Source organism: Bacillus sp. TE8-1 (assembly GCF_008368855.1).
GTDB classification, from domain to species: Bacteria; Bacillota; Bacilli; order Bacillales; family Bacillaceae_G; genus Bacillus_A; species Bacillus_A cereus.
Window position 1 is genome coordinate 57672 of sequence record NZ_QPET01000015.1, and the last position, 57392, is coordinate 115063.

Genomic DNA, 57392 nt, shown 5'->3' on the forward strand with positions numbered 1-57392 from the left:
ATTTAGATGCGAGATCAATTTTACAAAATGCAGATACGTATAATGGAGTGCTAAAAAGCAGTTTTTCTAACAAAATGAATGAAGTAAAACCTCATTATAGCTGGGCTCGCAAAACCATTTTAAAATCTAATATTTACGGGGTGCTACATGAAAACAAACAATTCACCGATCTCCTTATTACAAACGCAAAGCAACACGTATAACGTTTTAAATAATATACAAGTCCATGTAGAAGTACGTGATAATCCATATAATTTAGCGCTAGACAATCTTTTTCAAATGGCTGCGAGAATAAATAAGAAACGTAGTTTTTTATTTGTGAGTACAATCCTTGGAAAGCATCTTCCTATTAAACCTGCAGTCTCTCTATCAAGTGGAGTTGCTCTCGCTGCAAGATATTTGGAAATACTACATAATATTTCTCATCCATTTCAAAAAGAAATTTTAAATCTCATTTCATTAGAAATTGATGAAATCCCAGAGGAAGTATTTCGTTATCAATATCCTCTGCAAGAAGAAGTTTTGTTCATCGGATTCGCTGAAACAGCGACAGCACTTGGTCATTCTATGTTTCAATGCTTTCAAAATGCAAAGTATGTACATACAACTAGAGAATCGATACCCCACCTAGAATCTGTCATTACATTTGAGGAAGAACATTCTCATGCAACATCACACCGTTGTTATGTAGATGAAAGCTTTTTTCAAAACAACAATCCAATTGTTCTCGTAGATGATGAGATGACAACAGGAAAAACAGCATTAAATATTATTAGATCTATTCAAAATAAATTCCCACGAGAAGAATATATAATTGCTTCTTTATTAGACTGGCGTTCTCATACTAATAGAAAACAATTTAAACAATTAGAAGAAGAACTTCAAATTAAGGTTCATGTTATTTCTTTATTAGAAGGCAGTATTCATACAACTGGCCAACCATTAAATATTGCAAAAAAAGAGATTCAAATTGAAGAAACAAAACCTGATTTCAAAAAACATACCCTTACCTGCCTAAAATCACCCTATACATCAAATTATATAAAATATACTGGGCGATTTGGCATTTCAGCATATGAACAAAAGCACATTCATTCTTTCGCCCAAGAAGCAGGAAAAACTTTAAAAAGAGAAAGAATGGGAAAACGAACACTCTGTCTCGGAACGGGTGAATTTATGTATATCCCAATGAAAATTGCTGCTGAAATGGGTGAAAATATTTTATATCAATCTACAACAAGAAGCCCTATCCATTCTGTTTCAAATGATGTGAACTACGCCATTCATAATCATTTCTCATATCCAAGTCCTGAAGATTCTACTATTACAAATTACTTTTATAATATTTCACCTCATGATTACGATGAAGTATTTGTTTTCATTGAGCGTGATTTAGGGGAAGAAGCCCTATCTCCTCTTCTACAGCAGTTACAAACAGTTATTCCTTTTATTCATATCGTCTCATTTTCAAATAGCATAGAAAAGGAAGGTTGATAATTATGGTAAAAGTAAATTCTCATATTAGTAGTTACAATCCAAATGATGCTATTTTTCTATTAAAAGATATTAGTGATTTAATGAAAGAAAGTTCCACGGAAACTAGAGAACAAGCAATTCAAGCTGGCACACATTATTCCGAAATGTTACCAATGGAATATAAACCATCTAAAGCGTATATGGATTTATTCTTTTCTTCCCTGCAACAATATAAACACAAACTAGCCATCGCTGTTGGAGTTGTCGCCGAACAGATTATACAAACTAAAGGAACTAACCTTATCTTCGTTTCATTAGCTCGTGCTGGTACACCTATTGGCATTCTTATCAAACGCTACATACGCTATCAATACAACCTTGATGTACCTCACTATTGTATTTCTATTGTTCGCGGACGCGGTATTGATGAAAATGCACTCCATTATATTTTGGAACATCACCCTAAAGAAACAATTCAATTCATTGATGGGTGGACTGGAAAAGGTGCAATAAAAAAAGAATTAGAATATGCAGTACACACATTTAACGAACGAAATAATACACACATTTCTCATTGTATGGCTGTGCTTGCTGATCCCGGTTACTGTACTTCAATTTACGGTACACGTGAAGATTTTCTTATTCCTAGCGCTTGCTTAAATGCAACAGTCTCTGGACTAATTAGCCGCACTGTACTAAATGACACCTATATCGGTCCAAATGATTTTCATGGTGTTAAATATTATAAAGAGCTAGAACAAGAAGACTTATCAAATTTCTTCGTTGATGAGGTAACAGAGTTATTCCCTTCTGTTCATTCTCATATAGATAATCAATTACGTTATATTACTTCAACTTACACTGATCCCTCTTGGCAAGGATTAAAAGATATACAGTCTATCCAAAATCACTTTGAAATTGACGATATTAACTTAATTAAACCAGGAGTCGGTGAAACAACTCGTGTATTACTCCGGAGAATACCGTGGAAAATTTTAATACGTAAGCAAAACAATCCCGATTTAAAGCATATTTTACTTCTCGCTAAAGAAAAGAATGTCCCAATTGAAATCTATGAGAATATGGCTTATTCATGTTGCGGGCTCATTAAGCCTCTTAGGAAGGAAACAATATGATTTTCGCCAGTGATCTTGATCAGACGCTTATTTATTCCCGGAAATCGTTTCGTGCCCCTATAGAAGATGAATCAATTCAACTCATTGAAACTTTAGATGGGAAAGAAATTTCTTTCATATCACATAAAACCATTTCACTACTAAAAAAATTACAACTGCACTCACATTTCATCCCAGTTACAACAAGAACTATTAAGCAGTTTCAGCGTATTGCTTTATTCCAAAACGAAATCATTCCCGAATACGCCATTACAAGTAACGGCGGCAATATCCTTCATAATGGGAAACAAGATGGTACTTGGAACAGGACAGTAAAAGAAAGACTATCGGTTGAATGTATAGAGAGAAACGACATACTAAAGGAATTTGGACAAATAGCTCATAAAGATTGGGTTATATCGCAAAAAACAGCTGATGATCTATTCCATTATTGCATTATTAAACGGGAGAACATTCCTTATGATGAATTATCATCCTTCACTTCCTGGTTAGACAAACAAGGCTGGAATCATTCACTTCAAGGTAGAAAGCTATACTTTGTACCAAAACCAATTAATAAATGGGACGCCGTGCAATATATAAAAGAAATTTTGCAAATAGATACGATTATTACAGCTGGGGATTCTTTACTTGATTTATGCATGCTTGAAAAGGCGAACCATGCCTTCGCACCACTTCATGGTGAGTTAGGGGCAATGCATGATAGCTTACAACCCCATATTTTAAAAACAGACGCAATCGGCATATATGCCGCAGAAGAAATCGTAAATAAATCACTTCAAATTATTCACAGTTCATTACCTACCTCATGATCATCATATGCACAATTGCATACGCACAGCTATTAAACAGATGGTACAATTTATTTGAATCGCTGTTGCTACACTTCTTGATTAGAGAAAAGGCGTTAAAACGGAAATTAGCGTCTTATCAACCTCAAGCAATTGGCACATTTTGTCATCTTAAAAGACACTCCAACGAGTGTCTTTTTTTCTATATCCAACAAGGACTTACTCATTTCAAAGTATAAATACATAAAATAATGTAAATCATGACACGCATGAATCACTTTCTAAAAGTTATAAAGTAGATTCAAAATAAAAAAGCACTCTTAACTAGAGTGCTTTTTACTTTCAAACAAGGAGGCTACATATATGGATAGTACTCTCGTATTTAACTTTGGCATTGGTATTGTTATCATTTTATTCGTCTTCTTTGTACTTTGTATGAGCGGGGTATAAAAAGGCGATTTTCGAGCGTCTTTTTATACATACATATGTATTACTTGACTTCTATAAAGGTAGTAACCATAATAGTTACAGAAATACAAATAGCTATTCACATATCCACAAATAGGAGGAAGAAAAATGAAACATGTAATCGTTTATGCACACCCGAATACAGAAAGCTTCAACCATGCGATTTTAGAAACGGTAAAAAGTGAATTAGAAGGAAAAGGTCACGAAGTACGCGTTCGCGATCTATACGAATTAAACTTTAATCCAGTATTAGGCGCTTCCGATTTCATCTCATTTTCTCAAGGAAATACACCAGAAGATATTAAAGAAGAACAAGAGCATATCTCTTGGGCTGATAGCATTACATTCATTTATCCAGTGTGGTGGGCGGGACTTCCTGCTATTTTAAAAGGATACGTTGACCGTGTATTTAGCCACGGATTCGCTTATGCTTACGGTGAAAACGGTATTGAAAAGTTATTAAGCGGTAAAAAAGGCTTGTTATTATCTACAATGGGAAATACGAAAGAAGCATACACAGCAGGCGGCATGTTTGATGCAATGAAGAAAACAGCGGATGTTGGTATTTTTGAATTTACAGGCATTGAAACAATTGAGCATACATTCTATACAAGTGTTCCTTCTGTGGATGACAGTGTGCGTAAACAATATCTTGAAGAGGTTAAAGACGTTGTGAATCGTGCATTCTAATAAAAAACTCCGGTTGTTAAAACCGGAGTTTTTTTATTTCACCATTAATTTCGGAATATATCTTTGAAGAATGCTTTCTAATTCATTCATATCTTCCTTTCTAATAAGTAAATTCACATTGTCATTCATTTTTTCTCTCCCGCGATATAAAAATATATTTTCTTTTGGATTTTCCCATGTTGATGTTTTATAGCCTTTCAATTCTTCATATGAATAAAAGTTTAATCCATCTATTACACCTTTTTCATATATTTGTACACTTTTAATAAGATGTATAGCTATTAAAGTCATAAAACAACTTGCTACAGCATGAATACCTAGCTGAATAAAAAACTGTTCAACTGTATCAATATCGCCACTTACGTACTGAGCATATATATACATACATTGTCCAATGAAATATGTTGGTCCAAGTAATGCAATCCAACGTCTTTTCACCCGAGGATACATTGCAATAAGTTTTCCTGCGCTTTTTTTCATTTCATTTATTTTATATATTTTCCATAGAACAAAGAACAAAACGCATAATGTAAAAACAAGCATAATACATGACATCCAGTACATTCTTATTCCTCCCTTATATCAATACATTTAAATTTTACATTCCGTATACCTATAGTACATATGCAATTATGCATAAAAAAACAGGTAACCTCTTCCGGCTACCTGCATTTCATTACATCTTCTCAATCCACTCCGTCAAGTTATGCACAACTTGCGTTGGTTGTACTTCATATTCTGTTAACTTCTCCACAGTTGTGACTCCAGTGTGGACAAGAAGGGTATGCATACCAGCATTTATTCCTGCTAAAATGTCTGTATCGTAGTTATCCCCAACCATTAATGCTTCATTTTTTTCTATGCCAAGCACTTTTAAAGCTTGTTCCATAATGATTGATTCTGGTTTTCCGATAAAGATTGGATCCACACCTGTTGATACTGCTACAACTGATGTTAATGAGCCGTTACCTGGTAATAATCCTCGCTCAGTTGGAATGGCAATATCCCCATTTGTAGAAATAAACGTCGCGCCATTACGCACAGCAAGACACGCTTTTGCTAATTTTTCATATGTGATGTCACGATCTAAACCCACAACAACGAAATCAGGATTTTCATCCACAAGTTCAAATCCTTTTTCCACAAGTGCATCGTGTAAGCCTTCTTCACCAATCATATATACAGTTGCGTCTTGTTTACGTTCATAAATAAAGTTCGCAGTCGCCATACTCGTTGTGAATACTTGCTCCGCTTTCGCTGGAATATCGAAACGAACAAGCTTTTCTGCCACTTGTTCTGGTTTGCGAGTTGAGTTATTCGTAACGAATAAATATGGAATGCCGCGCTCTCCTAATGCTTTTACGAAGTCGCTTGCTTCTTCAATTTGTTCTTCTCCGCGATACATCGTACCGTCTAAGTCAATTAAGTAACCTTTATACATCGATTATGTCTCTCCTTCTATGCTAACGTTCTCACCTTATCATACCACTCTTATATTACCCGCTTTTCCAAAAGAAAAAAACGCTTTACCTTAAAGCGCCCCATAACGTTCATTTTTTCTCTTTTATTTGGTAAGAACAACTACAATCGCCCTCGCACATATTTGCTAGCGTTTTCACTTCTGCGTTCGTAAATAAACGCTTATACATTTCTTTTTCATCTTCACACACTTGCGGGAATCTCTCGGCAATTTCCTTTAACGGACAGTTTTGTTTTTCAATTACGAAAGAATTCTCTCCATCTCTCTTTATTTGAACCATATAACCATTTCTCTCTTGCATAGCTGCTATCTCTTGCACTTTATATGCTAAATTCTTTTGATTACTCACTCTCTTTTGTAACTGTTCTTCCATTCGCTTCGTTCTCTCTTTTAAAACGTAACGAAGTATTTTTTCATCGCCCATTCGAGCTAAATCTTCTAGCATATCAATCGCAAATTGCTTATACTCTTTCGGGAATGTATCTTCTCCCTTTTCGCTTAATCCATACAAATAAGTTGGTCTTCCGACATGTTGCCTTACCATCTTAGAATAAATGAGTCCGTCTTTCTCAAGATTACTTAAATGTCTTCGGATCGCCATTTCTGTAATCTCTAAAACGTCAGCTAGTTCCGCTACCGTGTGCTCTCCCTTTACTTTCAACAATTGTACAATCTCGTCTTTCGTAGTACGTGCTTCCCCCATACTTCACCCTTCTCCCTTTTCTTTCTCACATACAATATAAGATCCCCAAAAGGCATTCTCTGGGGATCTTATAAGCATAATTATTCTGGTACAAATGCAGATACAGGTCCTAATTCCTTTTCTAAATAACTGCGAATATTTGCTGGGTATTTCTCTACCACTGCAATATGTTTTTGAATCGTCTTATATAATTCATCATGATTCATTTGAATATAGTCTTGCGTAAGCATTTTTCGAAGAAGGATAATTTCTTTCATCCCTTGTCCATCTTCTTCACTTATCACTCGCTCGTCCATTAAAATATCAATAATATCTTCATAGCTTCCTGGATCGCGCATAATAAATCCATCAATCATCGCATTTCCTACATCTAATACACAATCAATAATAAGATGGGCTATGCGCTCTAATGCGTAAAATTCAAACTCGGTTTCATATATCTTTTTCTCTTGAAATGTACTTGTTGCTCGTTCTAAACATACTAGCATTTGTTCTATTTTCTTTCTGTCTACAAAATACATGAATGTCACCTACCTGGAAATTAAAGCATTTACATTTTAATTGTAACGCTTTCTTCTGAAAAAATCGACAATTTTTCGAATTCACCTTTTCTCCGTTATTTGTTATAGTTATATTTGTATGATTTTTGAAATTGGAGGAATGGAATCTTGGAACGTGAACTCGCACTAGAAATTGTCCGTGTAACAGAAGCAGCAGCCTTAGCATCCGCACAGTGGATGGGCCGCGGAAAGAAAAATGAAGCAGATGATGCAGCAACTACAGCAATGCGTGATATGTTCGATTCAGTAAACATGGCAGGTACAGTTGTAATTGGTGAAGGAGAACTTGATGAAGCACCGATGTTGTATATTGGTGAAGAACTAGGAACAGGTAACGGTCCAGAAGTAGACATCGCCGTTGATCCATTAGAAGGTACAAACATCGTTGCAAAAGGTCTTGCAAATGCAATGGCAGTTATTGCAATCGCAGACAAAGGGAACCTTCTTCATGCTCCTGATATGTACATGGAAAAAATCGCGGTTGGTCCAAAAGCAGCTGGTAAAATTAGCTTAGATGATCCAATTGAAAAAACAATTGAAATTGTAGCAGAAGCTAACAATAAAAAGATTCGCGATCTAACAGTTATCGTTCAAGAACGTGAACGTCATCAAGATATTATTGACCGTGTTCGTGCAAAAGGTGCACGCGTAAAATTATTTGGTGACGGTGATGTTGGTGCGTCAATCGCAACAGCACTACCTGGAACCGGTATCGACTTATTCGTAGGTATTGGCGGAGCTCCAGAAGGTGTTATTTCTGCAGCAGCATTAAAGTGCCTTGAAGGTGAAATGCAAGCTCGCTTAGTTCCAATGAACGAAGAAGAAGAAGCTCGTTGTCGTGAAATGGGATTAGAAGATCCTCGTCAACTTCTTATGTTAGATGACCTAGTATCTGGGGATGATGCAATCTTCTCAGCAACTGGTGTATCTGCTGGTGAGTTATTAGACGGTGTTAAATTCCTTGGCGGAGACTTAGCTGAAACATACTCTATCGTAATGCGTTACAAAACAAGAACAGTACGATTCATTAAAACACATCACCATTTAGATCATAAACCACACTTAAACTTAGATATTTAATAAAGGAGCCATGTGTATGGAAGAACGTTTCTTTCTGTACGACGATACTGTCGCTACAAAAACTCGTTTCGTTAGCTTTATGGGAGAAAATGAGCGTCACGATTTAGCGCTATTATACTCCGATCGTCATTACGGTAAAACAATTGTCCTTGATATGCAGCGCAATAAATTTGCAATCATCGGTGCTGACGATTTAAACGAACCAGGCTACTTAGAGCATGCATTTTCTATGACTGAAGAAATTGCAGAAGAATTACGCTCATTTTTATTTGAACTTATATAATTTATCGTATGCACCAGCTATTTTAGCTGGTGTTTTTTCATTAATAGAGTTTTGAATTTTCAATCTTTTGTGTTATAATTAAGAATAAATCTATTTGGATAGAAAGGACGTTATCTACGTATGCCAACATTTACTTTGTAATGGACCAGCAATTGGATAGCATTACTCTCAAAAAAGCACCGTGCTTTTTCAAGGGAGTAGTCTGCCCATTCCCATTACAAAGGAACGTATTGCATCTGTAGTATGATGTTTACGGAGGTTCCTCTTTGGGGACCTCCTTTTATTTTTGTCTTTTTCTCATGTCTTCATACTACAAGACATCCAAATAGCTGTATTACGTTTCTTTGCCACTACTATAAGAGGTGAAGGAAAATGCAGAAAGTACAACTTTCTTGGAGTTTATATGAAAACGAGCAAAACACAATCGAAAAATATTGTAAAAATTGCAGACGTACTACCCTATTTACCGATACAAATATTCGTAGGCATAACGCCAACGGAAAAAACATATACCGCTTTGCCATTTATAAATGTCCGAAAGACCATACGTGGAATCAAAAACTTCGTATTTATAAAGCATTTACTGATCACGTTGAAACGATCGATATGACTCAGCAAGATCAAACGGAAACAACTACTACCATTTCCATTACGCAACATCAAGAAAGCGGCATAACCGAAATCACGATCGTATTAGATATCGTTTTCGGTTCCCACCGCATCGATAAAGCCTTATCCACATATATTTCCGACTGGAGCCGTACACGCATTGTGGATAAAATTAAAAATGGGGAGATTCAATTAAACGGACAACAAATGAAACCAAATACAATACTTTCTGAAGGCGATTCTATTTCAATTTGTTTATAAGGGGGAGTCTCATGCTAAATGTGAGAAAAGGTACGATGAATTTATTAGACGAATTAGATGCAATGTATACAGAATGTAAAAAAGCGCTCTTACAAAAGAAAATTTATCAATGGGATGATTCATATCCGACTCGAGAACATATTGCCTATCACTTAGAACAAGGTGAACTCTACTGCCTATTTGAGCATGATTCGCTCGTTGGTGCTGTTGTGTTGAATGAGTGGCAATCTCCAGAATATGAGCTAATTGATTGGTCAGAAACACACGGTCGCTTTCTTATCGTCCATTCTTTCGTCATACATCCTTTCGCCCAAGGAAAAGGATATAGCAAAGTACTTTTATCCTTTTGGGAAAATGAAGCAAAACGAAAAGACTATACAGGCATACGATTAGATGCTTTCACTGGCAATCCCGTTTCATTGCGTTTGTATGAAAAGAATCATTATATTTGTCGAGGTGCTGTTTATTTTTCAAGTAAACAGCCTCCTCACAATTGGTATAACTGCTATGAAAAAATCCTCTTACAATTGTAAGAGGATTTTTTTATTTCTTCACTTTTCGTAATACAAAATGTGCGCAACCGAAGTTACAGTACTCGTATAAATACTCCGTTAACGTACTAATTTTCGTATCATATGTCGCACGTTGGTTACTATCATCAAAGAATCCGCGCAATCTAAGTTGCTCATATCCCCAGTCCCCAACGATGTAATCATATTTATTTAAAATTTCTGCATAGCGCTCTTTAAATGCTTCTTCACTAAAACCGTCACGAAAGTTTTTAATTACTTCGTACTGAACATTATTAATGCTCACCGTAGCATGAATCTCTTGCTTTTGCTCCATCATTAACTTCCTCTCTAAGCATTCTTCTTTTTATCGTATCACAAAGCATAACAACCAACAATTTCAAATACAAAAAATTGCAAATTAGTACATGCTATGGAGAAGGAGGTGATACATCGTGAAAAAACAAATTTTACTTTCCCTTCTCACTCTTTCCTTATTTGCAGGCTGCCAATCAGCGAACAAAGCTGAAATGGAACGTGAAGAAGGAAGCCGTGTTCTTGTTTCCAATAAAAACGACATGTATCATACGGAAAATACAAATACAAGACTCACAAGAGTCGGTTATTCTTCTAAACAAAAGCATGAAGTATCTAACAAACAAGTAGGGGCCATTAATCGCGAGAAGGTCGCTGAAATGATTACAAGCATGACAGTCAAACTTCCTGACGTTACAAACGCTGCTACACTCGTTACTGATGATGAAGTGTTCGTTGTATACCGTGCAAACACAACGGATCCAAAACTCGTAGCGGATCAAGTATATAGAGCTGCTTTGTCCATCGTTCCTCGCTATTATAAAGCATATGTATCAACAGACCAAAAGTTGATTTCTCAAATTCAAGGGCTTCAATCTGGCGCATTAAATGATACAGAATATACACAAAGCCTCGATATGTTAAAACGAGAAATGAGTAAAAATCCTCATTTGAACAATACGGGAGATCAGACTTTGAATGATATGATTAAAAAGTAAAACAGGTGGAGAAAATCTCCACCTGTTTTACTTTTTATTTTTTATTACGATCCGCATAAACCTCCATCGCATCACACATAAACTGCGCTAATCCCTCACCAAACTTATCGATATTTTTCGTAAAGCGCTCATCAGCGACGTACATTTGACCGAGTCCTTTAAAAGCATCTAACGAATATTCACCGAAGTTTTGCAAGTAATCGTACCATACTTTAATAGCTGCCTGCGCCTCTTTAGAATCTGGTGCATCGTGTCTAAGCGTTGCTAAATTTCTATAAATAGCATTAAACTCCTCTTGGTTCTCTTTTGACATACCTTTTGCATATTCGTTCGCTTTATCTACAGCTGCGTCTCCCCATTTTTCACGTGCTTCTTCTTCATATGGGTTATGGCTGAAATCGAATCCTTCAAATTTCTCTTTATTCGTCATTTCAATCTCTCCTTTTGTATGCTGAATTGTTTTATCAATCGTCGCAATCACCTTATCTAATCTGGCACGCTTTTCAAGAAGCATCTTCTTATGAAGCTGTAGTGCCTCTTCGCGATCAAATGATGGACTCATGATAATCTCTTTAATTTTCTTCAAAGGGAAGCCAAGCTCTTTAAAAAACAAAATTTGCTGCAATGTCTCTAAATTTTCATTGGAATACAGACGATATCCAGACTCTGTCGTCTCGTCTGGGGTTAACAACCCAATTTCATCGTAATGATGCAGTGTGCGCACACTAATTCCAACTAAATCAGCTACTTCTTTTACTCTCATTGTCATTTGTATCTCCCCCTTAGTACATACGATAAAGTATGACGCAACGTTAGAGTCAATAAGTAAATTCATTTTCTTTCTAAAAGTTTCATCTCTCCCCTATTTCATGCATAATAGATATGTACATATATTAGAAAGCGGTGAAAGTATGGTTTCAAATACTGTAATTGCCAGCATCATTTTTCAACTCATTATCTCGATTCTGGTCCCAATTATCGTACTCGTTTATTTCCGTAAAAAATATAATATGAATTGGAAAGTGGTCGGCGTTGGTGTTCTTATCTTTATCGGATTCACCCAAATTCTTGAAACACCATTCCACCTATTTATGCGCGGTAATCCAACAATCGCTCCATTTTTAGAAAATCCGTTTGTCTTCGCAATTTATGGCGGATTGACTGCTGGTATTTTTGAAGAATTAGGACGCTTCGTTGCCTTCTTCTTCTTACTAAAAAAATATCTAGAATATAAAGATGGCTTCGCTTATGGAATTGGTCACGGCGGAATTGAATCTATTTTAATTGGCGGTTTTTCTGCATTACAAGCATTAATCTTTGCTAATTCTATTAATGATGGTAGCTTCGCTCGACTGATTGAACAAAAACCTGAGCTTAGCATTTTACAGGATATGTTAATTCAGCAACCCGCCTACTTATACTTCCTTGGTAGCTTAGAAAGAATTATGGCACTCGTGCTTCAAATCGCCTTTACAATGCTTGTTTTATACGCAGTCAAACAGAAGAAATATATCTTCCTAGTATACGCTATACTATTCCACGCATTTGTAGACTTTTTCGCGGCACTTTACCAAACAAAAACAATCAATATCTTTGTTGCCGAAGGAATTACCCTTCTCTTCACAATTGGGGCTGTCGTTCTTATTCGCAAGATGAAAGCGAAATTAATGAGTGTGCCGGAGTAAAAAATAACCCACCGATTGGTGGGTTATTTTTTATGGATTGTCGCAATGGTGATAGCTTTTTCCTTCTTGCAGCTCCCTCTTTGTTTCTGCATCTATAACGATGTACTTATGAAACTCTTCTACTTCATTTTGAGAAAAGGAAGCGAAAAAATAAACTTGGCGATCAGGATGAACAAAAAAATCTTGAAGCACCGCACTACTCCGACAACCCATGGTTGTTTTTTGTAGGAAAGAAAATTCCTCATCAGCCACTTCTTTAAATAAGATTTTTTTCCGAACACTATATGCTGCATTATTGTATTCTTTATAGATTTTCTTATCTAACTGTTTATAAAAAACATCCTCACTCACAAATGACTTATTTCGATTGCTTGGATAATTTAGTTTTTGATTCGACTCTGCATAAGTTGTGGACAAGTGTATAAAAAAACAAAGACTAAATACAATACATATCATTTTATTCATGATTGCACCTCAAATGTTCATTATCCACATTACTTTTCCACATATTTAAATCAATATGCTGTTTCCAATAAAAAGGAATTATTTCTACATTTGTCGAAGTATATAGCGTCAACTTGAAAGATGGGGATGAATTATGAAGAAAATTATTGTAATACGACATTGTTCAGCAATTGGGCAAAAACGTGATGATGAATTAACGACCGATGGAAAAGACCAAGCAAACACCCTTGCTACATTCCTCTTAGAAAATCATCTACAAATCGATCATATTATTTCAAGCCCATTTGTCCGAGCTATCGATTCCATTCGGCCCTATGCGCTCCAAGCTAACTTATCTATCCAAAAAGATGAACGATTAACTGAACGCATATTGAGCAACATTCCAATGGATGATTGGATGCAAAAACTAGAATCTACTTTTACAAATATAGATATTGCCTTTTCAGGCGGAGAGTCAACAAAACAAGCAACAGACCGGGCCCTATCGCTTATTCAAGACGTTTTACAATTAAACCATACGACAACACTACTTGTTACACATGGCAATTTACTTACACTCATTTTAAAGCATTTTGATCATACGATTGGCTTTAATGAATGGAGAACTTTAACGAATCCTGATATTTACGAAATTACAATCGACGAACAATGTATGATAAAACGCTTATGGGAAACATCGTCCAAGTAATATCCCTTTCCAAAACATTCAGTTGACGCCACGAGAAGAGACTGTTCTAACAATAGAAAGGGGTATCATTTCATATGTACGAAGACGTACTTGCTTTACTACATAAAACAAATGTTTCTTATGAAAAATTCGAACACGAACCAGTACTCGATTATGAGACGGATCGGATCGTACGCGAGAGACTTGGCTTACAAGGCACTCCAAGTAAAAGCTTATTTTTAAAATCAAAGTCTGAAGATTATTACGTATTTTTTACGTTAGAGGGCACAAGGCTCAACCGGGGAGAGATGAAAGAATTAACAGGAGAACGCTTATCTCTCTGTTCTCCTGATGAACTGCGAGACAAAACTGGTTGTACGCCGGGATGTGTGGCTCCTTTCGGATATTCACACGATGTAACAATTATTGTGGATAACGCTATTTATAAGTACGATAAAATTTTAATTACACCTGGTGTTCCTGAATTTACAATTGAATTATCCACAGAAGAATTAAAAAAGATTTTATTAACATGTCCAAATACCATTTTAGAGTACAAACAAAAAGAGAGCTAATCATTAGCTCTCTTTTTTCATTATTTAGCTTCTGCTGTTTTTTCTTTTGCAGAACGTACTTGCTCGTCCGCATGGTAAGAAGAACGCACAAGTGGGCCAGCTTCACAGTGGCTAAATCCTTTGCTAAGTGCAATTTCTTTAAGCTCTGCAAATTCTGCTGGTGGGTAATATTTAAGAACTGGTAAATGCTTCTTAGATGGTTGTAGGTATTGCCCAAGAGTTAAAATATCCACATTGTTTGCACGTAAGTCATCCATTGCTTCAATTAAATCTTCTCTCGTTTCACCTAAGCCCACCATAATGCTCGATTTAGTTGGAATATCAGGCTGCATTTCTTTCGCTCGACGTAAAAACTCTAATGAACGTTCATATTTTGCTCTAGCGCGAACTCGGTCAGATAATCGACGTACTGTTTCAATGTTATGGTTTAAAATATCTGGTTTTGCATCCATTAACATTTTTAAGTTTTCTTCTACTCCACCCATATCAGATGGTAATACTTCGATAGACGTGAATGGGTTTTTACGACGTACTGCGCGTACTGTTTCAGCAAAAACAGCTGCTCCCCCGTCCTTTAAATCATCACGTGCAACCGCTGTTATAACAACGTGCTTTAAGCCCATTTGTACTACTGAATCTGCTACGCGTTCTGGTTCTTGTAAATCAAGCTCAGTTGGTAAGCCTGTTTTAACCGCACAAAAACGACAAGCACGTGTACAAACCGCACCTAAAATCATAAATGTTGCTGTTTTTCTTACAGCCCAGCATTCATGAATATTCGGACATTTTGCCTCTTCACAAACGGTATGAAGATTCTTAGAACGCATCATTTTCTTTAAGCCTGTATAGTTTTCATTCGTGTTTAACTTAATTTTCAACCATTCGGGCTTGCGCTTATATTCTGTTTGTTTTGTCATGGTTATCAACTCCGCACAATATGAAATAGTTTACCGTGTTCGCTTCTTTCAATGTAACATATCTATTCTAACGTATGAAAGCGATTTGCTCAAATGAAGATTCTAAGATTTTTTCCAATCGTTCCCTATAATGAAATACTCCGTATATCCCACACTAAAAAGAGTGATGTTGTGAAAGGAGTCTATTTCATGCTTCGAAAAATTTCTCTTTTGCTTTCTATTTGTTTTCTTCTCCACCAAAACATCGCTTACGGTGAAGATAATCAGCAAAGCATATACGAAAAGCGCATGGCACTATATAAAGAAACCGAGCAGTCTTCAGGCATTCCATGGTATTACTTAGCTGCAATGGATCAATATGAAAGAAATATACGGAGCGTAAGAAAAGATATTCCGAAAAAACCAGATGCCATCATTTCCCTTTATTTCAAACCAGAAATATGGGCTGGACCTATTAATAGTAACGATACTCTCCCCCATACAATTTCTCTATTTGGCGGAATAGGTTTAGATGGTGACAAAGATGGATTTGCAAATGCAAATAGCGACCGTGATCTTCTGCATACCGCAGCGACTATTTTAAGGAAACAAGGAACGTCAGAAGACCGTATTAAAATTATGCTCTGGGAATATTATAGACGTGCAAAAACAGTTGATTTAATTAGCGAATATGCCCAAATTTATAAACATTATGGCCGTATTAATTTAGAGGGAAATGCTTTTCCTCTTCCGATCCGTAGTGACCATAGCTACCGTAGTACTTTCGGCGCTGGAAGAAGTTTTGGGGGTAGAAGGATTCATGAAGGAACCGATATTTTTGCCGGATATGGCGTGCCAGTAAGATCGACTTGCTATGGCATTATTGAAACGAAAGGTTGGAACCGCCTTGGTGGATGGCGCATTGGTATTCGCGACCTTCATAACAATTACCATTATTACGCTCATTTAGGCGGGTTCTCAAAAGAAATACAGCTTGGACAAATTGTTGAGCCAGGGAAAGTAATCGGATTTGTTGGTAGCACTGGTTATGGACCTCCTGGTACAGCCGGAAAATTCCCACCCCACTTACATTTTGGCATATATAAAGACAATGGCTATACAGAATGGGCCTTCGATCCATACATGCATTTAAGCCTTTGGGAACGCAAAGAACGAGCAAATACAAAAAGATAACCGTAGCTGCATTGCTACGGTTATTTTTTATCCATTAAAAGCCTGGCTGAGCCGGGTTTCACTGTATTTACAACTAACTATCTGTTTTCTTTTTATCAGGTACAGCAACACTTCCACTTCCATAATACGTAGGCACTTCCCCTTGAACGATACGCGTCACAATCGGAACATTTTGTTTCACCGTTATCTCTTTCGTATGAAATGGAATAATTACTTGCAATGTTACTTCCATTTCCATAACAATTTGAATTGCTGTAGTATTAATCCCATGCGGCTCAATTTTTTGTTTAATATCTGTATTCACATGCCCAATTGGCGTGAAATGAATCGGAATATCCGGTCCTATATTACCAAGAAGTGCATTATCAGTTACACGCCCAAAAGGAACTGCCATAGTCGCCCCGTTTTTTTCAGAAATACCTAGCTCCTTCAACTTCCCTTGTTCTACTTGCTGCAAATATTTTTCTATGTACGTGGTCGTTGACGTTACGATTTCATTTACTTGCTTTGTATTTAAATTAATTGTAGATACTTTTCCGTTTTTATCATTCTGTACTTTCATTAATGAATCTACATCGAATCCTTCATTAATTCGATCCTTTACTGCCTTCGTCATAATTGCCGTCGCCATTTTATGCGTCTCTACTTCCCCATATTTAATTAAGGTCGGCTGAATACTATTATTCACAATCCACAACCCTTGCGTAAGTAATATAATAAAAAGAATAAACGACATAAGCAGTATATACCGAAAGGCAATAGGTCCCCTTCGAAACCGCGAGTTTTTCGAGCGAAATATACTCATAAAAAAACCTCCTTCTTATATCATTTCTATGCAAGAAGGAGGGACGATATATGCTTATCTCATTTTTAATAATGCTTCTTTTCCAATCGTTCCTGCTGGAATGCCTAATGCTTCAGCTCCAGTCGTTACCGATTCTAGCGGCGCTTCAAGAAGTTGTTCAATCGTTCTTACACCAACCGCACGGCCAGCAATAATTCCTCGATCACCTAACTTCTCATTTAAAAGACCTACATCTAATGCACCACACATAATATATCCTTTATCGCTCATTACAGCTAGCAAATTTGTCTTTGGAAGTTTCACGCTAACCGCAATAAACGTATAATTATCAATTATAATTGACTCCACATTAACCATAGTTCACACTCCTCTCTTTCTTATCTGTATGACAAGAGAAAAATGAGTGTTACAAGTTAACTAGCCTATAGTTTAACGGAAGATGTATAAGTTATTAACATATCTGTTAACACATCTCTAAGTAGTTCTGGCATATAATATTGTTTGTCAGAAAGTGTGGATAGCTCTGGGTATAAGTAGCCAAATGTAAACATATCAATTGTTCCTACTGTATATATACGATCTAATTCCAGCGATTCCCCGTTAATTAATACATCTTCGAGTAAAATTTTATTCCCAGGAATCGTATCTGGAATTACTTCTACATCCGCGTAAATCATTTTCCCCATCACTTTCCCACGAAATCCGAATCCTTTCACCTCAAGATTCTCCATATTCGGCTTACGTGCTTTCAAAATAACTTCTCTTAATATCTTTCCTGGAACTTTCAAAGCACACGGATTAATTGGATGTGGACAAATTCTGTGAATATCTCCGCGCGTTACGACACCCTCTTCTAACCCTTCAAGAAGTACACCAGCATTCACCATGCCAATTTCTGCACCGCACCATGTTTTCAGCGCACTTGCTAACATATGAGAAAACGGCGTCTCATGAAACCAATCAACCTGTAATGACTCTTTTAAATGAACGACAGGCTCTGCCATTATATGCTTACTTTCTTCCTGCAGTATTTCAATTGTGGATAACGGCTCGCTATAAGCACCTAACCGTTCCGTCTTAATCGCCCTACCGTCCTTTTTCAACAGCTTCTTCGTCTCTTTATCCACAGTAAGCTGCACGTGCCCAACGTAACGTCCCCACTTTTCACAGCAACAAAGTAAAGTATTATTCATTAGAACACCACGCTCAAATAAATGATGCGTATGTGCCCCTAAAATAACATCTATATCATAATGCTCTGCCATATACTCATCCATACTTTTTCCAAGGTGAGAAAGGACAACTGTTATATGAGCCTCATCTCTCACTTCTTCTAAAATAGACTCTAAATGGATAAGCGGATCTTCAATATGCCAATCGAGCATTTGATAAAACTCTGGATACGCAACAGTTAACCCGATAAAAGCAATCGTAATCCCATCTGTCGTTGTATGTAATTTATAAGGCTTTGCCCATGATGGACGTACACCTTCTTTTTCAAATAAATTTGCAACAAGTACTTCAAATCCAGCATCATCATAGAGCCGATTTAAATGCTCTTTCGCTAACGTAATTCCTTCATTATTTCCGATCGTTACATAATCATATAACGCCTCATTTAAAAGCTTCGTATTCCCAAGCCCATTTGTCGCTTCCGAAATACTATGAAAACGATCCACATGATCGCCGATATCAATCGTCAAAACAGTCTCTCCCGCTTCCTGTCTTCGCTTTTTCTCCCCTAGAACAAACCGAGAAATTTGCGGCCAATTTTCAAAATGACTATGTATATCGTTTGTATGATAAAGGTGGATGATTGTTTCTTTATTTGTATTCAGAGAAAAAACCTCCTCTCAGTTCCTTACTGCCATTTACGCTATGCGCACACAATAATCCTGTAAATACTTTTCGTCTTTTCTTGCTATTTTACATTGTACTCGCATTGTGAGAAAAAGCAAAAGATTGTCCTTTTTATATGAGAAACTTTTGCTAATGCAGGAAAGAATTCCAGATAGTGGAGGGAGGGGGGGTGGATTTGTCAAAAAGTTTAATAGAGAATTCAGTGGGTAGTTGTTCAAGTGGATTTGTCAGTATCTTTGTCTTAAACCTAGTCGTTCTCTGTTCTTATAAAATGTTTGGGGTATGTGAGGATTTTCTTTTGTCTTATCTTGTCGACAAATCGATATTCCTTGTCGAAACGTTGATATATTGAAATAATCGTTGATATATTCCCGTTTATGATCGATATATTTGAAAAATCGTTGATATATTTAGCTAAACACTCACCCGGGTATCCTCTCCCGAGCCAAGACAAATCCACAAAACAAAAAAGCGCCCTGCACAGCAGGACGCTTTCTTCATACATATATTATCCAGTTCCAGCGGCTAGAATAAGCCGCTGCCACTTTTAAATATTGTCCAGCTTCGCCTCCTAGACCTTCATGTCTAAGAACCTTCCGCACGAGAAGATAAAAAGCATCTTCTGTGCGAAAGAACCTTAGCCAACGGGTCTGAACAATCGGCTCCGCATTTCTATTTAACCAATAGAACCTTCCATCTCAAACTTGATTAGGCGGTTCATTTCAACTGCGTATTCCATTGGAAGTTCGCGAGTGAATGGCTCGATGAAGCCCATTACGATCATTTCTGTGGCTTCTTGCTCAGAAATACCGCGGCTCATTAGGTAGAATAATTGTTCTTCTGATACTTTCGATACTTTCGCTTCGTGCTCAAGTGAAACGTAATCGTTTTTGATTTCGTTGTAAGGAATTGTATCAGATGTAGATTGGTTATCCATGATTAACGTGTCACACTCGATGTTAGAGCGAGAGTTTTTCGCTTTTGGTCCGAAGTGTACGATACCACGGTAAGTTACTTTACCACCATGCTTCGCAATCGATTTAGAAACGATTGTTGAAGACGTGTTTGGTGCTAAGTGAATCATTTTCGCACCAGCATCTTGGTGTTGGCCTTTACCAGCAATCGCGATAGATAATGTTAAACCACGAGCGCCTTCGCCTTTTAAGATAACTGCTGGGTATTTCATCGTTAATTTAGATCCGATGTTACCGTCAATCCATTCCATCGTTGCGTTTTCTTCACAAACCGCACGTTTTGTAACTAGGTTGTATACGTTGTTCGCCCAGTTTTGGATTGTTGTATAACGGCAATATGCATCTTTCTTAATGATGATTTCTACTACCGCACTGTGAAGTGAGTTAGTCGTGTAAACAGGTGCTGTACAACCTTCTACGTAGTGTACGTGTGCGCCTTCGTCTACGATGATAAGCGTACGCTCGAATTGTCCCATATTTTCAGAGTTAATACGGAAATACGCTTGAAGTGGTGTATCAACTTTAACACCTTTTGGAACGTAGATGAATGATCCACCAGACCAAACTGCAGAGTTTAATGCAGAGAATTTGTTGTCTGTTGGTGGGATTACTTTTCCGAAATGCTCACGGAAAATATCTTCGTTCTCTTTTAATGCGCTATCTGTATCTTTGAAGACGATTCCTAGAGCTTCTAGGTCTTCTTTCATGTTGTGGTATACAACTTCAGATTCGTACTGTGCAGATACACCAGCTAAATATTTTTGTTCAGCTTCTGGAATACCTAATTTATCAAATGTTGCTTTAATTTCATCAGGTACTTCATCCCAAGACTTCTCAGATTTCTCAGATGGTTTTACGTAGTACGTAATTTCATCGAAATCTAAGTCGTTTAAGTCGCCGCCCCATTGTGGCATTGGCATTTCGTAGAACTTATCCAGTGATTTTAAACGGAAGTCTAACATCCACTGTGGTTCTTCTTTCATACGTGAAATTTCTTCAACGATTTCTTTTGTTAAACCGCGTCCAGCACGGAAAATCGAAACGTCTTTGTCTTTGAAACCATATTTATAATCGCCGATATCTGGCAGTTGCTTCGCCATGTTGGTGTGTCCCTCCTTAGATAACCTCGTTTTTAGGAACCTTTAACATTACTTATCTTCGTTTAAGCCCTTTTCTAACGCTTTCCACGCTAATGTTGCACATTTAATACGTGCAGGGAACTTGCATACGCCTTGTAATGCTTCAATATCTCCTAAATCGATGCTGTCATCGTACTCTTTTCCTAGCATCATGTCAGAGAAAATTTTCGAAAGCTGAAGTGCTTCTTCAATTTTCTTACCTTTTACTGCTTGTGTCATCATTGAAGCTGAAGACATTGAGATTGAACATCCTTCACCTTCAAACTTCGCCTCTTGCACAATACCTTCTTCTACTTTCATCGTAAGTTGAATACGATCGCCGCAAGTTGGATTGTTCAAGTTAACGGTAACACTATCTTCTAACACGCCATGGTTACGAGGATTTTTGTAATGATCCATAATAACTTGACGATATAACGTATCTAAATTATTAAATGACATTTGTGAAATACTCCTTTGTCTTGATTAGCGATTCAACAAATGTATCAATTTCTTCTTTTGTATTATATAAATAGAAGCTCGCACGTGCTGTTGAAGAAGCTTTTAGCCACTTCATAAGCGGTTGTGCACAGTGATGTCCTGCGCGAACTGCAATGCCTTCTACATCTAATACAGTCGCTACATCGTGAGGATGTACGTCTTCAATATTAAATGTAACAAGACCAGCGCGATGCTTTGGACCATAAATTGTAACGCCATCTACTTCTGATAGTCTTTCTAAAGCGTATTGCGCTAATTCATGCTCATGCTTTTCAATATTATCAAGACCGATTTCTTCTAGGAAATCAATTGCCGCACCAAGTCCGATTGCATTACCGATAATCGGTGTACCTGCTTCAAACTTCCACGGAAGCTCTTTCCACGTAGATTCTTGTAAATCTACGAAATCAATCATTTCACCGCCAAATTCAATTGGCTCCATATTGTTCAGCAATTCTTTTTTACCATATAATACGCCGATACCTGTAGGTCCGCACATCTTATGAGCAGATAATGCGTAGAAATCACAGTTTAAATCTTGTACATCCACTTTCATGTGAGGTGTACTTTGTGCACCATCAACGACCATAATTGCGCCATTTTCGTGTGCAATTGCTCCGATTTCTTTTACAGGGTTAATCGTTCCAAGTACGTTTGATACTTGCATAATAGAAACGATTTTTGTATTCGGTGTAACTGTTTGACGAACATCTTCTAAAGAAATTGTACCGTCTGGTTGAAGCGGAAGATATTTTAAAGTTGCACCAGTTTTCTTCGCAACTTGTTGCCACGGAATGATATTACTATGGTGCTCCATGTAAGAAATAACGATTTCATCGCCCTCTTTTACATTTTCAAGACCATAGCTAGCTGCTACTGTATTTAATGCAGTTGTCGTTCCGCGTGTGAAAATAATCTCTTCCATTGATTTCGCGTTAATAAACTTGCGAACTTTCTCACGTGCACCTTCATACGCGTCGGTAGCTTTCGTACCGAGCGTATGAACACCGCGATGCACGTTAGAATTATATTCTTTATAGTAACGTTCTAACGTTTCAATGACTTGAATTGGTTTTTGAGAAGTTGCTGCACTATCGAAATAAACAAGTTGTTTGCCGTTCACTTTTTGATCAAGAATTGGAAACTGTTTGCGTATTTCATGAATATTCATTAGCGAACTTTCCTTTCAATTACCTCAACAAGCTGTGCCTTTACTCCTTCAATTGGAAGCTCATTAACTACAGGTGCTAAGAATCCATGGATGACTAAACGTTCTGCTTCGCGTTTTGGAATACCACGGCTCATCAAGTAGTATAGTTGGACTGGATCTACGCGACCTACTGAAGCTGCGTGACCTGCCATTACATCATCTTCGTCGATTAAAAGAATTGGGTTTGCATCACCGCGTGCTTTTTCATCTAACATAAGAACGCGAGAAGATTGTTGTGCATTTGATTTAGATGCACCGTGTTCAATCTTACCAATTCCGTTAAAGATAGATGTTGCACTATCTTTTTGTACACCGTGTTTTAAAATCCAACCTTCAGAGTGTTTACCGAAGTGAACAACTTTAGTTGTAAAGTTTTGTGTTTGGTTACCACGGCCAATTGTTACTGTTTTCGTATCAGCATATGAACCGTCGCCCATTAAGTTCGTAACATTCTCTGAAATTGTGTTTCCGTCATTCATAAGGCCTAGAGCCCAATCAATACGGCCGTCGCGTCCTACAACGCCGCGGCGGTTAACGTAAGTTGTTACGTCTTTTGCTAATAGATCAACCGCACCGAATTTCACTTGTGCGCCTTGTTCCACGATTACTTCTGCTACGATATTTGCAATACCTTTAGCATTTTCATTTGCAACGTAGTTTTCTACATAAGTTGCAGTACTGTTCGCATCAGCTACGAATAATACGTGGTTATATACGTTAGCTTCTTCGCCGTCTACTAAGAATACAGCTTGAAGTGGAGTTTCAAGAACAACGTTTTTCGGAACATATACGAATGCACCGCCGTTGATTAATGCAGCATGAAGTGCAGTTAGACGATGCTCGTCTACTTTCACGCCGTCTTTCATTAAGTACTTTTGTACTAGTTCAGCGTGCTCAGTTGCTGCTGTTACGATGTCTGTAAAAATAACACCTTTTTCTTTTGCTTCGTCTGCTAAAGAAACGAATGCAGTTGTACCAGTACGTTGCACTAATACGCTGTTATTTTCATCGATTAAGTTTTTCACTGCTTCTGGAAGTTCAGTTAAAGAACTTACAGGCTCTTGCTTAGCAGCGTCGCCTTTTCCGATAAAGTCCCATTTGTCAATTTTCGTTTTATCAGGCGTTGGCATTGGAAGTTCAGTTGCTTGTGCAAGAGCTTGTAAGCGGAACTCAGTCAACCAAGCTGCTTCGTTTACTTCGCTTGCGCGTTGACGGATTGTTTCTTGATCGAAAGGTAATGTACCGATTGTCATGTTTATGCTCCTCTCTTACGCTTCTTGCTCTGTTGTTTCGTCTTCAATACCTAATTCTTTTTTAATCCAGTCGTAACCTTCAGCTTCTAGACGTTGTGCAAGCTCAGGGCCACCAGATTTAACGATACGACCGTTCATCATAACGTGAACGAAGTCTGGAGTGATGTAGTTTAATAAACGTTGGTAATGCGTAATCATTAGGCAACCGAACTCTTCGCCGCGCATTTCGTTAATACCTTTAGATACAACTTTTAATGCATCGATATCAAGACCTGAGTCAATTTCATCTAAGATTGCGATTTTTGGCTCAATCATCATTAATTGAAGAATTTCGTTACGTTTTTTCTCTCCACCAGAGAAACCTTCGTTTAAGTAACGTTGTGCCATTTCTGGATCCATTTCTAGGAATTCCATGTTTTTATCTAATGTACGGATAAATTTCATAAGAGAAATTTCATCGCCTTCTTCACGACGTGCATTAATTGCAGAACGTAAGAAGTCAGCGTTTGTTACTCCGCTAATTTCACTTGGATATTGCATTGCTAGGAATAGACCCGCTTGTGCGCGCTCGTCTACTTCCATTTCTAATACATCTTCACCGTCGATGATGATGCTACCTTCTGTTACTTCATACTTTGGGTGACCCATAATTGCAGAAGATAAAGTTGATTTACCTGTTCCGTTAGGTCCCATAATTGCGTGGATTTCTCCACCTTTTACTTCAAGGTTTACACCCTTTAAAATTTCTTTGCCATCAATTGATACGTGTAAGTCTTTAACCGTTAATGTAGAACCAGCCATCTCAATACCTCCATTAATCCTATATATACATTTTAAAAATTCCTAAAACGTTCATATTCTCATTTTATTCTCATTCTAATTTTATATCAAATAAAATGATATCGCAAACGACGAAAAAAAGTAACCGTTTTTTCACAAATGTATATAAGTATTTCCTTCACATCTTTCTATGATACACCTTTCTTCTTATTTATATAAAGAAAAAAGGACTGGTAATTTTCCAGCCCTTTCCTTATATTTATTCACTTACCGGAAGTACAGCACCTTTATATTCTTTATTAATAAAATCTTGAATTTCTTTTGAATGTAGCACTTCTACTAGCTCTTTAATTTCTTTTTTCTTCTCATCACCTTTACGAACTGCAATGATGTTTGCATACGGAGAGTCTGATCCTTCAATCGCAATTGCATCCTTTGTTGGATTTAATTTTGCATCAATTGCATAGTTTGAATTAATAAATAAAGCATCTCCCTCATTATTTTCATACAATTTCGGTGAAAGTCCAGGTTCAACATCTGTTTTAAATTTTAAGTTTTTCGGGTTTTCTACAACATCTTTTACTGTTGCTTTAACAACATCTACTCCGTCTTTTAATTTAATAACGCCGCCTTTTTGTAACAGCGCTAGCATGCGGCCACGCTCCGCTACGTTATTACTCATAATCACTGTCCCGCCATCTGGTAAGTCTTTTAAGCTTTTATATTTCTTAGAATAAATACCCATTGGCTCTAAATGGATTTTTCCTGCGTTTACAATTTTATATCCCTTTTCTTGAATTTCTTTATCTAAGTAAGGAATATGCTGGAAGTAGTTCGCATCAATTTCTTTATCCGCTAACGCTTTATTTGGCAGTACATAATCCTGGAACTTTTTAATCTCTAACTTAATGCCTTTTTTCTCTAATATCGGCTGTGCCTTTTCTAAAATAACAGCGTGTGGCACGTTAGAAGCTCCCACAACAAGCTTATTCTCCTCTTTGCTCCCGCAAGCAACTAATGTAAATACAGACAACGCTGTAACAACTGACAGTAGAACCTTTTTCATATGATTTCCCCTTCTCCCCAATGGTTATGTAGTTATAAAAAGAGCCGGCATACACCAGCCCTTTTCAGCAATTATTCTTTTGCAGGAACAACTGCCCCTTTATATTCTTTATTAATGAAGTCTTCAATTTCTTTAGAATGCAATACTTCTACAAGAGCTTTAATCTCTTTCTTATCTTTATCGCCTTTACGAACAGCTACTATGTTTGCGTATGGTGAATCATTTCCTTCAATTGCAATTGCATCTTTTTCCGGATTTAACTTTGCATCAATTGCATAGTTAGAGTTAATTAAAACAGCGTCGCCTTCTTTATTGTTATACACTTGTGGCAATAAACCAGGCTCGATATCCGTTTTGAATTTTAGATTTTTCGGATTATCTGCAATATCTTTTGTAGTTGCTTTAACTGGATCTATTCCGTCTTTAATTTTTAAAATACCTTCTTTTTGTAAAATTGCTAAACCACGTCCGTGGTCAGCAACTGAATTACTCATAATAATTGTCGCACCATCTGGAAGCTCTTTTAAACTCTTATACTTTTGAGAGTACACACCAATTGGTTCTAAATGAATCTTTCCTGCTACTTCAAAGTCATACTTTTTATCTTTAATTTCTTTTTCTAAATACGGAATATGCTGGAAGTAGTTTGCATCTAATTCCTTATCCGCTAACGATTTATTTGGTAATACGTAGTCTTGGAATTTTTTAATTTCTAATTCAATTCCTTTTTTCTCAAGTAACGGTTTTGCCTTTTCTAAAATAACAGCGTGCGGTACGTTAGAAGCACCAACAACAAGTTTCTTTTCATCTTTATCTTTCCCGCCACAAGCAGCTAATCCAAAAATTGAAGTTGAAATAAGTGCCGTAAGTAATAATTTTTTCATTTGAAACATCCTCCCGTTTTTCATTATCGTTTATCTATTCGAGTCGTTAAACTATCACCAATCCACTGAATTAAAAATACAACTAGTAATACACAAATTGTCGCAACGATTGTTACATCGTTATTCCCTCTTTGGAATCCTTCTAAGTAAGCAAGTGTTCCAAGGCCACCAGCACCAACAACTCCTGCCATTGCTGTATAGCCTACTAAAGCAATTGTCGTAACCGTAATACCAGATACTAATGCTGGTAACGATTCTGGAATTAACACTTTCAAAATAATTGTGCTTGTTTTTGCTCCCATTGCTTTTGAAGCTTCAATTACACCTTTATCAATTTCGCGAAGTGCGATTTCAACCATTCTCGCGTAGAATGGTGCCGCTCCAATAATTAAAGCCGGCAAAGCTGCACTTGCTCCAAGAATTGTTCCAAGAAGAATCTTTGTGAATGGGATTAATAAAATAATTAAAATGATGAATGGTATAGAACGGAATATATTTACGAATGCTCCAATCACCGTATTAATTGATTTGTTTTCCCATAAATTATCTTTTGCTGTCATGAAGAGTAACAATCCTAAAATGAGTCCTAAAACAAATGTCGCAAGAGCTGCGATTGCCGTCATATATAACGTTTCACCAGTTGCTTCTAACATTTGATTCCAATCAACATTTGTGAGTAACTTATCCATGTGCAATCACCTCCAGCTCTACTTGATCTTGATGAATTCCTTCTATTGCTTGCAGGATCGCTGTTTCCTCACCATTTAAATGAACAACTAAACTACCGTAAGAACCGTTATTCGTTTGTGCGATATTTCCTTGCAAAATGCTAACTTCTATGTCACTGCGTTGCATCAATCGTTGAAGCACTGGTCTTTCTACAGCCTCACCGATAAACTGCAAACGAATTACTTTTCCATCTGGATATTTTTCAATTAAACTTTCAATCGTTTCATTTGTATCTTCAGAATCCGTTAACTGCTGTACAAATCGTTTCGTAATATCTTGCTTCGGATTACGGAATACATCAAGTACTGGACCTGTTTCTACAATCTTTCCTTTCTCCATTACCGCAACACGATTACAAATCTTTCGAATTACGTGCATCTCATGTGTAATGAGTACAATTGTTAAACCAAGGCGCTTATTAATGTCTAATAGTAAATCCAAAATTTGATCTGTCGTTTCCGGATCAAGAGCTGACGTTGCTTCGTCACATAAAAGCACTTGTGGATTGTTAGCTAATGCTCTTGCAATCCCAACGCGTTGCTTTTGTCCCCCGCTCAGCTGAGATGGGTACGCGTCTCCTCTTCCTTCTAATCCAACAAGATGAATTAATTCATCAACACGTTTTCTTCTCTTCGCTTTATCAACACCTGCAATTTCAAGTGGAAACTCTATATTTTCACGTACAGTTCGTGACCAAAGTAAGTTGAAGTGCTGAAAAATCATTCCGATTTCTTGCCTTGCCTTACGAAGTTCGCTTCCTGTAATTGCTGAAATGACACGATTTGCAATTGTAATTTGGCCAGAAGTTGGTTTCTCCAACTGATTGAACAATCTAATTAAAGAACTTTTTCCAGCGCCACTATATCCGATAACACCAAATATTTCACCTTTATCTATTTTTAAATTGGCATTATCTACAGCAGTGACATCACCGCTTTTCGCCTTATATATTTTCTTTACGTTCTCTAATAGAATCATGATGTTCACCCCTTTTTTGTTTAGGTCGACTCCGCAATTTTTTATTTTTAATGCGTGTAGTCCACTGTTATCATTACTTTTATTATTTGAATGTCCTCCACATTCAAACAATAAAAAAACCTTTCTGCTTTAGAGAAGCAGAAAGGTTTTTATGCGTATATAACAACATTATCCCTCTCTCTCATCTCTCAAAGCATTTGCTTTGCAGGAATTGGCACCATTTCAACATAAGTTGACGGTTGCCGGGCTTCACAGGGCACAGTCCCTCCACCTCTCTTGATAAGAGAAATCAGATTCAATTTTCGTCTGATTTGAAATTTATGAAATTGTCTATATTTTATGACTTGAATTGTATCAATATACACTCACCATGTCAACAGAAATTTTCGCAAAAAATGAAACTTCAGAATTTTAAGCACCTACTGACATCGGTTTACATATATGAAACATCGATTCCACTAATAACATCGTTCGGTACGTTCCCGAATATTGTACACGTCCATCATTCATTAGCATTTGCAATCGTACATTTCCATTCACCAATTGTTCTATATCCTTTTCATCTAAGCAAATGATTTGTTCCGTTCCTCTTTCTTCATGTACCAGCTCTATATAATCTCTTGAAATTTGTAACGAACAACTTTCATCTCCAAAACGAAAATTAACAGTTTTTTCTTCTTGTCTTAAAAGCGGTTCTAAATGATATTGAGCATTAGCGTAATTTACAAATGATTGAAGCAAAGAATATAATCTCACCCTAAATCACATCCTTCATATCACTTTCTATTACATACCATTCCCTCTCACTAAAGAGCAATCCTGTTATTTTCGCTCGACAAATACTGTATCCACCCTGCATCTCGACATATTTCCCAAGAAATATGTCGAGGCGGCAAAAATTTTGCCGCCTACTTTAATTCCGTATATAAATATTCAACCGAATGAAATGCGTATATCTTCTTCATCAGTGTCCCATTTTCAAAAACAAGTAAACAAGGTACACTTTCAATCCCATACTCTTTCGCTAAATGCGGAGCATAATTTAAATCTAACATCCCAATTTTGAGGCCTTCAATTGTCATCTCAACGACTGTTAACATCTTTTTTGCTAATTGGCATGTTCCACACATTGGAGTATATACATATAATACTGTTTTTTCTTCGTTCTCTATTAGGGCTGTAGCTTCGGCTCCTGTCCAATCAATCACTTCTATCATTCCTTACCGTAAATATTCTGTATAAACGTCAATGTCGGCTCCCCATAATACATTTGCTAAGTGTGTAGATGGCGCAGTTGCCACTTCTCGGTACGAGCGATCAATATAGATATGCTCGGCTTGCGGGAATTCTTTTCGAAATTGTTTCCTTAACTTTTCTCCAGCATCATCAGCATCCACTAGCACATACACTTCCTTATCAAAAAACTGATCAACGAGCTCATCCATTTTCGACAAACCAATTGTACCATTTGTACAAACAATTTCCACCGGTTCACGAATAATAGATTCAATCTTTCTTCTATCTGATGTACCTTCTACAATAATGACTTTTTCTACATAAATCATATGTCATCACCCGATCACCATATACTATATAACCTTGAACTTAGTATATAGTATATTCGTTATTTTCATGTTGTTTCCTGTTTATTTTTGCAAAAGAAAAGCGCAAGCGGCTCGTTTAGATTGTGAGGGGGATGGAGCTTCTGACGTAAAGGCGCTTTTGGCCTTGCAGGAAGAAGCGAAGCCACCGAACAATCTAGCCGCTGGAGCTAGACAATGAAAAGCGCAAGCGGCTCGTTTAGATTGTGAAGACTTATGAAACCTTACCACAAAACAGTTTTTCTCATAATAGCTTATTTATTTACATATAACTTGAATTTCATTATTTCACAAAAAATAAAAAAGGACAGCACAAAGGCTGTCCTTTAGTCGACTATAATTAGTCTTGGTTTGTCATTTCTGCATATTTTTCTGCAGTTAATAACTTCTCAACTTGGCTTGCATCAGAAAGTTCAACTTTAACCATCCATGCACCCTCGTATGGAGATTCGTTAACAAGTTCTGGTTGGTCACTTAATTCTTCGTTTACTGCTACAACTTTACCGCTTACAGGTGCGTATAACTCAGAAACTGTTTTAACAGATTCTACGCTTCCGAATGGCTCGTTAGCTTCGATTGTTGCACCTACTTCAGGAAGTTCAACGAATACGATATCGCCTAGCTCACCTTGTGCAAAGTGAGTGATACCGATAACAACTTCATTACCTTCAGTTTTTACCCATTCGTGTTCTTCAGAGTAACGTAAATTATTTGGAATGCTCATGACTGTACCTCCAGTGAATGTATTAATTATGTAAAAATACCTTATTGGTACTTTTTCCACACACTTTCAAACTGCTCTTCGTTAAAACCAAGTGTTACATTCGTTCCATCTGTTACAATTGGACGTTTAATCAACATGCCATCAGATGCTAAAAGCTCATACATTTCGTCTTCGCTTGCATCTTTCAACTTATCTTTTAGACCAAGTTCACGGTAACGCATTCCACTTGTATTAAAGAATTTTTTTAATGGTAATTCACTTTTTTCATGTAAATTACGTAAATCTTCTTTTGATGGTGGATTTTCAACAATATGAATCATCTCATATGCTACATCGTTTGCCTCAAACCATTTCTTTGCCTTTTGACATGTGCCACACTTTGGATATGAATAAAATGTTACTGTCATAAATTCACCTACTTTTTTACTAACCTTTACCTTTATCATATAGAAAACGTTTTATTATTTCAAACCATTATTCGCTAAACTTTTACTTATTTCGTGATAATTTTTAATAATCCTGCGAATTTTTCTTATTTTTCCGCCATTTGTTAAGAAAAAAATAAATATATAAATTTTTTAGATTCTGCACCAAACATATATCTTAAACAAGCGTTTGATTAATTCTCCATTTTCTTTCTTAACCTTTGAACTACAGGAGTTTCTTTCTACCGAACATACAGCTTAAACAAACGTTTGATTAATTCTCTATTTTTCTTTGTTAACCCTTGAGTTACATCGGTTTCTTCCTACCGAACATACAGCTTAAACAAACGTTTGTTTAAAAAAATAAGAAGCCTCTTTTGCAGGCTCCTTCATTATCTATTTAAATAATCTGCAATTGTTTGAAATACGACGATATACATATTATGAATACTTTCTTCTGTATTTCCACCATTCGATAAACCAACTGCCCATTGTTGTCCTTCACCACTTCCGATATTCGCAAACCCTTGCGTATACATAGCATTTACATCTTTTCGGGCACTGTTATACTCTATCCCTTTTGTAATAAAAATCGAATATGATTTATCTTGTAAACCGATAAAAAACACTGGTTTCTTTAGTGATGAAAATACATTTTTATATTGCTCTGTTGAGGCTTCTTGAAAGTGATCTTTCATTATTAGAAAACCATCTACTTCCTTAGATTTCTTTTCCAGTTCCTCTAACTTCATTTCCTCAAACTTTATATTCCTAAACGTATCTTTCGGTTTTTCTCCAACAACTCCAATTACGAGTGCTCTTCCGTTATATTCTAATTTCTCTCCTTCTTTATCCTTTGCACACCCAGCACCGACTAGGCATATCAATATAAAAAATAAGAAATACGATAAACGCTTCATTTAGCACCCTCCCCTTCTTTTTAGTCAAGTGACAAAAACGTAAGGTTAATTCAAGAAAATGTAAGTAAAATCGATAGCCCAATTCACGTTTCTATATTATAATCAATTGAATTTACTTACATTACTAAACATAGGAGATCAACATGAAGAAATTTAAACTTTCATCTTTTCTTCCGTTAAGTTATATACTTCTACTCGTGCTCGTAAGTCCCCTTTACGACGTATTAAATAAATCGACTGTTCACGCAGTAGACGTTACAACTGTAGTGGATGATTGGATTCCATTTGTAAAAGCATTTATTATTCCTTATTTACTTTGGTTTCCATACTTATACGGCGCACTTATTTATTACTGTTTTGCTGACCGAAAGCAATATTATGTTACTTTAAGTAGTGTTATTTTTGGAAAGCTTGCTTGTTTTTCTATTTATTATTTTTGGCAAACAACGGTACCACGTCCGACTGTCGTTGGAACAGATGTATTTTCTGAACTAGTTCGCTATATTTATAGTATCGACCAGCCAGTAAACTGTTTCCCTAGCATTCACGTTCTTACTACATTTGTAATTATGTTAGCTGCCTTTAAGCGTAGAGAACAGCATGTTTTTGAATATTACATCCTTACTTTCTTCGGTACACTTATTATTTTATCAACGCTATTTACGAAGCAGCATGCCTTTGTAGATGCCGTTTCTGGAATGACGCTTGCAAGCATACTTTACTTCGGCGTTCAGCTCTTATTGGCCAAAGAACCAATAAGAGTTCCAGTAAAACAAAATCATAGAATGTAGCATGACAAAAAAGCAGACTGTGGCTTCAGTCTGCTTTTATCTATTATTAAGGAGATTTTCAATTTAAGATTGCGGTACAGTCATATCACCAGAATGAATACGACCTGCTTTTTTAAGAGCAATGTAAAGTATATAAGAAACAGCTACTGGAATGACGATATAAGTAATTACCATCGCCGGGATAACTTCCCATCCTTGGCTGGAAATTAAATTAATTGGTGCGATAAGAGAACTTAATCCAAGACCTGCAATTTCCTTTCCTGCTTCCAGTTGGAAAATTAATGCTGATACTGGACCGACTATAGCACTGGCGACGACAGTTGGGACGAGAATCATTGGATTTTTAGTGATATTTGGCAATTGTACTTTCGGAGTACAAAGTGCTTGAGCTAATATGCCACCTAAATTGTTTTCTTTCGCTGAGATGACAGAGAATCCGATAAACTGAGCAACGCATCCGGCAAGAGCAGCACCACCTGCAACACCGTCTAAGCTAAGTGCAATTGCTAACGCAGCTGATGAAGCTGGAGAGATAAGTAATAGTCCCCAAACTACTGCAATGACGATAGAAGCGATGAATGGGCTACCAGCTGAGCTATCTTTAATAAACGCTCCAACTGCATTTAAAACAGGAGTAATATTATGAGATAACCAAATGCCTACTAAACCAGAACCTAATATGGCCGCAAATGGAACGAGCATCATATCTAACGCAGTTTTTCCACTTAAACGTTTACCAATATATACAGCTAAAGTTGCTGTTAATAATGCACCGATTGGCTCACCTGTTTTAATAATTAGACCAGCTTCAGTAATTGAAATGGATCCGGCACCAATCGCTCCGGCTACCATCGCCGAGAAGATTACAAGACCGTTTGCACTGAGCATAAAAGCAATGCCGGCACCAATTGCCGGTGCCATTAGTGATTTTGCAACAACTCCGATTGTAATAAGTAATGGTATATCAACAATTCTTCCTATATTTTCGATCAGTAAACCAATTCCGAGGGATACGAAAATACCTTGTGCGATTCCAGCAGATGCTTTAAATACACGAGACATTATATATTCCTTCATTTGTTTCACCTTCTCCTATAAGTTAGTAACCAATTGTTTTCATATAATCACGTAAAATATCGTTTGATTTTGCGAATCGAGATTCTTCATCCTCTGTTAAATTGAGTTCTACAACTTCTCTTATACCGTCTCTAGTAATAATAGCTGGTACTCCTGTACAAATATCATATTCACCGTACTCACCATCTAAAATGGCTGAAACAGCAATGACACGGTGATCATCATTAAAGATTGAACTCGCAATATATGCTAGAGAATTTCCAATCCCGTAATAAGTAGTTCCTTTACGTTTATAAATTTCCCAGCCAGCTTTTGCAGTCTTCTCAACAATTTCATCTAAATCTATTTCACCAAATCGTTCTTTTTGTTCTTCTAAAATTTGCAGAATTGGCTTTCCACCAACAGTTACATGAGACCAAGCAACCATTTGAGAATCACCATGTTCTCCTAATGAATACCCATGAATACTACGAGGATCTACATGTAGCATTTCAGATAAAATTGTTCTTAAGCGAGAAGAATCTAGTGATGTACCAGTACCGATTACGCGATTTCTAGGTAATCCAGATAATTTCCACACTTGATATGTAATAATATCAACTGGGTTCGATGCAAGTAAGAAAATACCATCAAATCCACTTGCCATTACACCACCAACAACACTTTCCATAATCTTCGCACTCGCTCCTAAAGTATCTAAGCGACTTTGTCCAGGTTTTGGTGCTGGCCCTGCTGTAATAATAACAATGTCCATATCTTTGCAGTCTTCATAGCTTCCTGCATATACTTTTGTTCTTGTATTTGTAAAGTTAATGCAATGTGATAAATCCATTGCTTCCCCAACTGCACGTTCATGATTTATATCAATTAATAATAGCTCTTCGCAAATACCTTGATTCACAATAGAATACGCACAACTTGATCCAACTAATCCAGTACCGATAATTGCAATTTTTCTTGTATGTCTTTTCATAGCAATCTCTCCTAATTGATCATATAATCTATTTCTTTTGTTCTTTACAATCCTAATTATAGAGGTTCCCACGATAGAAACCATGGATACTTTGTGAAATATTGAACAAAATTTTTGTCCTTTTTGTGAATTGTTATATTCCATTTTCGTCATATTTGTTACAACTGGAAAAATATTTATTATGTATTTATTGACATATACAAAAAGAAAACGAGCGAATAAATTCGCTCGTCTTCTTTTTCCTGTTATTCCGCACTTAATTGACTTTTTAATTGCTGTACAATCATCGGATTAGCAGGTGCTGCCGGTTTGTAATAACTCTTTTGCTTTGCGTACTCATACATATTACGTTGGCGCGACTCGTCTTGATTACGAATTTGAATTAACGTTTGATGTAACTGTTCATTATCAGACTGAGCAATATAATTTGCATAGCTTGTTAAACTTGCATTTAATCCTGCTAAATAATCATTTACCATATCTTTTTCATTCATTTTCCGCTTCCTCCTATCCTAGGAAAGTCATTAATTGCTGTTTCGTATTTCGTGCATCTTGCGCATCTTTTTGTAGCATTTGTTTCAGTTGTGGATCCGTACACGTCTGTGCATACTGCTCCAACTTGTTAATAATTGTTGCATGTCCACCAATTAAATGACGTAAGTTTTCTACTTCAAGCTCTGTTAAGTTTTGCATATAACATACCCGCCTTTCTTTGTTCATTCATCATTAGTATTTGGTTCTTTTTGGATTGTATTCATCAACTTTTCCCACATATAAAAAAAATAAAAGATGAATAGCTAAGCCATTCATCTTTTATACTGGTTATGTATTTATTTTTATAGAGATACAATCATACTTATACTCACAAGTAAGTTCCATACAATATGTAAAATGATGCTAGGTACAATAGATTGTGTTTTCTTATATAACATAGCAAATACAATCCCCATAATCATTGCCGTAACCGGAAAACCACCATGAAGAATCCCAAAGATAAAGGAAGAAATAATGATACCAACTAGAAAACTATATTTCTTTTCAAAAAATCGATACAAAATACCTCTATATAAAATTTCTTCTTTAATTGGTGTAATTATAGCAACACTTAACACATATATAATACTTTGTAGACTATTTTGAAGTCCTAAGCTCCCTAATTGATCTCGCTGCTGCCCTGCACTTTCAAAGCTAAACAACTCTAACATTACATACTGAGTTAATGCAATGATGATAAAACCTATTAATAAATACAAGTAGGTTTTCCCATTTTTTAAAACAGATACATCCCATATGTTCTTAATAAAATGAAGCACTGGTTTATAAGCAAATAAAACAATAGTAACAACAGCTGCATCAAATAGAAGTAAATAATATCCCTCTAAATTAGCACGTAATACCTCTTCTCCAAAAATTCCAAGGGCTAAAGCAAGGAATAATCCCCCTAAGAGTGAGAACCCTAGAATGCTTGCAATCGTTACAACTAGATTTTTATATGTTATGTTATCTACTTCTCTTTCTGCATTATACGCGTCTAATACTGTTTTTCTCATACTATTCCTCCATTTGTTTTCATTACCTTAACGAAAATCATTTAATACAAATATATAGATAATATAACGATTTTTTCAAAAAGAATAATATGCAATTTTACATATTATGAAAACTTTATATTTTATAGTTTTAGGAATAGAATTGCTATGCAATAATTATTATATGAAATTTTAAAAAATACTTCCTATCCACTATAACCCTCGCATCATATAAAACTTATTAGTTAAAGGAGCAATGAACATGAAAACACATGACTTCCTTACAGAAATCCAGAAGGGCTCTGAGCCTAGTCCATATCAAGATCCTATTGCTTTTATTTTCGTTTGCCTTTCCGTAGTCATATACACATTTTTCAAACCAGTAAAATAATATCATGTAATGAGAAAAAGCCTACCGCTCTTTTCGAATTATATGCACTAAAAAACCTTAGAATCACTTCTAAGGTTTTTGTTTGCCTCGCTTCTTATTCACGTAACCCTTTAATAAACGTTTCCAACAATACATGTAAACTTATATCTAAATCTAACGGCAAACCAAATCCGCCCTGTTGTTCAATCGAAGCAAATCCATGACAAATACTTCTGAATCCGCGTGTCGCATGAAGTGCATTCTCTCCTTCTAAGCCATACTGTTGTAAAACCTGAAGACAAAGCTTTACAATTCCGTCACCTGCTTTTCTTACTTCTTCATCTCGTAAAAAAGTTGCTTCATATAGTCCAGGATGTTTTCGGACAAATGCTACATATGCTTCTCCTAATGCATGAATTGCTTCATCCATACGTTTATCCTCGGCTGCTTCTTCCAGTTTGTTATGCAGCTGTTTTATTCCGTAAATACCAAGATTTTTTCGTACATCTTGTAACCCTTTTACATGATTATATAGTGAGGGCGAACGTATCCCTAATCTTTGCGCTAATGAAGCTAACGTTACTTCTTGTATTCCATTTGTATCTGCAATTTCTGCAGCTGTTTCTACAATTTTCTGTAATGTAAGTCCGATTCTCGGTGACATAAATTAACCCTCTTTCTTACTTTCTATATTCCGCTTCGCTTCCTTAATAGCAAGCTCTATGACAGCCCCTGGATCCTTTATCATTTTTCCGTGCCCTGCTGCAAGCAAGGAAGGCTCATATTCGCTTAGCTTCTGTGCACTTTGTAATGATATTTCTTTGCTCCACGTTGCCATCGCCGGAAACGGAAACCAAAATTTTATTTGTCCCGAAACAGCCATACCTCCTCTTGTTTGGAATGCATCCCCAACAATAAGAGCTTTATTTCTTACATCAAGAAACGACATGGAGCCCGGCGTATGTCCCGGTGTCATAATCGCAAGAAGCGATCCAACTCGGTCGCCATCTTCCAATAAAACATCAGGTACCGTTTTTAATTTTTTAGGTACACCGCCTTTTATCGGTATATTCGGTTCATCCTTTTGTAACGTCGTATCTCCTTCTAACAGCTTTGCGTCCCGCTTAGAAATATAGACTGGAACATGAGGAAGTACTTCCTTTAATGCGTCTAATGCACCAATGTGATCATCATGCGCATGTGTTAATACAATTTTAGTAATTGGTTTTCCTATTTTCTCAGCCGCCTGTAAAATACCTTTTGCGCTATATGGCAAAGCCGCATCAATTAAAGTTAAACCATCTTCTTCCTCTACAAAGTAACAATTTACAGGAAACGCTCTTGGCAAAAATGACAATTGATATAACGTTTTTTCATGTATCATCCTCATAGTCCCATCTCCCTTTTCACGAAAACTAATACCATTAGTTTTATGTCACTAAAAATTTCTTTTTTTCAAAAAAAGAACAGTAGCCGTATAAACGACTACTGTTCTTTAAAGATATTAAACTGTGTAACGCTCATCTTCTAAAATTTTCGCAGCGATTTCACGTTTCTTCGGAATTACGTTAAGTGGTGTGTGGCGAGTTAATTTACGTAATGATGATAACATCATGCGCAGCATGTCGCCGTTTTCAACTGCGATAAGTGTTTCTTTCGCATCTGCTTCGATTTCGTTAAATGCTTCTTGGCAGAATACTTCAGTGTATAACACTTTTTGTTTATTCTTTTCAAGACCAGTTGTTTTGATTGCTTTTTCTGTACGAAGAACAGCTGATTCCATTGCGTATAGATTGCTTATGATGTCAGCGATATTTACCAGAATTTCTTGCTCTTTATCTAATGCTTTACCGTATTTTTGAGCCGCTAATCCAGCTACCATTAAGCCGATTTTCTTCGCATTAGTTACTAAATACTTTTGAAGTGCTAATGGCTCATCGCCTACTTCTTCTGGCATCATCATCATTAACTCTTCTTGTAATTTTTGTGCTTTTTGAAGAAGTGGTAATTCACCTTTCATCGCTTTACGTAAGAACGTACCTGGTACGATTAGGCGGTTAATTTCGTTCGTTCCTTCGAAAATACGGTTAATACGAGAATCACGGTACATTCTTTCAATCTCGTACTCTGCCATAAATCCGTAACCACCGTGAATTTGAACACCTTCATCTACTGTATAGTCTAATACTTCAGAACCGAATACTTTGTTTAAAGAGCACTCGATTGCATATTCAGCGATAGAAGCTGCTACTGCTTTACCGTCTTTTACTTCTTCTTCAGATAATGTGCTCATGCGGCTTTCGAATAAACCTACTGTACGATATACAGAGCTTTCAGCTGCATATGTTTTTGCTGCCATATTCGCAAGTTTCTCTTGAATTAATGGGAAGCGAGCGATTGGTTGTTTGAACTGTTGACGTTGGTTTGCATATTGTGCTGAAATTTCTACTGCACGTTTCGCAGATCCAACTGTACCAACACCTAATTTATAACGACCGATATTTAAAATGTTGAATGCGATAATATGACCTTTACCGATTTCACCAAGTAAGTTTTCTTTCGGTACTAACGCATCTTCTAAAATTAACGTACGAGTTGAAGAACATTTAATACCCATTTTCTTTTCTTCTGGGCTTGTAGATACGCCAGCGTAGTCTTTCTCTACGATAAATGCTGAGAAGTGCTCTCCATCGATTTTTGCATATACAACGAATACGTCAGCGAATGCAGAGTTTGTAATCCACTGTTTTTCACCATTTAATACGTAATGTGTACCTTCTGCATTTAAACGTGCAGTTGTTTTTGCACCTAATGCGTCAGATCCTGAACCTGGCTCTGTTAATGCGTATGCAGCTAATTTTTCACCAGTTGCAAGTAATGGTAAATACTTTTTCTTTTGCTCTTCGTTACCGAATAATACGATTGGTAAAGATCCGATACCTACGTGAGCACCGTGAGTAATTGCAAAGCCACCAGCGCGAGAGAATTTCTCTGCGATTAACGCTGAGCTTACTTTATCAAGACCAATTCCGCCGTACTCTTCTGGTACGTCAGCGCCTAATAAACCAAGTTCCCCAGCTTCTTTTAAAAGACGAACTGAACGATCAAACTCATGTTGCTCTAAATATTCAAGCTCTGGAAGAACTTCATTTACAATAAAGTCCTCTGTCGTTTTTGCAATCATTTTATGCTCAGATGAAAAATCTTCTGGCGTAAACACTTGATCAATCGTAATCTCATCTACTAAAAAGCTACCGCCTTTAACCGCATTTCCTACTGTTTTTTCCATGAAAATTTCCTCCTTCATATTTTCATGAGCCGCTTCTCTCTTTTTGAAAGAAGCTGGCTCTCCCTTTTTTTTATAAACCTTTGTTGCTTCCATTCTTTGCTTTAGCGTCGTCTCGTTCTGAGCGAACCGCTTCCACTTTTTTATAATCCAGTTCCAGTGGCTAGAACAGTCGGTCGTTTCACCCCTTCCTGTGAGGCAAAAAGCGCCTCTTCGTCAGGGCTTCCAACGCCCTCCTGTTCTAAACGAGCCACCTGCACTTTTTATCTAATCCAGTTCCAGCGGCTAGAATGTTCGGTGGCTTCGCTTCTTCCTGCGAGGCAAAGAACGCCTCTACGTCTGAAGCTCCATCCCCCTCTCATTCTGAGCGAGCCGCTTCCACTTTTTTTAAAGTAATTCAAATACTCCCGCTGCTCCCATTCCGCCGCCGATACACATTGTTACGATACCGAATTGTTCGTTGCGGCGTTTCATTTCGTGAATAAGAGATAGTGTTAGTTTTGCTCCTGTACAGCCAAGTGGATGTCCAAGTGCGATTGCACCACCGTTTACGTTTACTTTTTCTTCATCTAAACCAAGTTCACGAATAACTTGAATTGATTGAGAAGCGAATGCTTCATTTAGTTCAAATAAGCCAATATCAGATAGCTCTAAGCCAGCTAGTTTTAACGCTTTTGGAATTGCAGCGATTGGGCCGATTCCCATTACTTCTGGTGGTACGCCAGCTACTGCAAATGAACGGAATTTCGCAAGTGGCTTCATGCCATCGCTCACTGCTTTTTCGCGATCCATTAATAGTACAGATGCTGCACCGTCACTCATTTGTGAAGAGTTACCAGCTGTTACAGAACCGCGAACGTTAAATGCTGGACGTAATTTACCTAAAATGTCTAGCGTTGTTTCTGCTCTTACACCTTCGTCTTGTGCGAAAGTGATTGTTTCTTCTTGCAGTTTGTTATTTGATCCAACAGTACGTAACGTTACATCTACAGATACTGTTTCATCAGCAAAGTTTCCTGCAGCTAATGCTTTCGCAGCACGTTGATGACTTCTTACTGCAAATGCATCTTGCTCTTCACGAGAAATTCCATATTTCACAGCAACTTGCTCTGCTGTATGTCCCATACCCATATAATATTCTGGAGCCGCTTCTACAAGGCGACTATTCGGACGAACAACGTGTCCCATCATTGGAACTAAACTCATTGATTCTGCTCCGCCTGATAATACAGCTTCAGAGTGACCAAGCATAATACGCTCTGCTCCGTAAGCGATACTTTGTAAACCTGAAGAACAGTAACGGTTAATCGTAATAGCTGGAACATCGTAAGAAAGTCCTGCTAATCCGCCGATATTACGAGCCATATTTAAACCTTGCTCTGCTTCTGGCATCGCACAACCGAAAATTAAATCATCGATTGGTCCTTCATAATTCGCACGCTTTAACGTTTCCTTTACTACTAACGCCCCTAGATCGTCAGGACGAACTGTTTTTAATGAACCCCTCTTTGCCTTTCCAATTGGTGTTCTTGCTCCCGCAACAATGACAGCTTCTCTCATGAACGATATCTCCCCTCGTTATTAGTTACGTAATGGCTTTCCTTTTACAAGCATGTGCTGCATTCTTGCTTGTGATTTCATCTCACTTACTAAGCTAATAAATGCTTCACGTTCTACATCTAATAAATATTGCTCATCAACTTCTGTTCCGTACGGTACTTTTCCGCCTGCAATGACATATGCAAGTTTCTTCGCAATGTGAAGGTCATACTCTGAAATGTAACCAGATAAATGCATTGCTTCTGCACTAAGTGCAAGAGTTGCATATCCTGTTTCCCCAACAACTGGTATCTTTTTGCGGATTGGCGCTTTGTAACCAGCTTCATATAAAGCAAGTGCTTTCTGTTTCGCATCGTATAGTAAGTGATCACCATTCACACTAATACCATCTTTATCACCTAAGAAGTTATGAGAAACTGCTTCTTGTCCTGAAGTTGAAACTTTCGCCATTGCAACTGTTTCGAACACTTTATTTGCAACTTTTTGCAGATCAAACTCTACACCGTTTGCCATTTTGTTTAAGTGTTTAATGTATAGCTCTTTATTACCGCCTCCGCCAGGGATTAAGCCAACACCAACTTCTACTAAGCCCATATACGTTTCACTAGAAGCTTGAATGCTCGCTGCTGGTAAGCAAACTTCTGTACCTCCGCCAAGCGTCATACCATATGGTGCTGCTACAACTGGCTTAGAAGAGTACTTAATTTTCGTCATTGCATCTTGGAAGTTTTTTACAACCCACTCAATTTCAAAGTAGTTGTCGTCTTGTGCTTCCATTAAGATCATTGCTAGGTTCGCACCAACGCAGAAGTTCTTCGATTGGTTACCGATAACAAGACCTTTATAATTCTTTTCTACTTCATCAACAGCGTAGTTAATCATTTGCGTAATATCCATACCGATTGCATTGCTCTTCGAATGGAACTCTAAGCAAAGGATGCCGTCGCCTAAATCAATTAAGCTCGCTCCGCTATTTTTCTTTAATACACCATTTTTCGCTTTTAATTGCTTAAGAGAAATTGCTTTTTTATTACGCTCAATTAGCTTATATTCGCCATTATCGTAATAGTAGCTATCGCCGTTATCATGTTTATAGAAAGTAGTGAAACCTTTCTCTAACATTTCTTTCACCCAAGTAGGAACAACTACGCCGTTTTCTTCCATCTTTTGAACAGATTTTTCAACGCCGATTGCATCCCACACTTCAAATGGTCCTTGCTCCCAGCCGAAGCCCCACTTCATCGCTTGATCAATTGCAACGATATCGTCAGCAATTTCTTTATGAAGTTTTGCAGAGTATAAAAGAGTTGGTGTAATGATGTTCCATAATAACTCTCCTGCACGGTCTTTCGCGTATACAAGCGCTTTCAATTTATTCGCTAATCCTTTTTCTTGTTTACTTAACTCTACGGATGCAGCTTTTAATTTTTTACGCGCTTCGTATTCCATCGTTTCAGGATTTAATTCTAAAATTTCTTTTCCTTGTTTTAAGAAGAAGCCTTGACCCGTTTTACTTCCAAGCCATTTTTTCTCAAGCATGTCATGCATGAAAGCTGGTACTTTAAATACATCACGCTCTTCTTCTTGCACATTTTCATATACGTTATTTGCAACGTGTACGAATGTATCTAAACCGACAACATCTAATGTGCGGAACGTTGCGCTCTTCGGACGACCAATAAGTGGGCCTGTTACAGAATCAACTTCCCCAATGCTATAGCCGCGTTTTACCATCTCTTGAAGAGTAACAAGTAAACCGTACGTACCGATGCGGTTTCCAATAAAGTTTGGTGTATCTTTTGCGATAACAACGCCTTTTCCAAGAACGTCTTCGCCAAATAGTTTCATGAAGCTTAATACTTGTGGATCTGTTTCTTTCGTCGGTATTACCTCTAGAAGTTTTAAATATCGTGGTGGGTTAAAAAAGTGTGTGCCTAAGAAGTGTTTCTGGAAGTCGTCTGAACGACCTTCTGCCATTTTTTCAACTGAAATACCTGACGTATTCGAGCTTACGATAGAACCCGGTTTACGAACCGCATCTACTTTTTCAAATAGTTTCTTTTTAATATCTAAGTTTTCAACTACTACTTCAATAATCCAATCTACATCAGCTAGACGCTCAAGGTCATCTTCTAAGTTACCTGCTTCAATCAGTGCTAAATTTCCTTTCACTGTCAGAGGAGCTGGTTTTTGCTTTAATAGTTTTTGCACAGCCGTATTACTAAAACGATTTCTCACACTTTTATGTTCTAATGTAAGTCCCTTCGCTTCTTCTTCTTTCGTAAGCGCAGGTGGTACAATATCAAGCAATAATGTCGGAATACCAATATTAGCTAAGTGTGCCGCAATTCCCGAACCCATTACGCCTGAACCTAGAACAGCAGCCTTTTTAATTTGGAACATCCAATTCTCCCCCTATTCTTGAATGAATGCTCATTCAATTTTTCGACATAAGTCGCAATCAATGAGTGAGCCTCTACTAATAAATATATGATACTGTTTAAATTTTCGCAATATATTTATTGATAAAATTTTCTGAAATAAATATTTTTCTTTTATTTGCCCATGCTATATATGTATTTTCTTCACTAAAATACACTTTCCCTTTTTATAATCTGACGAAACTGGAGGAATATATATGGCAAAACTTAAGAAGAACCCTTCAAAGGCTGGAATTAGTGCAGCTAGTGTAACTGGAAACGCAGGTCCGCATAACCACGGCGTGGAAAAAGGACGTCAAGGTAATAACCAACAATATAAAAAGCATAATATGGGCGAAAAATAACGCTATATTTTTGGGCAGAGAACGTGGCATAATGATTAATGGCTGCTTTTTCTGCCCAATTTATTTGTAACAAATGAGGGAATTATAATGAAACGAACAATAGTTATGATTGTAATGATTGCCACACTATTTACAGGGATGATTTTCTTCTCTTATGCACAAAGGCAACAAGCTGTAAGAGCTGATCAACCTAATATTACTGGGCAATATGGAGTTACAATCGATGCAGACACAGGTGAAGTTTTGTATGGAAAACGCGAAGACGAACGCTCTTATCCGGCTAGTATAGCCAAAATGATGACAACCCTTCTTTTACTAGAGAATGTAAAAGAGGATGAAGAAATTACAGTTACAGAAAACGCAATTAAAACAGAAAGTCAAAGTAAGAAAATTAAACTTCGTGCTGGAGAAAAATTAAAGCGTGATGAGGCATTAAAACTTATGCTTATCATTAGTGCAGATCCAATAGCTGAATCAATTGCAGAACATATTGCAGGATCAAAAAATGAATTTGTAAAAATGATGAATGCTAGAGCGAAGGAACTCGGTACAAAGCATGCGACTTTCAAGAACGCAAGTGGTGCTGATGCACTTGGAAATAAAGTATCGCCATATGACATTGCTATTATTACGAAAGAAGCATTAAAGTATCCAGTTGTTTTAGAATATATGAATTCAACACGTACAACTCTACATACTTCAGAACGCTCTCCAAACATCGCAAACTACGGACGAGAAGAACTATATGACGATCCATATGCGATTGGAAGTAAAAGCGGTCTATCAGCACTCGGAAAATATACAGTCGTAACAGTGGATGAAAAAGACGGTAAACGCGTCATTAACGTCGTATTATCTTCTACTCGCGCGCAACTATATCCTGATACGAAAAAAATGGCACATTACGCATTTCAGCAATTAAAATAACCAAGGAGTATTTTCTCCTTGGTTATTTTTTAACCATACCTTTTAATACGAACGCAACGTTTGCTGGACGCTCTGCTAGACGACGCATGAAATATCCATACCAGTCGTTTCCATAAGGTACGTAAACACGCATTTTGTAGCCTTCTTTTACTAGCTCAAGTTGACGCTCATTACGAATACCATATAACATTTGGAATTCAAATTGATCCCTTGGAATATTATGTTCTTCAGCAAGTTTTTTTGTATATTCAATAATCGCTTCGTCATGTGAAGCAATTGCAGTATAATTTCCATTTAATAAGTGCATTTTAATAATCTTTTTATAATTGTCATCTACATCTTTCTTGTCCGGGAACGCCACTTCTTCAGGTTCTTTATAAGCTCCTTTTACAAGACGTAAATTAGGTTTATAAGCATTTAAATCCTCAATATCTTTTTCTGTACGATATAGGTAAGCTTGAATAACAGTACCAATATTATCGTACTCAGATTTTAACTGTTTAAAGATATCAATTGTCTTTCCGCAGCGTGTATAATCTTCCATATCAATTGTAACGAACACACCATTTTCTTTTGCAGCTTCTAAAATACGGCGCATATTGTTCATTACGATTTCATCAGAGATATCTAATCCCATAGAAGTCATCTTTAAAGAAAGCTGCGAATCAAGACCTTCTCTTCCAATTGCACGGATCGCTTCAATCGATTGGTTAGCCATTTCATTTGCTTCCGCTTCATTATCAACGAATTCACCTAAATAATCGATTGTTACACAAAGACCTTGCTTATTTAATTGTTGAATGGCAGCTGTCGCTAATTCAATCGTCTCCCCTGCGACGAAGCGACCTGCACCAAAGCGTAAACCGTACTTTTTAGCCAGTTTTGTTAGCGCTTTATTTTTAGATAAGAAAAGAAACGAATTTCGCATTAATTGTTCCATGTAATTCACCCCTATGACTGTAATTTATCTGTTTTTTACCCCTCTTCAAAATTATATCATTGTTTAAAATTATTGGATACAAATAATTATTTAGATAATTTATAAAATACTATAAAAACATTTAAAAACCTATATTTCTGCTTATAAATATACCTGAAATATTTTTCGACATTTAGAAAAATGGAGTTTAATAGGCATAAAATAGGCATGTCGAAAATATTCGACATGCCTATAAAATCCTTTATATTCTATGTAAATTATATAAGGATATTAATACAGAAAACTTGCGATTATATTTACCTCAAGTTTTTTTATTGCTCATTTCGCTTCTCTTCATTCAGCCTTTTAATATCTGTAATTAACTGTACCATCTCTTCTTTCGCATCTGGATAAGTTTCATTCCAATGCTTTACTAAAGCTGGCATCGTCTTAGCTATGTAAGAATACAGTGCCCACTTCTGTACCTGTTCTTTTCTCTCTTCATTGCTCTCTCCAAGTAATAATTCCGTGTATTTCTCTAACAACCCGTCAAATTGTTCATTAAACTTTTCACTCATCTTATTTACCTCCTATATGAAAAAAGCAGCGAAGATCGCTGCTTTTTCTTATAATTTTGATCGAACAGAGTTTAATTTTTTCTCCATTGTGCTTACTTTATCACGACGATCATCAATACGAATAGTTGTTGCAACACGCTGTGCACCTTTCGTATATGGAACTTCATGCATTTGTTGAATTACTTCTAGAATGACAGGAAGATCTCCTTCAATAATTGTATTCATCGGTGTTAATTGATACTTCACGCGATCTGCATTTTTCTCTAGCACCTTTTGTACTTCTGCTACATATTCACTAACACTTGGATTACCTGTTCCTACTGGAATAATCGATACATCAACAATTGCCATAGTAGTCTTCCTCCTATAATCGTTTCTTATATATCCATTGTCTATTTTACCGAAATCCTCATCATTTTACTAATATGTTACTCTTCCACTTTAAACTGCTCGACTAATCTTTCTAAATCTCTCATATGTTCTGTCAAACTTTCCATCGTGTGAGCTACCTTTTCTAAATGATTCACCTGTGATTCCGTTGCAGCATGTACCTCTTCAGAAACAGCTGCACTTTCTTGACTCGTACCAGCAATTGTATGCATTACCGCTGTAATTTCCCCTTGCTCATAACCTATGTTATGTACCTCTTCTACAATTTTTTCAACTGAAGTACTAATCGTATTTACAACTGACATAATTGTACGGAACTCCATTTCCGCCTCTGTCGTCACTTTATTTTGCACATCTGCAATGTCTTTCAATTTACTTACAACTTCTACAACCCTTTTTACTTCTAATTGTACATCACCAATCATCATTGTGATTTCTCCGGTTGCCTCTTTTGATTGTTCCGCTAATTTCCGAACCTCTTCAGCAACAACCGCAAATCCCTTACCTTGCTCACCTGCACGGGCAGCTTCAATCGATGCATTTAAAGCAAGTAAATTTGTTTGATCCGAAATACCTTTTATAAGCTCAACAACATTTTGAATCGATCCAACTCTTTGTTCTAACTTATCCGATGCTTCTTCTGTATGAACAACAATCGAAGATGATTGTCCCCTCGTACGGATTAAATTCCTCATTGTATTTAATCCTTGCTTAGATGCCTCTTCCGCTTTGCCAGCCACTCCTTTTATTTCACCAACGGAGCTATTCATTTGTTCTACTGACTCCGCCATATTCTCGAGCTGAGCTGAAACTTCATCCACACTATTCGCAAGAGTAGAAGCTCCTCCGCTCACATCATCCATCGCTCCTGAAACTTCTCTACTAGCCGCTACTGTTTCGTTCGTTAAATAATGTAAACTATTCGTTGATTGTTGCACCGTTGATACGCTGTTTTTAATTTTACTTACCATTTCATTCATTTGTTCAACCATATCATTAAAGTGCTTAGTCAACTCTCCAACTTCATCTTTACTTGTCACTTTCATTCGCAGCGTTAAATCGCCTTCTGCTACTTTTTGCACGTGATTCTTTAATAGTTGCAGTGGTCTTGCTAATCTTCTTGAGAACAAGTAGGAAGCTACGATTCCAACTAATAAACTAATACATGCCATTATAATAACTGTATTTCTCGTACTATTTAATAGCCCATCGATCGTTTCTTTCGGATAAAAGATTCCTATCGTCCATTTCATCGTGTCAAATGATTGACTATAAACAACTACATCTTCACCTTTTATTGTAGTGACCGCATATTTTGTTACCTCTTTATTTAAGCTCTGTATAAGTGGCTCTTTAGAAACATCTTTCCCTATCTTTTCTGGATAAACAAGAGCCATATTTTTATCATTTATAATAAACATTTCTCCGTCATTATTGTATTGAATATTGTGAAGCAACTTCTGAATCGTACCAAGCGATACATCCATCGCAACAACGCCTAATACAGATCCATCTTGAGCTGTAATTGCTTTAGAAACACCTACACTTAACTTTCCTGTTGCAATTTCATAAGAAGGTTGTCCCCAATGGACCTTTTTTACATCAGCCTCTGAATCTTTATACCATGGTCTTGTCGTTGGGTCATATCCTTCTGGCACTTGCCCACCTTCAGCAAGATTGGCACTTAATGTTTTTTTATCTTTCGTACCAATATATAAATCTAAAATACCAGGATGATTCTTTTTATACTCCGCAAACTCTTTCGTTAAAAACGCTTCCTCTTCTGGAGTAACCCCACCTTGAAGTATATTACGAATCATCTCACTGTTCGCGTAATACCCCATATCTTCATCCGTTCTTTGAACAAATGTCGTAAGTTGCTCTGTCACAAGATCCATCGCATTTTGAGAATACTCGTCTAAGGAACGCACTTCCTTTTCTTTCTGTAATTGATACACAGCTGTACCCAATATTACGAACATCATAGAAATAAGTACTGAAAACACTACCGCAATTTTTAAACGTAAACTTTTTAACATCTTCCCCCCAGCATCCCCTTCGCATTAAATTAAAATCTTATTAATCACTATATTAAGTATAATAGATAAAATTAAAAAATTGAAATTAATTCTCACCTTAATACAATTAGAAAACGGACTACCACTTGTGCAAAAACAAATAGTTCATTATCCTTAAAATATAATCTCATTCGTTCGGAGGGAACTATGTTACAAAAATTCGGTTTCTCACAATATGAAAGCCAGGCTTATGAAGTTGTCGTATCAAGCAATGAACCATTAGATGCTACAACAATTGTGAAGCATTCAGGTGTTCCAAAAGCAAAAATATATGAAGTGCTAGCACGCCTAATCGATAAAGGAATGGTAATGGATTCTGTTTCAGAAAAGAAAAAATTGTATACAGCATTACCACTAAAGCTAGCAATTGAAAAATTAACGACAGAATTCCAATCAAATATTAAAGAACTGGAAACAAATATATCAAAAAAATCATTTACAGATGACCGTGTGTGGAGCTTAAAGATGCAATCTTCTATTCGAGTTCAAAGTAAAGAACTCATTGAAAGTGCAAAAGAATCAATCCGTATTTCCGCTTGGAATGATACTCTTTTAGAATATCTTCCTTTACTAGAACAAAAAGCAAAACAAGGTGTTCAAATTGAGTCCCTTATTGTTGGAGAAGTAAAAACAGACTTAGAAAACATGCATTTTCTAATCCCAGCTGAAGAACCTAATGCATTAGAGCGCTACTTGCTACTCATCGTTGACGATCGTGAAATTTTATTTGCTGGCGTAGAACAAGAGTCATGGCAAGCGATGAAAACAATGTCACAACCTTTCGTAAAGTTCTTTACAGAATTTTTCTATCACGACGTTGCACTTGCAAAGATTACCCAGAAGCACCACGATCTCTTTATGGAAGATGAGGAAATTAAGAGTTTGTTGATGAAATTGAGGTACTAATTAAATAATAAAAAGGAGTCTAGTTTTTCACTTAGACTCCTTTTTATTTTGTTCCTTTATCTCCATCAACAGCTCAATGATTTTCTCATTTTGCTCTACCTGTTTCTCTGAATTTTGATAGATGAAACGAATCCATCTAAAAACAATGATAACTACAAATAACGGCAATACTGTGAATATAAAACCAATAATTGAATAATCCATATACTATCACCTCGCTATATACCCTTTTCTCCATTTACCTACTAAAACCTGCAATTTTTTACAAATAAAAAAAGAACCTATCAAACGATAGATTCTTCTTTCACGAACTGAGTAGAGCGTCCTCTCGTAATTGAGAAAATCGCGCAAAGCAGTGCTAATATAATAAAGCCACCGCCTACCCAAGCATTATATATAACAGATGATTTTTCAATAACAACTCCGCCTACTGTTGAACCGAGTGCAATTCCTAAATGAAGCGCAGAGTTATTTAAACCTTGCTGAATACCAGCTGATTCCGGTGCAATTTCAATTAAATAATTTTGCTGTGCTGGTGAAATCGCCCAGCTCAGCATACTCCAAAGTCCCATCATAATGATGAAGAGCGGGAATGAGAATGTCATTATTGGCAGTATGAAGATTGCACATGCAAATACGATAATAATCGAGATAATACTTTTCTTCGATCCCCATTTATCAGCAAGCCAGCCACCGAATCCGCCGCCGATTACTGCTGCGATTCCGAAAATAAAGTAAAACACACTAATCCAGTTTGCTTCAACATGCATGACATCTTTTAAAAACGGTGTTAAATATGCATACAATGTTAAATGCCCCGTTAAAAACAAAAATGATGTTAACTGTGCACTTACAATTTTTTTATCTTTTAAAGTAGCAAGTTGTTCTTTTATTGATAATACCGATGTCGGTGGTACTTTCGTTAAGAACAATGAAATACAAGCTATTGCCATAACTGTTAATACAGAAATTAATACAAATGGTGCACGCCATCCGTATGCATTTCCGAGTACAAGACCGAGCGGTACTCCAAGTACGAGTGATCCACTAATTCCCATAAAAATGATTCCAATTGCACGCGCACGAAAATGCGGTTCTACTACACTAGAAGCAAGTGTTACCGATAGTGCAATAATTAATGAACCACTCGCCGCACAAATAACCCTTGAGAACATTAGCATTCCGTAATTCACACTAAATGCCGAAATAATATTTCCGATTAAGAAAATCGATAATGCTCCAACATACAATGTTTTTCTTTCAAACTTCCCTGTCACAGCTAATAAAACTGGACCTGACAAAGCAAATACTACCGAAAATATTGTTATAAGCTGACCAGCTGCGCTAATAGATACTCCTAAATCATTGGCAACTAAATCGAGCGTTCCTCCTATAATTAACTCAACCGTTCCGACTACGAAAGCCGCGATAGCTAAAATATAAACACGAAAATTCAAGTCTTTCCCCACGCTTTCTATTTTGGTTACTACGACTATAGTAACCAAAATAGAAAGTGGACGCAAGTATAATTTTTTTACAGTAAAAAAGGTAGGCGTATTATACGCCTACCCTTCCATCATTCTGTTTCTTTCTTCTTATTTAAATACCAATACACCGGAAGTCCCGTAAAGACAATTCCAATTGATAAGAAACAACTTACCGGATCATTGATAATTGCACTACCAATTACAAAGAGCGAACCTAAAATCGCTACGATTGGTACGATTGGGAATAACGGCACACTATATGCACGCTCTTTATTCTTATTACGTTTTCTTAAAATGAAGACACCAATAAACGTCATTACATAGAAAATATAAATAATGAATACGGAAATCTCAGATAGCTTATTTGGATCACTAATAATCATTAAAATAATTCCTAAAATGATTTCAACAGTAATCGCATTTGCTGGTGTTTTAAATCTCGGACTTTCCTTTGCAATAAACTTAGAAAATGGAAGTTGTCCACGCTCTGCCATAGACATTGGGATACGTGGGAACGTTAAAATCTTTCCATTTAAACAGCCGAAAATGGAAACGATAATACCGATACTAATAATTTTTCCGCCATATTCTCCAAGTAACATGCCCGCAGCTGTCGCTGTTGCATTTTCTCCAAGGTCTACAATTTTCGCTGCTGGTAATACATTTAATAACGCCAAGTTAATTAATACGTAAGCAGCCGTTACGATTAAAATCCCTACTGTCATTGCTTTCGGTAATAACTTTGTTGGATTCTTCATTTCTCCACCAATCGAAGCAAGTAAAATCCAGCCGTCATAAGCAAATAACGTTGCTAAAATTGCCATACCGATACTTTGATTTTCCGATATTGGCACAACTACGTTAAAGATATCGCTATTCCCTTTCCAGAAACCTAGCACAACAATTAACACAATCGGAATCATCTTCCCAATTGTCGTGATTGTTTGAACGATACCTCCGTATTTTGTTCCCATACTATTTACAACGCCAAGGAACACAACCGTTCCAATTGCGATTGGTAAATTCCACACTTTATCTAAATAGAAAAAATTAATCATTAAAGAACTAAAGTATAAACCTAATGTTCCGATAATAGCAGGTCCATAAACAATTGTTTGCATCCAACCTGATAAATATCCCCAAAACCTTCCGTAAATCTCCTCTAAATACGTATACAACCCACCATTTTTCGGGATTTGCGCTCCAATTTCAGCTACTGTTAAACCACTTGCTAGCGTCAACAGACCACCAATTACCCAAGCAAGAATGGCCATATTAGAACTCCCCGAGTAATCTAATACGCTCCCTGGTTTCATAAACACACCAGATCCAATAATCGTTCCTACTACGATAGAAAGTGCTACTGTTAAACCAATTTTGTTCTTCTCATCATGATGCATGCTGCGTATCCTCCTTCCAATCCTAGTGTGATGCAAAAATGAAATAAAAAAACACTCCTCCCTAAAAAAGGGACGAGTGTTGTATTCGTGGTTCCACCCTTGTTTCAATTCGTAAAGTAACACACTTCACCAATTTCTCAAGTCTAAATAACGGTTTTTGCCGGCAAGCAATTACTAGATGCTCGTTCACTGCTGCAGTTCAGAGGTGGTAATCCATTTTTCCGTATTAGGAAGCTCACAGCCAAAGGCTTCCCTCTCTGAAAATCGTAAAAAATTGATCGTGTCCTCATCATCACTTCTTGATGTCGAATTTTGTAGTTATTGTTCATTATATTGAATTGTTAGAAAAAATCAATATGTTTTTTATATAACATAGGAAATATTTCTCTTCTTATATTATAACAGAAGATACAAAACTTCCCTATTTCCCTAAAAATGGTATAATCCGTTTAGGAGGTGCACCAATAATGATTGCTGTCTTTTGTATCATTGCTACGTTTCTCTCTATTCTATTCGCTATCATGCATCGGCACAAGTATCCTGGTTATAGCATTTTAGCGGTAGCTATTATACCAGCTGTTTCCTTCTACGTATTGGGTAAATATCAATATACGGAAGTGTTTATCGGTTTTGCAATCTTCTACTGCATCTTCGGATACATACTAACAATGAAAAGAATTTTATTGAATCATTAAAAGGGACCGATTTCTGCTGACAGAAATCGGTCCTCGCACGTACCTTCCGGTTGCCCACACGAAAGATACATAAATCAATTATTTATCTTCTTTTTTCATAAAAAACTTATGGTGCGGTAAATCAACATTCAATGCCTCTAATTGTTTCTTTTCGTTGTCTAAAATCGCTTTTGCTTTTGTTTTTGCTGCTTCATCTAATCCAGCAAAGATGTCTTCATGCTTCTCTTTCTCTGGAAGTTTCACACCTAATTTTGTTAATTCTTCTTTTGCTTGCTCATGCGTTAATTTTCCGGATTTCTTTTGCTCTAAAATTGACTTCGCTTTCTCTTTTGTCTGTTCATCTAAGTTAGCAAACATATCTCCATGCTTACCTTTCTCCGGCATTTTCACGCCTAGCTTTGTTAATTCCTCTTTTGCTTGTTCTCGTGTTAATTTCCCGGACTTTTCTTGCTCTAAAATGGATTTCGCTTTTTCTTTCGCCTGTTCATCTAATCCCGCAAACATTTCTTTGTGCTTACCCTTTTCCGGGAACTTCACGCCTAATTTTGTTAATTCTTCTTTTGCTTGTTCTCGTGTTAATTTACCAGACTTCTCTTGCTCTAAAATTGACTTCGCTTTTTCTTTCGCCTGTTCATCTAATCCTGCAAACATGTCTTTACGCTTCTCTTTCTCTGGAAGCTTTACACCTAGTTCCTCTAACTGTTTCTTTGTATCATCCATAATTGTTTTTACTTTTTGTTTTGTAGCGTCATCCAAATCCTTTTTCGCCGTTTTTGCAGGCTGATCCACTGCTGGAGTATTCGTTGCCGCGAATGCCGGAATGCCGACCCCTCCAATAATTCCGAATGATACCGCACCTGCAATCGCTAAATACCCAACTGTTTTCTTCTTCATAGGAAATTTCCTCCTTCATATTTCTAATGCATGTACACTTTCGTATACAATGCCTATAGTAATGTCGGTTTCTTAACATTTCCTTAACGACTTAACAAAAAAAAACACCGCTCGTAATGAGCGGTGTTTCACTAAGCCTTTTGTAATTGTAATTCTTCACGTTCCATTATTTTTCTTAATACAATTGTTTGTGTCATTGTAAATAAGTTACCTGTTATCCAATACAACACAAGTCCTGATGGCGCCGCAAACCCCATAAATAGAATCATTGCTGGCATCATAATTTGCTGCATTTTCAGCATCTGCACTTGTTCTCCAGGTGTAATATTCGATTGGAAAACTTTCATCTGAATAAATGTCGTTAACGCTGCAATAATCGGTAATATATGATATGGATCTGCATGTCCTAGGTTCACCCATAAAAACGAAGATGTGCGAATCTCTTCAGTTCTGCTAATCGCATAATACAAAGCAGAGAAAATCGGCATTTGTATAAAAATTGGCCAGCAACCAGCAAGTGGATTCCAACCGCCTGATTTCATTAGTTCTGACATTTCTTTTTGATACTGCTTTTGTTTTTCAAGGTCTTTGCTTACATCACCGTACTTTTTCTTTAGCTTCTGCAATTCAGGTTGCATTTTCTTCATTTTCGCTTGGCTGCGATATTGCGAAACAGCTAATGGAATCATCGCTGAACGAATAACGAGCGTCATAATAATGATAGCAATCCCAAAGCTAGCTCCAGGTATATGATGAGCAACAAATTGAATCATAAACGAGATTGGATATACAAAATAATGATCCCAAATCCCAGTACTATGTGCATCAATTGGGGCCGCATTACTGCAACCAGATAAAACAAAAACAAATAATAATGATAAACTAACGAGCACAGCTCGGTATGATTTTAACATGTTCATTCCTCCAATGTTTCGTAATTATTTAGCGAAACATTGGCGTATACGGACCGACCTCGTCATTCTCTTCACTTGATTCTTGTCTGCGTACAGAACGAATCATTCCATATTTATAAAAAATAGAAAATAGCGGTACATTTCCCGCACTATCTTCACATGTATCAACTAACGCAAAAGCTCTTTGTCTACCGCTTGATGCTTGTTGACGCACAAAGCGAGAAACATTAGCAAGGAAGAAAACTTCTAATAAACAAAGTGCCGTCGTTACAAACGATATATATAGAATTGCATCCTGCAATAAAAATTCCATCGCTTCACATCCTTAATAAGGTCATTTTAGCACATCGGGCAAATATTCTCTATTTCCTTTTATTTTCAAAAAAAGTATTTTGCATATTTTCTCAAGAAAACAATAATTAAGAAACGTTGTATTCGCTTTCTTTAGCATATTCACACACATCAATGAATAGGCTTGATTTATTAGAAATTTATAAAATTTTTGCATTATAATAAAACTATTGCCAGTTTTTGAAAAAACCTTTATTCTCTTCTTGTAATCAAAAATGAATATGGAGATGAAACATACTATGGGTCAACTAGGAGACGCCGATTACGTTCCCGACACCGCCTTTTTATCCTTCCCAGCAGCTAAAACATTTCACTTAGAATTTATGATACAGTTGGTTGTTATTTTTATAGCTTCTATTTTGTATGCAATTTCTATGAATATGTTTTTTATCCCGCATAATATGATTAGCGGTGGATTCGCTGGTGTAGGGATGATTATCGGTTATTTAATGCACTACAATATCGGTGCACTTATCTTTTTACTAAACATTCCTCTTCTTATTTTAAGTCACTTTTACTTAGGCAAGAAGACAACCTTTTTAACAGCTTACTTTGTAGCTGTGTCATCGTTAGCGATGAACATTATCCCGGTACACCAAGTTTCAGACGATATTTTACTTTCTTCTGTATTCGGTGGTGTTATCTGCGGAGCAGCTTCAGGAATTATATTCCGATTTGCTTCTTCAACAGGTGGTTTTGATGTTGTTGGATTGATTGTAGCGAAATATCGAGATGTTTCAATTGGAGCAATCATATTTGTATTCAACTTAATCTTACTTGTAGCAGCAGGTTTTATTTTCGGATGGGATATTACACTTTATACGTTAATTAGTCGATTTGTAGTCAGCAAAGTTATCGACGCTGTGCATACGAAACATATTAAATTAACGATAATGACTATTACAGAAAAAGGCGAGGAAATAAAAAGCGCACTACTACATCACGGCATACGCGGGGTGACAATGGTAGACGCTGTCGGCGGCTATACAAACCATAAGAAAAAAATGATTTACACTGTCGTGACTCGCTATGAGTTAGGCGAAATGAAACGTATTATCCGTCAAGTGGATAACAAAGCATTTATGAACATTA

Annotated in this window: 66 protein-coding genes, 1 riboswitch and 1 other annotated feature (2 of these 68 cut by a window edge); of the genes, 20 read left to right on the plus strand and 46 right to left on the minus strand. The window is 36.8% G+C overall.

The genetic code is table 11. The features are described from left to right. The 5 genes from DN404_RS16010 to DN404_RS16030 form a co-directional block, all read left to right on the plus strand. Nucleotides 1–203, plus strand: partial view of an HpcH/HpaI aldolase/citrate lyase family protein gene (locus DN404_RS16010; protein WP_149215212.1) — the end only. The gene continues 901 nt to the left of window position 1, outside the view; the window shows 203 of its 1104 coding nt (coding positions 902–1104); its start codon lies off the left edge, out of view; it ends in the stop codon at nt 201–203. Then, nucleotides 148–1494, plus strand: a complete 1347-nt coding sequence (locus DN404_RS16015; RefSeq protein ID WP_149215213.1) for a phosphoribosyltransferase family protein — start codon at nt 148–150, stop codon at nt 1492–1494. Before DN404_RS16010 ends, DN404_RS16015 begins: the two co-directional genes overlap by 56 nt. 5 nt (nt 1495–1499) lie before the next feature. Then, a complete protein-coding gene (locus DN404_RS16020) occupies nt 1500–2612 on the plus strand; it encodes a cysteine protease StiP family protein (protein WP_149215214.1) in 1113 nt (370 codons plus the stop codon). Next, a complete protein-coding gene (locus DN404_RS16025) occupies nt 2609–3424 on the plus strand; it encodes an HAD family hydrolase (protein WP_049107544.1) in 816 nt (271 codons plus the stop codon). Before DN404_RS16020 ends, DN404_RS16025 begins: the two co-directional genes overlap by 4 nt. 555 nt (nt 3425–3979) lie before the next feature. After that, nucleotides 3980–4561, plus strand: coding sequence for an NAD(P)H-dependent oxidoreductase (locus tag DN404_RS16030; RefSeq protein ID WP_000683439.1), 582 nt, complete (start codon nt 3980–3982; stop codon nt 4559–4561). Nucleotides 4562–4594: 33 nt separating this feature from the next. Here the strand turns inward: DN404_RS16030 and DN404_RS16035 are convergent, their stop codons facing one another. The 4 genes from DN404_RS16035 to DN404_RS16050 all read right to left on the minus strand — a co-directional run bounded on the left by DN404_RS16035 (nt 4595) and on the right by DN404_RS16050 (nt 7265). Continuing rightward, a complete protein-coding gene (locus tag DN404_RS16035) occupies nt 4595–5125 on the minus strand; it encodes a hypothetical protein (protein ID WP_000289911.1) in 531 nt (176 codons plus the stop codon). Nucleotides 5126–5237: 112 nt separating this feature from the next. Further along, on the minus strand, nt 5238–6002 hold the full coding sequence (locus DN404_RS16040) for a TIGR01457 family HAD-type hydrolase (protein WP_000276467.1): 765 nt from the start codon (nt 6000–6002) through the stop codon (nt 5238–5240). 109 nt (nt 6003–6111) lie between these two features. Then, a complete protein-coding gene (locus DN404_RS16045) occupies nt 6112–6744 on the minus strand; it encodes a helix-turn-helix transcriptional regulator (RefSeq protein ID WP_048534639.1) in 633 nt (210 codons plus the stop codon). 80 nt (nt 6745–6824) lie between these two features. Continuing rightward, nucleotides 6825–7265 (minus strand): DUF86 domain-containing protein, encoded by a 441-nt coding sequence (locus DN404_RS16050; protein WP_000274006.1) that lies wholly within the window; start codon nt 7263–7265, stop codon nt 6825–6827. 147 nt (nt 7266–7412) lie between these two features. Here DN404_RS16050 and glpX point away from each other — a divergent pair, with 147 nt between their 5' ends. The 4 genes from glpX to DN404_RS16075 all read left to right on the plus strand — a co-directional run bounded on the left by glpX (nt 7413) and on the right by DN404_RS16075 (nt 10070). Continuing rightward, nucleotides 7413–8384, plus strand: a complete 972-nt coding sequence (glpX, locus tag DN404_RS16055; RefSeq protein WP_000439090.1) for a class II fructose-bisphosphatase — start codon at nt 7413–7415, stop codon at nt 8382–8384. Nucleotides 8385–8400: 16 nt separating this feature from the next. Then, nucleotides 8401–8667: a DUF3055 domain-containing protein gene (locus tag DN404_RS16060; RefSeq protein ID WP_000392606.1), complete on the plus strand. Its 267-nt coding sequence runs from the start codon at nt 8401–8403 to the stop codon at nt 8665–8667. Nucleotides 8668–9039: 372 nt separating this feature from the next. Then, nucleotides 9040–9537, plus strand: a complete 498-nt coding sequence (locus DN404_RS16070) for a cytoplasmic protein (RefSeq protein WP_149215215.1) — start codon at nt 9040–9042, stop codon at nt 9535–9537. A gap of 11 nt (nt 9538–9548) precedes the next feature. Next, nucleotides 9549–10070: a GNAT family N-acetyltransferase gene (locus DN404_RS16075; RefSeq protein ID WP_144597243.1), complete on the plus strand. Its 522-nt coding sequence runs from the start codon at nt 9549–9551 to the stop codon at nt 10068–10070. Nucleotides 10071–10080: 10 nt separating this feature from the next. Here DN404_RS16075 and DN404_RS16080 read toward each other — a convergent pair whose 3' ends face one another. Next, a complete protein-coding gene (locus DN404_RS16080) occupies nt 10081–10383 on the minus strand; it encodes a YutD family protein (RefSeq protein WP_000435943.1) in 303 nt (100 codons plus the stop codon). A gap of 118 nt (nt 10384–10501) precedes the next feature. Between DN404_RS16080 and DN404_RS16085 the strand changes: the two genes are divergently transcribed. After that, entirely contained in the window at nt 10502–11080 is a 579-nt protein-coding gene (locus DN404_RS16085; protein WP_000744132.1) for a YhcN/YlaJ family sporulation lipoprotein, read from the plus strand. Between the two features lie 34 nt (nt 11081–11114). Here DN404_RS16085 and DN404_RS16090 read toward each other — a convergent pair whose 3' ends face one another. Beyond that, complete coding sequence (locus tag DN404_RS16090) at nt 11115–11849, minus strand: MerR family transcriptional regulator (RefSeq protein WP_000178775.1); 735 nt, start codon at nt 11847–11849, stop codon at nt 11115–11117. Nucleotides 11850–11949: 100 nt separating this feature from the next. Between DN404_RS16090 and DN404_RS16095 the strand changes: the two genes are divergently transcribed. After that, nucleotides 11950–12765 carry a YhfC family intramembrane metalloprotease gene (locus DN404_RS16095; RefSeq protein WP_065224345.1) on the plus strand — a complete coding sequence of 272 codons (816 nt, stop codon included), beginning with the start codon at nt 11950–11952 and terminating at the stop codon, nt 12763–12765. 30 nt (nt 12766–12795) lie between these two features. On the opposite strand, the gene DN404_RS16100 is transcribed toward DN404_RS16095, so the two are convergent. Next, the gene (locus tag DN404_RS16100; protein WP_149215216.1) at nt 12796–13230 is read right to left on the minus strand and encodes a hypothetical protein; all 435 of its coding nucleotides are present in this window, start codon (nt 13228–13230) and stop codon (nt 12796–12798) included. Between the two features lie 133 nt (nt 13231–13363). Here DN404_RS16100 and DN404_RS16105 point away from each other — a divergent pair, with 133 nt between their 5' ends. Together DN404_RS16105 and DN404_RS16110 are read left to right on the plus strand one after the other, a co-directional pair. Beyond that, nucleotides 13364–13918 (plus strand): histidine phosphatase family protein, encoded by a 555-nt coding sequence (locus DN404_RS16105; protein WP_149215217.1) that lies wholly within the window; start codon nt 13364–13366, stop codon nt 13916–13918. Nucleotides 13919–13992: 74 nt separating this feature from the next. After that, nucleotides 13993–14472 (plus strand): YbaK/EbsC family protein, encoded by a 480-nt coding sequence (locus DN404_RS16110; RefSeq protein ID WP_086385644.1) that lies wholly within the window; start codon nt 13993–13995, stop codon nt 14470–14472. Nucleotides 14473–14492: 20 nt separating this feature from the next. Here the strand turns inward: DN404_RS16110 and lipA are convergent, their stop codons facing one another. Next, nucleotides 14493–15389 carry a lipoyl synthase gene (gene lipA / locus DN404_RS16115; protein ID WP_000166372.1) on the minus strand — a complete coding sequence of 299 codons (897 nt, stop codon included), beginning with the start codon at nt 15387–15389 and terminating at the stop codon, nt 14493–14495. 189 nt (nt 15390–15578) lie between these two features. On the opposite strand from lipA, the gene DN404_RS16120 reads away from it, so the two are divergent. Next, the gene (locus DN404_RS16120; RefSeq protein WP_000944663.1) at nt 15579–16562 is read left to right on the plus strand and encodes a M23 family metallopeptidase; all 984 of its coding nucleotides are present in this window, start codon (nt 15579–15581) and stop codon (nt 16560–16562) included. A 73-nt stretch (nt 16563–16635) separates the two neighbouring features. Here DN404_RS16120 and yunB read toward each other — a convergent pair whose 3' ends face one another. The 18 genes from yunB to DN404_RS16220 form a co-directional block, all read right to left on the minus strand. Then, the gene (gene yunB, locus DN404_RS16125) at nt 16636–17367 is read right to left on the minus strand and encodes a sporulation protein YunB (RefSeq protein ID WP_149215218.1); all 732 of its coding nucleotides are present in this window, start codon (nt 17365–17367) and stop codon (nt 16636–16638) included. A 54-nt stretch (nt 17368–17421) separates the two neighbouring features. Beyond that, a complete protein-coding gene (locus tag DN404_RS16130; RefSeq protein ID WP_149215219.1) occupies nt 17422–17724 on the minus strand; it encodes a YunC family protein in 303 nt (100 codons plus the stop codon). A 65-nt stretch (nt 17725–17789) separates the two neighbouring features. Beyond that, nucleotides 17790–19205, minus strand: coding sequence for a bifunctional metallophosphatase/5'-nucleotidase (locus tag DN404_RS16135; RefSeq protein ID WP_370512801.1), 1416 nt, complete (start codon nt 19203–19205; stop codon nt 17790–17792). A 698-nt stretch (nt 19206–19903) separates the two neighbouring features. Next, entirely contained in the window at nt 19904–21301 is a 1398-nt protein-coding gene (sufB, locus tag DN404_RS16145) for a Fe-S cluster assembly protein SufB (protein WP_001118827.1), read from the minus strand. A gap of 48 nt (nt 21302–21349) precedes the next feature. Then, complete coding sequence (sufU, locus tag DN404_RS16150; protein WP_000009523.1) at nt 21350–21781, minus strand: Fe-S cluster assembly sulfur transfer protein SufU; 432 nt, start codon at nt 21779–21781, stop codon at nt 21350–21352. Further along, nucleotides 21771–22991 carry a cysteine desulfurase SufS gene (sufS, locus tag DN404_RS16155; RefSeq protein ID WP_001020767.1) on the minus strand — a complete coding sequence of 407 codons (1221 nt, stop codon included), beginning with the start codon at nt 22989–22991 and terminating at the stop codon, nt 21771–21773. The genes sufU and sufS overlap by 11 nt, the downstream gene beginning before the upstream one ends. After that, a complete protein-coding gene (gene sufD / locus DN404_RS16160) occupies nt 22991–24283 on the minus strand; it encodes a Fe-S cluster assembly protein SufD (RefSeq protein WP_000152167.1) in 1293 nt (430 codons plus the stop codon). Before sufD ends, sufS begins: the two co-directional genes overlap by 1 nt. A gap of 15 nt (nt 24284–24298) precedes the next feature. Then, nucleotides 24299–25084 carry a Fe-S cluster assembly ATPase SufC gene (gene sufC / locus DN404_RS16165; protein WP_000929160.1) on the minus strand — a complete coding sequence of 262 codons (786 nt, stop codon included), beginning with the start codon at nt 25082–25084 and terminating at the stop codon, nt 24299–24301. A gap of 238 nt (nt 25085–25322) precedes the next feature. After that, nucleotides 25323–26129: a methionine ABC transporter substrate-binding lipoprotein MetQ gene (metQ, locus tag DN404_RS16170; protein ID WP_086388937.1), complete on the minus strand. Its 807-nt coding sequence runs from the start codon at nt 26127–26129 to the stop codon at nt 25323–25325. Nucleotides 26130–26200: 71 nt separating this feature from the next. Continuing rightward, nucleotides 26201–27013: a methionine ABC transporter substrate-binding lipoprotein MetQ gene (gene metQ / locus DN404_RS16175; RefSeq protein ID WP_149215222.1), complete on the minus strand. Its 813-nt coding sequence runs from the start codon at nt 27011–27013 to the stop codon at nt 26201–26203. Between the two features lie 23 nt (nt 27014–27036). After that, nucleotides 27037–27702, minus strand: coding sequence for a methionine ABC transporter permease (locus DN404_RS16180; RefSeq protein WP_000359557.1), 666 nt, complete (start codon nt 27700–27702; stop codon nt 27037–27039). After that, nucleotides 27695–28720 (minus strand): methionine ABC transporter ATP-binding protein, encoded by a 1026-nt coding sequence (locus tag DN404_RS16185; protein WP_042867948.1) that lies wholly within the window; start codon nt 28718–28720, stop codon nt 27695–27697. The genes DN404_RS16180 and DN404_RS16185 overlap by 8 nt, the downstream gene beginning before the upstream one ends. Before the next feature lie 178 nt (nt 28721–28898). Then, nucleotides 28899–29006: riboswitch (SAM riboswitch) on the minus strand. 125 nt (nt 29007–29131) lie between these two features. Next, entirely contained in the window at nt 29132–29476 is a 345-nt protein-coding gene (locus DN404_RS16190) for a hypothetical protein (RefSeq protein WP_001242136.1), read from the minus strand. 152 nt (nt 29477–29628) lie between these two features. Then, nucleotides 29629–29937: a thioredoxin family protein gene (locus DN404_RS16195; protein WP_002025020.1), complete on the minus strand. Its 309-nt coding sequence runs from the start codon at nt 29935–29937 to the stop codon at nt 29629–29631. A 3-nt stretch (nt 29938–29940) separates the two neighbouring features. Continuing rightward, complete coding sequence (locus DN404_RS16200) at nt 29941–30285, minus strand: toprim domain-containing protein (protein WP_000640870.1); 345 nt, start codon at nt 30283–30285, stop codon at nt 29941–29943. A 376-nt stretch (nt 30286–30661) separates the two neighbouring features. Next, nucleotides 30662–31045 carry a glycine cleavage system protein GcvH gene (gene gcvH / locus DN404_RS16210; protein ID WP_000026897.1) on the minus strand — a complete coding sequence of 128 codons (384 nt, stop codon included), beginning with the start codon at nt 31043–31045 and terminating at the stop codon, nt 30662–30664. A 41-nt stretch (nt 31046–31086) separates the two neighbouring features. Beyond that, entirely contained in the window at nt 31087–31452 is a 366-nt protein-coding gene (locus DN404_RS16215) for an arsenate reductase family protein (RefSeq protein ID WP_000218968.1), read from the minus strand. Nucleotides 31453–31862: 410 nt separating this feature from the next. Then, nucleotides 31863–32390 (minus strand): hypothetical protein, encoded by a 528-nt coding sequence (locus DN404_RS16220; protein WP_000826874.1) that lies wholly within the window; start codon nt 32388–32390, stop codon nt 31863–31865. Between the two features lie 143 nt (nt 32391–32533). Between DN404_RS16220 and DN404_RS16225 the strand changes: the two genes are divergently transcribed. Beyond that, nucleotides 32534–33181 carry a phosphatase PAP2 family protein gene (locus DN404_RS16225; protein WP_000713775.1) on the plus strand — a complete coding sequence of 216 codons (648 nt, stop codon included), beginning with the start codon at nt 32534–32536 and terminating at the stop codon, nt 33179–33181. 63 nt (nt 33182–33244) lie between these two features. Here DN404_RS16225 and DN404_RS16230 read toward each other — a convergent pair whose 3' ends face one another. The 10 genes from DN404_RS16230 to DN404_RS16275 all read right to left on the minus strand — a co-directional run bounded on the left by DN404_RS16230 (nt 33245) and on the right by DN404_RS16275 (nt 44379). Further along, entirely contained in the window at nt 33245–34258 is a 1014-nt protein-coding gene (locus DN404_RS16230) for a PTS sugar transporter subunit IIC (RefSeq protein ID WP_149215223.1), read from the minus strand. Between the two features lie 22 nt (nt 34259–34280). Continuing rightward, complete coding sequence (locus DN404_RS16235) at nt 34281–35231, minus strand: L-lactate dehydrogenase (RefSeq protein WP_000820649.1); 951 nt, start codon at nt 35229–35231, stop codon at nt 34281–34283. Between the two features lie 245 nt (nt 35232–35476). Continuing rightward, the gene (locus DN404_RS16240; protein ID WP_149215225.1) at nt 35477–35725 is read right to left on the minus strand and encodes a spore coat protein; all 249 of its coding nucleotides are present in this window, start codon (nt 35723–35725) and stop codon (nt 35477–35479) included. Between the two features lie 13 nt (nt 35726–35738). Next, nucleotides 35739–35924 (minus strand): hypothetical protein, encoded by a 186-nt coding sequence (locus DN404_RS16245; RefSeq protein WP_001180555.1) that lies wholly within the window; start codon nt 35922–35924, stop codon nt 35739–35741. Between the two features lie 143 nt (nt 35925–36067). Further along, complete coding sequence (locus tag DN404_RS16250) at nt 36068–36781, minus strand: CPBP family intramembrane glutamic endopeptidase (RefSeq protein ID WP_149215226.1); 714 nt, start codon at nt 36779–36781, stop codon at nt 36068–36070. Nucleotides 36782–37245: 464 nt separating this feature from the next. After that, nucleotides 37246–37794 (minus strand): TetR/AcrR family transcriptional regulator, encoded by a 549-nt coding sequence (locus DN404_RS16255; protein ID WP_000074937.1) that lies wholly within the window; start codon nt 37792–37794, stop codon nt 37246–37248. A 3-nt stretch (nt 37795–37797) separates the two neighbouring features. After that, nucleotides 37798–38520 (minus strand): MBL fold metallo-hydrolase, encoded by a 723-nt coding sequence (locus DN404_RS16260; protein ID WP_001242322.1) that lies wholly within the window; start codon nt 38518–38520, stop codon nt 37798–37800. A gap of 114 nt (nt 38521–38634) precedes the next feature. Beyond that, the gene (locus DN404_RS16265; protein ID WP_149215227.1) at nt 38635–40419 is read right to left on the minus strand and encodes an acyl-CoA dehydrogenase family protein; all 1785 of its coding nucleotides are present in this window, start codon (nt 40417–40419) and stop codon (nt 38635–38637) included. A 384-nt stretch (nt 40420–40803) separates the two neighbouring features. Continuing rightward, nucleotides 40804–41976 (minus strand): acetyl-CoA C-acetyltransferase, encoded by a 1173-nt coding sequence (locus tag DN404_RS16270; protein ID WP_001206345.1) that lies wholly within the window; start codon nt 41974–41976, stop codon nt 40804–40806. A gap of 21 nt (nt 41977–41997) precedes the next feature. Further along, nucleotides 41998–44379 carry a 3-hydroxyacyl-CoA dehydrogenase/enoyl-CoA hydratase family protein gene (locus DN404_RS16275; protein WP_149215228.1) on the minus strand — a complete coding sequence of 794 codons (2382 nt, stop codon included), beginning with the start codon at nt 44377–44379 and terminating at the stop codon, nt 41998–42000. A 235-nt stretch (nt 44380–44614) separates the two neighbouring features. Between DN404_RS16275 and DN404_RS16280 the strand changes: the two genes are divergently transcribed. Together DN404_RS16280 and DN404_RS16285 are read left to right on the plus strand one after the other, a co-directional pair. Beyond that, a complete protein-coding gene (locus DN404_RS16280) occupies nt 44615–44761 on the plus strand; it encodes a YuzL family protein (RefSeq protein WP_001096344.1) in 147 nt (48 codons plus the stop codon). Between the two features lie 87 nt (nt 44762–44848). Then, complete coding sequence (locus DN404_RS16285; RefSeq protein WP_000831462.1) at nt 44849–45688, plus strand: D-alanyl-D-alanine carboxypeptidase family protein; 840 nt, start codon at nt 44849–44851, stop codon at nt 45686–45688. Between the two features lie 22 nt (nt 45689–45710). Here DN404_RS16285 and DN404_RS16290 read toward each other — a convergent pair whose 3' ends face one another. The 4 genes from DN404_RS16290 to DN404_RS16305 form a co-directional block, all read right to left on the minus strand. Then, on the minus strand, nt 45711–46628 hold the full coding sequence (locus tag DN404_RS16290) for a proline dehydrogenase family protein (protein ID WP_000436783.1): 918 nt from the start codon (nt 46626–46628) through the stop codon (nt 45711–45713). Between the two features lie 311 nt (nt 46629–46939). Beyond that, nucleotides 46940–47185, minus strand: a complete 246-nt coding sequence (locus DN404_RS16295; RefSeq protein ID WP_001290594.1) for a YusU family protein — start codon at nt 47183–47185, stop codon at nt 46940–46942. A gap of 48 nt (nt 47186–47233) precedes the next feature. Continuing rightward, nucleotides 47234–47536 (minus strand): MTH1187 family thiamine-binding protein, encoded by a 303-nt coding sequence (locus tag DN404_RS16300; protein ID WP_001018860.1) that lies wholly within the window; start codon nt 47534–47536, stop codon nt 47234–47236. A gap of 77 nt (nt 47537–47613) precedes the next feature. Continuing rightward, a complete protein-coding gene (locus tag DN404_RS16305) occupies nt 47614–49614 on the minus strand; it encodes a methyl-accepting chemotaxis protein (protein WP_044306506.1) in 2001 nt (666 codons plus the stop codon). A 186-nt stretch (nt 49615–49800) separates the two neighbouring features. On the opposite strand from DN404_RS16305, the gene DN404_RS16310 reads away from it, so the two are divergent. Continuing rightward, the gene (locus DN404_RS16310) at nt 49801–50559 is read left to right on the plus strand and encodes a TrmB family transcriptional regulator (protein WP_149215229.1); all 759 of its coding nucleotides are present in this window, start codon (nt 49801–49803) and stop codon (nt 50557–50559) included. Between the two features lie 27 nt (nt 50560–50586). Here the strand turns inward: DN404_RS16310 and DN404_RS30575 are convergent, their stop codons facing one another. The 3 genes from DN404_RS30575 to DN404_RS16320 all read right to left on the minus strand — a co-directional run bounded on the left by DN404_RS30575 (nt 50587) and on the right by DN404_RS16320 (nt 53446). Next, nucleotides 50587–50763: a hypothetical protein gene (locus tag DN404_RS30575; protein ID WP_000386584.1), complete on the minus strand. Its 177-nt coding sequence runs from the start codon at nt 50761–50763 to the stop codon at nt 50587–50589. An 80-nt stretch (nt 50764–50843) separates the two neighbouring features. Continuing rightward, nucleotides 50844–52028 carry an MFS transporter gene (locus tag DN404_RS16315; protein ID WP_002025014.1) on the minus strand — a complete coding sequence of 395 codons (1185 nt, stop codon included), beginning with the start codon at nt 52026–52028 and terminating at the stop codon, nt 50844–50846. Between the two features lie 107 nt (nt 52029–52135). Further along, nucleotides 52136–53446, minus strand: a complete 1311-nt coding sequence (locus tag DN404_RS16320) for an APC family permease (protein WP_149215230.1) — start codon at nt 53444–53446, stop codon at nt 52136–52138. Between the two features lie 65 nt (nt 53447–53511). Beyond that, nucleotides 53512–53748 (minus strand) — a binding site (T-box leader). A gap of 165 nt (nt 53749–53913) precedes the next feature. On the opposite strand from DN404_RS16320, the gene DN404_RS16325 reads away from it, so the two are divergent. Further along, nucleotides 53914–54141: a hypothetical protein gene (locus tag DN404_RS16325; RefSeq protein WP_000562231.1), complete on the plus strand. Its 228-nt coding sequence runs from the start codon at nt 53914–53916 to the stop codon at nt 54139–54141. Nucleotides 54142–54219: 78 nt separating this feature from the next. On the opposite strand, the gene DN404_RS16330 is transcribed toward DN404_RS16325, so the two are convergent. From DN404_RS16330 to DN404_RS16340, 3 genes are all read right to left on the minus strand, one after another. Beyond that, the gene (locus DN404_RS16330; RefSeq protein WP_149215231.1) at nt 54220–55035 is read right to left on the minus strand and encodes a hypothetical protein; all 816 of its coding nucleotides are present in this window, start codon (nt 55033–55035) and stop codon (nt 54220–54222) included. A 131-nt stretch (nt 55036–55166) separates the two neighbouring features. Next, on the minus strand, nt 55167–55949 hold the full coding sequence (yidC, locus tag DN404_RS16335) for a membrane protein insertase YidC (RefSeq protein WP_000920522.1): 783 nt from the start codon (nt 55947–55949) through the stop codon (nt 55167–55169). Between the two features lie 28 nt (nt 55950–55977). Beyond that, on the minus strand, nt 55978–56262 hold the full coding sequence (locus tag DN404_RS16340) for a hypothetical protein (protein ID WP_000394930.1): 285 nt from the start codon (nt 56260–56262) through the stop codon (nt 55978–55980). A 277-nt stretch (nt 56263–56539) separates the two neighbouring features. Between DN404_RS16340 and DN404_RS16345 the strand changes: the two genes are divergently transcribed. After that, nucleotides 56540–57392, plus strand: partial view of a YitT family protein gene (locus DN404_RS16345; RefSeq protein ID WP_000530044.1) — the 5' portion only. Its footprint extends 41 nt past the window's final position; 853 of the gene's 894 nt are visible here — the first part of the coding sequence; the start codon lies at nt 56540–56542; its stop codon lies beyond the right edge, outside the window.

Coding starts and splice junctions, on each gene's coding strand:
- sufB (WP_001118827.1), bottom strand. CDS start 21,301: ATGGCGAAGCAACTGCCAGATATCGGCGATTATAAATATGGTTTCAAA.
- DN404_RS16330 (WP_149215231.1), bottom strand. CDS start 55,035: ATGAAGAAGAAAACAGTTGGGTATTTAGCGATTGCAGGTGCGGTATCA.
- yidC (WP_000920522.1), bottom strand. CDS start 55,949: ATGTTAAAATCATACCGAGCTGTGCTCGTTAGTTTATCATTATTATTT.
- DN404_RS16290 (WP_000436783.1), bottom strand. CDS start 46,628: ATGGAACAATTAATGCGAAATTCGTTTCTTTTCTTATCTAAAAATAAA.
- DN404_RS16090 (WP_000178775.1), bottom strand. CDS start 11,849: ATGACAATGAGAGTAAAAGAAGTAGCTGATTTAGTTGGAATTAGTGTG.
- gcvH (WP_000026897.1), bottom strand. CDS start 31,045: ATGAGCATTCCAAATAATTTACGTTACTCTGAAGAACACGAATGGGTA.
- DN404_RS16310 (WP_149215229.1), top strand. CDS start 49,801: ATGTTACAAAAATTCGGTTTCTCACAATATGAAAGCCAGGCTTATGAA.
- DN404_RS16095 (WP_065224345.1), top strand. CDS start 11,950: ATGCATAATAGATATGTACATATATTAGAAAGCGGTGAAAGTATGGTT.
- DN404_RS16215 (WP_000218968.1), bottom strand. CDS start 31,452: ATGACAGTAACATTTTATTCATATCCAAAGTGTGGCACATGTCAAAAG.
- DN404_RS16035 (WP_000289911.1), bottom strand. CDS start 5,125: ATGTACTGGATGTCATGTATTATGCTTGTTTTTACATTATGCGTTTTG.
- DN404_RS16245 (WP_001180555.1), bottom strand. CDS start 35,924: ATGCAAAACTTAACAGAGCTTGAAGTAGAAAACTTACGTCATTTAATT.
- DN404_RS16185 (WP_042867948.1), bottom strand. CDS start 28,720: ATGATTCTATTAGAGAACGTAAAGAAAATATATAAGGCGAAAAGCGGT.
- DN404_RS16060 (WP_000392606.1), top strand. CDS start 8,401: ATGGAAGAACGTTTCTTTCTGTACGACGATACTGTCGCTACAAAAACT.
- DN404_RS16120 (WP_000944663.1), top strand. CDS start 15,579: ATGCTTCGAAAAATTTCTCTTTTGCTTTCTATTTGTTTTCTTCTCCAC.
- sufC (WP_000929160.1), bottom strand. CDS start 25,084: ATGGCTGGTTCTACATTAACGGTTAAAGACTTACACGTATCAATTGAT.
- DN404_RS16110 (WP_086385644.1), top strand. CDS start 13,993: ATGTACGAAGACGTACTTGCTTTACTACATAAAACAAATGTTTCTTAT.
- DN404_RS16195 (WP_002025020.1), bottom strand. CDS start 29,937: ATGATAGAAGTGATTGATTGGACAGGAGCCGAAGCTACAGCCCTAATA.
- metQ (WP_086388937.1), bottom strand. CDS start 26,129: ATGAAAAAGGTTCTACTGTCAGTTGTTACAGCGTTGTCTGTATTTACA.
- sufD (WP_000152167.1), bottom strand. CDS start 24,283: ATGACAATCGGTACATTACCTTTCGATCAAGAAACAATCCGTCAACGC.
- DN404_RS16265 (WP_149215227.1), bottom strand. CDS start 40,419: ATGGAAAAAACAGTAGGAAATGCGGTTAAAGGCGGTAGCTTTTTAGTA.
- yunB (WP_149215218.1), bottom strand. CDS start 17,367: ATGAGTATATTTCGCTCGAAAAACTCGCGGTTTCGAAGGGGACCTATT.
- DN404_RS16325 (WP_000562231.1), top strand. CDS start 53,914: ATGATTGCTGTCTTTTGTATCATTGCTACGTTTCTCTCTATTCTATTC.
- DN404_RS16280 (WP_001096344.1), top strand. CDS start 44,615: ATGGCAAAACTTAAGAAGAACCCTTCAAAGGCTGGAATTAGTGCAGCT.
- DN404_RS16275 (WP_149215228.1), bottom strand. CDS start 44,379: ATGTTCCAAATTAAAAAGGCTGCTGTTCTAGGTTCAGGCGTAATGGGT.
- DN404_RS16285 (WP_000831462.1), top strand. CDS start 44,849: ATGAAACGAACAATAGTTATGATTGTAATGATTGCCACACTATTTACA.
- DN404_RS16075 (WP_144597243.1), top strand. CDS start 9,549: ATGCTAAATGTGAGAAAAGGTACGATGAATTTATTAGACGAATTAGAT.
- DN404_RS16220 (WP_000826874.1), bottom strand. CDS start 32,390: ATGAAGCGTTTATCGTATTTCTTATTTTTTATATTGATATGCCTAGTC.
- DN404_RS16340 (WP_000394930.1), bottom strand. CDS start 56,262: ATGGAATTTTTATTGCAGGATGCAATTCTATATATATCGTTTGTAACG.
- DN404_RS16235 (WP_000820649.1), bottom strand. CDS start 35,231: ATGAAAAGACATACAAGAAAAATTGCAATTATCGGTACTGGATTAGTT.
- DN404_RS16015 (WP_149215213.1), top strand. CDS start 148: ATGAAAACAAACAATTCACCGATCTCCTTATTACAAACGCAAAGCAAC.
- DN404_RS16305 (WP_044306506.1), bottom strand. CDS start 49,614: ATGTTAAAAAGTTTACGTTTAAAAATTGCGGTAGTGTTTTCAGTACTT.
- DN404_RS16250 (WP_149215226.1), bottom strand. CDS start 36,781: ATGAGAAAAACAGTATTAGACGCGTATAATGCAGAAAGAGAAGTAGAT.
- DN404_RS16320 (WP_149215230.1), bottom strand. CDS start 53,446: ATGCATCATGATGAGAAGAACAAAATTGGTTTAACAGTAGCACTTTCT.
- DN404_RS16260 (WP_001242322.1), bottom strand. CDS start 38,520: ATGAGGATGATACATGAAAAAACGTTATATCAATTGTCATTTTTGCCA.
- DN404_RS16020 (WP_149215214.1), top strand. CDS start 1,500: ATGGTAAAAGTAAATTCTCATATTAGTAGTTACAATCCAAATGATGCT.
- DN404_RS16050 (WP_000274006.1), bottom strand. CDS start 7,265: ATGTATTTTGTAGACAGAAAGAAAATAGAACAAATGCTAGTATGTTTA.
- DN404_RS16295 (WP_001290594.1), bottom strand. CDS start 47,185: ATGAGTGAAAAGTTTAATGAACAATTTGACGGGTTGTTAGAGAAATAC.
- DN404_RS16270 (WP_001206345.1), bottom strand. CDS start 41,976: ATGAGAGAAGCTGTCATTGTTGCGGGAGCAAGAACACCAATTGGAAAG.
- DN404_RS16255 (WP_000074937.1), bottom strand. CDS start 37,794: ATGTCACCGAGAATCGGACTTACATTACAGAAAATTGTAGAAACAGCT.
- DN404_RS16030 (WP_000683439.1), top strand. CDS start 3,980: ATGAAACATGTAATCGTTTATGCACACCCGAATACAGAAAGCTTCAAC.
- DN404_RS16105 (WP_149215217.1), top strand. CDS start 13,364: ATGAAGAAAATTATTGTAATACGACATTGTTCAGCAATTGGGCAAAAA.
- DN404_RS16130 (WP_149215219.1), bottom strand. CDS start 17,724: ATGGTTAATGTGGAGTCAATTATAATTGATAATTATACGTTTATTGCG.
- DN404_RS16300 (WP_001018860.1), bottom strand. CDS start 47,536: ATGGCAATTGTTGATGTATCGATTATTCCAGTAGGAACAGGTAATCCA.
- sufU (WP_000009523.1), bottom strand. CDS start 21,781: ATGTCATTTAATAATTTAGATACGTTATATCGTCAAGTTATTATGGAT.
- DN404_RS16045 (WP_048534639.1), bottom strand. CDS start 6,744: ATGGGGGAAGCACGTACTACGAAAGACGAGATTGTACAATTGTTGAAA.
- DN404_RS16240 (WP_149215225.1), bottom strand. CDS start 35,725: ATGAATGAAAAAGATATGGTAAATGATTATTTAGCAGGATTAAATGCA.
- DN404_RS16100 (WP_149215216.1), bottom strand. CDS start 13,230: ATGAATAAAATGATATGTATTGTATTTAGTCTTTGTTTTTTTATACAC.
- DN404_RS16070 (WP_149215215.1), top strand. CDS start 9,040: ATGCAGAAAGTACAACTTTCTTGGAGTTTATATGAAAACGAGCAAAAC.
- lipA (WP_000166372.1), bottom strand. CDS start 15,389: ATGACAAAACAAACAGAATATAAGCGCAAGCCCGAATGGTTGAAAATT.
- DN404_RS16040 (WP_000276467.1), bottom strand. CDS start 6,002: ATGTATAAAGGTTACTTAATTGACTTAGACGGTACGATGTATCGCGGA.
- DN404_RS16225 (WP_000713775.1), top strand. CDS start 32,534: ATGAAGAAATTTAAACTTTCATCTTTTCTTCCGTTAAGTTATATACTT.
- DN404_RS30575 (WP_000386584.1), bottom strand. CDS start 50,763: ATGGATTATTCAATTATTGGTTTTATATTCACAGTATTGCCGTTATTT.
- DN404_RS16180 (WP_000359557.1), bottom strand. CDS start 27,702: ATGGATAAGTTACTCACAAATGTTGATTGGAATCAAATGTTAGAAGCA.
- sufS (WP_001020767.1), bottom strand. CDS start 22,991: ATGAATATTCATGAAATACGCAAACAGTTTCCAATTCTTGATCAAAAA.
- DN404_RS16080 (WP_000435943.1), bottom strand. CDS start 10,383: ATGGAGCAAAAGCAAGAGATTCATGCTACGGTGAGCATTAATAATGTT.
- DN404_RS16200 (WP_000640870.1), bottom strand. CDS start 30,285: ATGATTTATGTAGAAAAAGTCATTATTGTAGAAGGTACATCAGATAGA.
- DN404_RS16025 (WP_049107544.1), top strand. CDS start 2,609: ATGATTTTCGCCAGTGATCTTGATCAGACGCTTATTTATTCCCGGAAA.
- metQ (WP_149215222.1), bottom strand. CDS start 27,013: ATGAAAAAATTATTACTTACGGCACTTATTTCAACTTCAATTTTTGGA.
- DN404_RS16230 (WP_149215223.1), bottom strand. CDS start 34,258: ATGAAGGAATATATAATGTCTCGTGTATTTAAAGCATCTGCTGGAATC.